The sequence below is a fragment of the Enterobacter sp. BIDMC109 genome (assembly GCF_001037885.1).
GTDB lineage: Bacteria > Pseudomonadota > Gammaproteobacteria > Enterobacterales > Enterobacteriaceae > Enterobacter > Enterobacter hormaechei_C.
The window spans coordinates 3,663,831-3,721,501 of record NZ_KQ090002.1; the positions used below are offsets into that span (position 1 = coordinate 3,663,831).

General features: G+C 56.0%; 48 protein-coding genes and 1 riboswitch (2 of these 49 cut by a window edge). Of the genes, 19 read left to right on the forward strand and 29 right to left on the reverse strand.

Going from position 1 to position 57,671, the window contains the following annotated elements; all coding sequences use genetic code 11:
- Both zapD and yacG read left to right on the forward strand, forming a co-directional pair.
- Positions 1-634 carry the 3' portion of a cell division protein ZapD gene (gene zapD / locus SK62_RS17285; RefSeq protein WP_015572676.1) on the forward strand. The gene continues 110 nt to the left of window position 1, outside the view, so only the last 634 of its 744 coding nucleotides appear in the window; its start codon lies beyond the left edge, outside the window; the stop codon is at positions 632-634.
- Between the two features lie 9 nt (positions 635-643).
- Complete coding sequence (gene yacG, locus SK62_RS17290; RefSeq protein ID WP_003856332.1) at positions 644-838, forward strand: DNA gyrase inhibitor YacG; 195 nt, start codon at positions 644-646, stop codon at positions 836-838.
- 34 nt (positions 839-872) lie between these two features.
- On the opposite strand, the gene mutT is transcribed toward yacG, so the two are convergent.
- From mutT to leuO, 23 genes are all read right to left on the reverse strand, one after another.
- Positions 873-1,265, reverse strand: a complete 393-nt coding sequence (gene mutT, locus SK62_RS17295; protein ID WP_026094401.1) for an 8-oxo-dGTP diphosphatase MutT — start codon at positions 1,263-1,265, stop codon at positions 873-875.
- 57 nt (positions 1,266-1,322) lie between these two features.
- A complete protein-coding gene (gene secA, locus SK62_RS17300) occupies positions 1,323-4,028 on the reverse strand; it encodes a preprotein translocase subunit SecA (protein WP_015572673.1) in 2,706 nt (901 codons plus the stop codon).
- A gap of 58 nt (positions 4,029-4,086) precedes the next feature.
- Positions 4,087-4,590, reverse strand: a complete 504-nt coding sequence (secM, locus tag SK62_RS17305; RefSeq protein ID WP_032667806.1) for a secA translation cis-regulator SecM — start codon at positions 4,588-4,590, stop codon at positions 4,087-4,089.
- Between the two features lie 280 nt (positions 4,591-4,870).
- Complete coding sequence (gene lpxC / locus SK62_RS17310) at positions 4,871-5,788, reverse strand: UDP-3-O-acyl-N-acetylglucosamine deacetylase (RefSeq protein ID WP_003856337.1); 918 nt, start codon at positions 5,786-5,788, stop codon at positions 4,871-4,873.
- Between the two features lie 101 nt (positions 5,789-5,889).
- On the reverse strand, positions 5,890-7,041 hold the full coding sequence (gene ftsZ / locus SK62_RS17315) for a cell division protein FtsZ (RefSeq protein WP_003856338.1): 1,152 nt from the start codon (positions 7,039-7,041) through the stop codon (positions 5,890-5,892).
- 63 nt (positions 7,042-7,104) lie between these two features.
- Entirely contained in the window at positions 7,105-8,361 is a 1,257-nt protein-coding gene (ftsA, locus tag SK62_RS17320) for a cell division protein FtsA (RefSeq protein ID WP_003856340.1), read from the reverse strand.
- Positions 8,358-9,200, reverse strand: a complete 843-nt coding sequence (ftsQ, locus tag SK62_RS17325) for a cell division protein FtsQ (RefSeq protein WP_003856342.1) — start codon at positions 9,198-9,200, stop codon at positions 8,358-8,360. The genes ftsA and ftsQ overlap by 4 nt, the downstream gene beginning before the upstream one ends.
- A gap of 1 nt (position 9,201) precedes the next feature.
- On the reverse strand, positions 9,202-10,122 hold the full coding sequence (locus SK62_RS17330) for a D-alanine--D-alanine ligase (RefSeq protein ID WP_032652572.1): 921 nt from the start codon (positions 10,120-10,122) through the stop codon (positions 9,202-9,204).
- On the reverse strand, positions 10,115-11,590 hold the full coding sequence (gene murC, locus SK62_RS17335; protein WP_003856345.1) for a UDP-N-acetylmuramate--L-alanine ligase: 1,476 nt from the start codon (positions 11,588-11,590) through the stop codon (positions 10,115-10,117). Before murC ends, SK62_RS17330 begins: the two co-directional genes overlap by 8 nt.
- Before the next feature lie 59 nt (positions 11,591-11,649).
- Positions 11,650-12,714: an undecaprenyldiphospho-muramoylpentapeptide beta-N-acetylglucosaminyltransferase gene (gene murG / locus SK62_RS17340; protein ID WP_017383783.1), complete on the reverse strand. Its 1,065-nt coding sequence runs from the start codon at positions 12,712-12,714 to the stop codon at positions 11,650-11,652.
- Positions 12,711-13,955 (reverse strand): cell division protein FtsW, encoded by a 1,245-nt coding sequence (ftsW, locus tag SK62_RS17345; protein ID WP_006810115.1) that lies wholly within the window; start codon positions 13,953-13,955, stop codon positions 12,711-12,713. The genes murG and ftsW overlap by 4 nt, the downstream gene beginning before the upstream one ends.
- Entirely contained in the window at positions 13,955-15,271 is a 1,317-nt protein-coding gene (murD, locus tag SK62_RS17350) for a UDP-N-acetylmuramoyl-L-alanine--D-glutamate ligase (protein ID WP_017694517.1), read from the reverse strand. The genes ftsW and murD overlap by 1 nt, the downstream gene beginning before the upstream one ends.
- Positions 15,272-15,273: 2 nt before the next feature.
- Positions 15,274-16,356, reverse strand: a complete 1,083-nt coding sequence (gene mraY / locus SK62_RS17355; RefSeq protein WP_003856353.1) for a phospho-N-acetylmuramoyl-pentapeptide-transferase — start codon at positions 16,354-16,356, stop codon at positions 15,274-15,276.
- A complete protein-coding gene (gene murF, locus SK62_RS17360; RefSeq protein ID WP_023303078.1) occupies positions 16,350-17,708 on the reverse strand; it encodes a UDP-N-acetylmuramoyl-tripeptide--D-alanyl-D-alanine ligase in 1,359 nt (452 codons plus the stop codon). Before murF ends, mraY begins: the two co-directional genes overlap by 7 nt.
- Positions 17,705-19,192, reverse strand: a complete 1,488-nt coding sequence (gene murE, locus SK62_RS17365) for a UDP-N-acetylmuramoyl-L-alanyl-D-glutamate--2,6-diaminopimelate ligase (RefSeq protein ID WP_017383786.1) — start codon at positions 19,190-19,192, stop codon at positions 17,705-17,707. The genes murF and murE overlap by 4 nt, the downstream gene beginning before the upstream one ends.
- Positions 19,179-20,945 carry a peptidoglycan glycosyltransferase FtsI gene (gene ftsI / locus SK62_RS17370; RefSeq protein WP_003856361.1) on the reverse strand — a complete coding sequence of 589 codons (1,767 nt, stop codon included), beginning with the start codon at positions 20,943-20,945 and terminating at the stop codon, positions 19,179-19,181. The genes murE and ftsI overlap by 14 nt, the downstream gene beginning before the upstream one ends.
- A 15-nt stretch (positions 20,946-20,960) precedes the next feature.
- Complete coding sequence (gene ftsL, locus SK62_RS17375) at positions 20,961-21,326, reverse strand: cell division protein FtsL (protein WP_003856363.1); 366 nt, start codon at positions 21,324-21,326, stop codon at positions 20,961-20,963.
- On the reverse strand, positions 21,323-22,264 hold the full coding sequence (gene rsmH, locus SK62_RS17380) for a 16S rRNA (cytosine(1402)-N(4))-methyltransferase RsmH (protein ID WP_003856366.1): 942 nt from the start codon (positions 22,262-22,264) through the stop codon (positions 21,323-21,325). Before rsmH ends, ftsL begins: the two co-directional genes overlap by 4 nt.
- Before the next feature lie 2 nt (positions 22,265-22,266).
- Positions 22,267-22,725 carry a division/cell wall cluster transcriptional repressor MraZ gene (gene mraZ, locus SK62_RS17385; RefSeq protein WP_006810119.1) on the reverse strand — a complete coding sequence of 153 codons (459 nt, stop codon included), beginning with the start codon at positions 22,723-22,725 and terminating at the stop codon, positions 22,267-22,269.
- A 591-nt stretch (positions 22,726-23,316) separates the two neighbouring features.
- A complete protein-coding gene (gene cra / locus SK62_RS17390; protein ID WP_003856369.1) occupies positions 23,317-24,321 on the reverse strand; it encodes a catabolite repressor/activator in 1,005 nt (334 codons plus the stop codon).
- Between the two features lie 179 nt (positions 24,322-24,500).
- Positions 24,501-24,992: an acetolactate synthase small subunit gene (gene ilvN, locus SK62_RS17395; RefSeq protein WP_003856371.1), complete on the reverse strand. Its 492-nt coding sequence runs from the start codon at positions 24,990-24,992 to the stop codon at positions 24,501-24,503.
- A 1-nt stretch (position 24,993) separates the two neighbouring features.
- A complete protein-coding gene (gene ilvI, locus SK62_RS17400) occupies positions 24,994-26,718 on the reverse strand; it encodes an acetolactate synthase 3 large subunit (RefSeq protein ID WP_015572665.1) in 1,725 nt (574 codons plus the stop codon).
- A 376-nt stretch (positions 26,719-27,094) separates the two neighbouring features.
- Positions 27,095-28,039, reverse strand: a complete 945-nt coding sequence (leuO, locus tag SK62_RS17405; RefSeq protein WP_017383788.1) for a transcriptional regulator LeuO — start codon at positions 28,037-28,039, stop codon at positions 27,095-27,097.
- A 628-nt stretch (positions 28,040-28,667) separates the two neighbouring features.
- Between leuO and leuL the strand changes: the two genes are divergently transcribed.
- The 5 genes from leuL (at position 28,668) to leuD (ending at position 33,527) form a co-directional block, all read left to right on the forward strand.
- Positions 28,668-28,754 carry a leu operon leader peptide gene (leuL, locus tag SK62_RS23270; RefSeq protein ID WP_057979999.1) on the forward strand — a complete coding sequence of 29 codons (87 nt, stop codon included), beginning with the start codon at positions 28,668-28,670 and terminating at the stop codon, positions 28,752-28,754.
- Positions 28,755-28,845: 91 nt separating this feature from the next.
- Positions 28,846-30,417: a 2-isopropylmalate synthase gene (gene leuA, locus SK62_RS17410; RefSeq protein ID WP_017383789.1), complete on the forward strand. Its 1,572-nt coding sequence runs from the start codon at positions 28,846-28,848 to the stop codon at positions 30,415-30,417.
- Positions 30,417-31,508 carry a 3-isopropylmalate dehydrogenase gene (gene leuB / locus SK62_RS17415; RefSeq protein WP_017694521.1) on the forward strand — a complete coding sequence of 364 codons (1,092 nt, stop codon included), beginning with the start codon at positions 30,417-30,419 and terminating at the stop codon, positions 31,506-31,508. Before leuA ends, leuB begins: the two co-directional genes overlap by 1 nt.
- Positions 31,509-31,510: 2 nt before the next feature.
- A complete protein-coding gene (gene leuC / locus SK62_RS17420; RefSeq protein WP_017383791.1) occupies positions 31,511-32,911 on the forward strand; it encodes a 3-isopropylmalate dehydratase large subunit in 1,401 nt (466 codons plus the stop codon).
- A 10-nt stretch (positions 32,912-32,921) separates the two neighbouring features.
- Positions 32,922-33,527: a 3-isopropylmalate dehydratase small subunit gene (gene leuD, locus SK62_RS17425; protein WP_015572662.1), complete on the forward strand. Its 606-nt coding sequence runs from the start codon at positions 32,922-32,924 to the stop codon at positions 33,525-33,527.
- A 91-nt stretch (positions 33,528-33,618) separates the two neighbouring features.
- Here leuD and SK62_RS17430 read toward each other — a convergent pair whose 3' ends face one another.
- The 3 genes from SK62_RS17430 to sgrT all read right to left on the reverse strand — a co-directional run bounded on the left by SK62_RS17430 (position 33,619) and on the right by sgrT (position 35,439).
- A complete protein-coding gene (locus SK62_RS17430) occupies positions 33,619-33,771 on the reverse strand; it encodes a Hok/Gef family protein (protein WP_010427008.1) in 153 nt (50 codons plus the stop codon).
- Between the two features lie 215 nt (positions 33,772-33,986).
- The gene (locus tag SK62_RS17435; protein WP_015572661.1) at positions 33,987-35,165 is read right to left on the reverse strand and encodes a sugar efflux transporter; all 1,179 of its coding nucleotides are present in this window, start codon (positions 35,163-35,165) and stop codon (positions 33,987-33,989) included.
- 121 nt (positions 35,166-35,286) lie between these two features.
- A complete protein-coding gene (gene sgrT / locus SK62_RS17440) occupies positions 35,287-35,439 on the reverse strand; it encodes a glucose uptake inhibitor SgrT (protein ID WP_045347210.1) in 153 nt (50 codons plus the stop codon).
- An 88-nt stretch (positions 35,440-35,527) separates the two neighbouring features.
- On the opposite strand from sgrT, the gene sgrR reads away from it, so the two are divergent.
- From sgrR to thiQ, 4 genes are all read left to right on the forward strand, one after another.
- The gene (sgrR, locus tag SK62_RS17445; protein WP_032652559.1) at positions 35,528-37,183 is read left to right on the forward strand and encodes an HTH-type transcriptional regulator SgrR; all 1,656 of its coding nucleotides are present in this window, start codon (positions 35,528-35,530) and stop codon (positions 37,181-37,183) included.
- A gap of 36 nt (positions 37,184-37,219) precedes the next feature.
- Positions 37,220-37,320: riboswitch (TPP riboswitch) on the forward strand.
- 31 nt (positions 37,321-37,351) lie between these two features.
- The gene (thiB, locus tag SK62_RS17450) at positions 37,352-38,335 is read left to right on the forward strand and encodes a thiamine ABC transporter substrate binding subunit (protein ID WP_045347207.1); all 984 of its coding nucleotides are present in this window, start codon (positions 37,352-37,354) and stop codon (positions 38,333-38,335) included.
- On the forward strand, positions 38,311-39,921 hold the full coding sequence (gene thiP / locus SK62_RS17455; protein WP_032670574.1) for a thiamine/thiamine pyrophosphate ABC transporter permease ThiP: 1,611 nt from the start codon (positions 38,311-38,313) through the stop codon (positions 39,919-39,921). The genes thiB and thiP overlap by 25 nt, the downstream gene beginning before the upstream one ends.
- A complete protein-coding gene (gene thiQ / locus SK62_RS17460; protein ID WP_032103038.1) occupies positions 39,905-40,603 on the forward strand; it encodes a thiamine ABC transporter ATP-binding protein ThiQ in 699 nt (232 codons plus the stop codon). Before thiP ends, thiQ begins: the two co-directional genes overlap by 17 nt.
- 28 nt (positions 40,604-40,631) lie before the next feature.
- Here thiQ and SK62_RS17465 read toward each other — a convergent pair whose 3' ends face one another.
- The gene (locus SK62_RS17465) at positions 40,632-41,399 is read right to left on the reverse strand and encodes a DedA family protein (RefSeq protein ID WP_017383796.1); all 768 of its coding nucleotides are present in this window, start codon (positions 41,397-41,399) and stop codon (positions 40,632-40,634) included.
- A gap of 118 nt (positions 41,400-41,517) precedes the next feature.
- The gene (gene araC, locus SK62_RS17470; protein ID WP_003856402.1) at positions 41,518-42,363 is read right to left on the reverse strand and encodes an arabinose operon transcriptional regulator AraC; all 846 of its coding nucleotides are present in this window, start codon (positions 42,361-42,363) and stop codon (positions 41,518-41,520) included.
- A 337-nt stretch (positions 42,364-42,700) separates the two neighbouring features.
- Between araC and araB the strand changes: the two genes are divergently transcribed.
- The 6 genes from araB to rluA all read left to right on the forward strand — a co-directional run bounded on the left by araB (position 42,701) and on the right by rluA (position 52,925).
- On the forward strand, positions 42,701-44,410 hold the full coding sequence (gene araB, locus SK62_RS17475) for a ribulokinase (protein ID WP_045344457.1): 1,710 nt from the start codon (positions 42,701-42,703) through the stop codon (positions 44,408-44,410).
- A 10-nt stretch (positions 44,411-44,420) separates the two neighbouring features.
- Positions 44,421-45,923, forward strand: a complete 1,503-nt coding sequence (araA, locus tag SK62_RS17480) for an L-arabinose isomerase (protein WP_047718818.1) — start codon at positions 44,421-44,423, stop codon at positions 45,921-45,923.
- Between the two features lie 86 nt (positions 45,924-46,009).
- Positions 46,010-46,705 carry an L-ribulose-5-phosphate 4-epimerase gene (gene araD, locus SK62_RS17485; RefSeq protein WP_015572655.1) on the forward strand — a complete coding sequence of 232 codons (696 nt, stop codon included), beginning with the start codon at positions 46,010-46,012 and terminating at the stop codon, positions 46,703-46,705.
- 156 nt (positions 46,706-46,861) lie between these two features.
- A complete protein-coding gene (polB, locus tag SK62_RS17490) occupies positions 46,862-49,219 on the forward strand; it encodes a DNA polymerase II (RefSeq protein WP_047718821.1) in 2,358 nt (785 codons plus the stop codon).
- Positions 49,220-49,346: 127 nt separating this feature from the next.
- Complete coding sequence (rapA, locus tag SK62_RS17495; RefSeq protein WP_015572654.1) at positions 49,347-52,253, forward strand: RNA polymerase-associated protein RapA; 2,907 nt, start codon at positions 49,347-49,349, stop codon at positions 52,251-52,253.
- A gap of 12 nt (positions 52,254-52,265) precedes the next feature.
- The gene (rluA, locus tag SK62_RS17500) at positions 52,266-52,925 is read left to right on the forward strand and encodes a bifunctional tRNA pseudouridine(32) synthase/23S rRNA pseudouridine(746) synthase RluA (protein WP_003856412.1); all 660 of its coding nucleotides are present in this window, start codon (positions 52,266-52,268) and stop codon (positions 52,923-52,925) included.
- A 31-nt stretch (positions 52,926-52,956) separates the two neighbouring features.
- On the opposite strand, the gene djlA is transcribed toward rluA, so the two are convergent.
- Entirely contained in the window at positions 52,957-53,772 is an 816-nt protein-coding gene (djlA, locus tag SK62_RS17505) for a co-chaperone DjlA (protein ID WP_015572652.1), read from the reverse strand.
- A gap of 239 nt (positions 53,773-54,011) precedes the next feature.
- On the opposite strand from djlA, the gene lptD reads away from it, so the two are divergent.
- Together lptD and surA are read left to right on the forward strand one after the other, a co-directional pair.
- The gene (gene lptD, locus SK62_RS17510) at positions 54,012-56,363 is read left to right on the forward strand and encodes an LPS assembly protein LptD (RefSeq protein WP_017383802.1); all 2,352 of its coding nucleotides are present in this window, start codon (positions 54,012-54,014) and stop codon (positions 56,361-56,363) included.
- Between the two features lie 53 nt (positions 56,364-56,416).
- Positions 56,417-57,671: the 5' portion of a peptidylprolyl isomerase SurA gene (surA, locus tag SK62_RS17515; RefSeq protein WP_017383803.1), read on the forward strand. Its footprint extends 32 nt past the window's final position; the window shows 1,255 of its 1,287 coding nt (coding positions 1-1,255); it begins with the start codon at positions 56,417-56,419; its stop codon lies off the right edge, out of view.

Here is a 57,671-nt window from a genome sequence, read left to right on the forward strand (position 1 = left end):
CGCCACCGCGCTGCATTTTTTCCGCAACGTGGGCGATCTGCTTGATGTGATTGAACGCGGCGACGTCCGCACTGAGCTGTTGAAAGAGCTGGAGCGCCAGCAGCGAAAATTACAGGCCTGGGCCGAAGTACCGGGCGTGGATCAAAGTCGAATTGACGCTTTACGCCAGCAGCTGAAAAACAGCAGCACGACCCTGATGGCCGCGCCGCGCGTTGGCCAGTTTTTACGAGAGGATCGTCTGATTGCGCTGGTGCGCCAGCGCCTGAGCATACCGGGCGGATGCTGTAGCTTTGACCTGCCGACGCTGCATATGTGGCTGCACATGCCGCAGGAACAGCGCGATCGCCAGGTGAACAGCTGGCTGGGCAGCCTGGAGCCGATGAATCAGACGTTATCGCTGATCCTCGATCTTGTGCGTAACTCGGCCCCGTTCCGCAAACAAACCAGTCTCAACGGTTTTTATCAGGATAACGGTGATGACGCCGATCTTCTGCGCCTGAACCTGTCTCTTGGCGAGCAGCTTTACCCGCAAATTTCCGGACATAAAAGCCGTTTCGCGATCCGCTTTATGCCGCTGGACAGTGAACATGGCACCGTGCCGGAACGCCTCGATTTTGAACTGGCCTGTTGTTAAGGAGTGCCAATGTCTGACGTAACCACCGTAAACTGCCCAACCTGTGGGAAAACTGTCGTCTGGGGAGAAGTGAGTCCATTTCGCCCATTCTGCTGTAAGCGCTGTCAGCTTATAGACCTGGGTGAATGGGCGGCGGAAGAGAAGCGCATTCCGAGCGAAGGCGATCTCTCGGATAGCGATGACTGGAGCGAAAACCAGCAGTAACCTTTGAAGCCTGCTGGCGCTTCGCTTAGCAGGCCTACAGGTTGCCCGTTAGCCGGGATATGACGGGCGCATTTGCCGGAGGAAATTTTTCGGCATCACTCGCGTGAAGCGTAACCCAGCCCCCCGGTTGCCCCTCTTTACCCCACGGTTCACCTTCCCAGCTTTCCACCAGCCAGAACCACAGCGTTATATGACGATCCGGAAACTGGTACTCCAGCTTATCGAACAGCGTTGCGCCAATCGGGGTGATCCCCACCTCTTCCTGAAGCTCACGCACCAGCGCCTGTTCCGGCGTTTCACCTGATTCGATTTTCCCGCCGGGGAATTCCCATTTGTTGGCCATATGCGCATCGGCGGCGCGTTGGGTTATAAAGATCTGATTTTGCGGGTTGCGAATGATCCCGACAGCAATTTGCAGTGTTTTCATCATGTCACTTCCATAAAAAAGGCGCAGATATCTGCGCCTTTTCAGTTTGTTATGTTCTTAGCTCAGACGGCCGTGGCACGCCTTGTATTTTTTGCCGGAACCGCATGGGCACGGATCGTTACGACCGACTTTACGATCGCCCGTCTGCGCTGCGATTGCCGCTGCGGCTTCGCTTTCATCGGTCTGATGGCTCAGCTGCTGCATCTGTGCCAGACGCTCAGCTTCTTCACGACGCTGCTGCTCCATCGCTTCCACTTCTTCCGGCATACGCACCTGAACTTTGCTCAGGGTGCTGATGACTTCATACTTCAGCGACTCCAGCATGGCAGCAAACATGGAGAAGGATTCACGCTTGTACTCCTGCTTCGGATCTTTCTGCGCATAACCACGCAGATGGATACCCTGACGCAGGTAGTCCATTGCCGCCAGGTGCTCTTTCCACAGGGAGTCCAGGGTCTGCAACATTACGCCTTTCTCGAAGTGACGCATCATCTCTGCGCCAACCACTTCTTCCTTACGCTTGTAGACGTCCAGCGCGGTTTCGTAGATACGCTCGCGAAGGGTCTCTTCGTGCAGCTCAGGCTCTTTGTCCAGCCACTCTTTGATTGGCAGTTCGAGATCGAAGTCGTTTTTCAGACGTTCCTGCAAACCTTCGATATCCCACATCTCTTCCAGAGACTGCGGCGGAATGTGCGCGTCGATAGTGGCTTTGAACACATCTTCGCGAATGCTATTGATGGTTTCGCTCACGTCGGACACGTCCAGCAGTTCGTTACGCTGGGTGTAGATCGCACGACGCTGGTCGTTGGCAACGTCATCATATTCCAGCAGCTGCTTACGAATATCGAAGTTGCGGCTTTCTACTTTACGCTGGGCGTTGGCAATCGCTTTGGTAACCCACGGGTGCTCGATCGCTTCGCCAGGTTTCATGCCCAGTTTACGCATCATGCCGGACACACGGTCAGAGGCGAAAATACGCATCAGCGCATCTTCCATAGACAGATAGAAGCGGGAAGAACCGGCATCACCCTGACGACCCGCACGACCGCGCAGCTGGTTATCGATACGACGAGATTCATGACGCTCGGTACCAATGATGTGCAGACCACCGGATGCCAGCACCGCGTCATGACGCACCTGCCAGTCGGCTTTGATCTGCGCGATTTGCTCTGGGGTTGGGTTTTCCAGCTCCGCCACTTCGGCCTGCCAGCTACCGCCGAGCATAATATCGGTACCACGACCCGCCATGTTGGTGGCGATGGTTACGGCAGCCGGGTAACCGGCCTGCGCAACGATATCTGCTTCTTTAGCGTGGAACTTGGCGTTCAGAACGTTGTGTTTGATGCCCGCTTTAGTCAGCTCGTTAGATACCACTTCGGATTTCTCGATGGAGATGGTCCCCACCAGTACCGGCTGGCCCTTCGCGGTACGTTCGCGAATATCTTCGATGATCGCCTGAATTTTTTCCGCTTCAGTCATGTATACCAGGTCCGGCATATCCTTACGGATCATCGGACGGTTGGTAGGTACTACCACGGTATCCAGCTTATAGATGGAGCTGAACTCAAACGCTTCGGTATCTGCGGTACCGGTCATCCCCGCCAGCTTCTCGTACAGACGGAAGTAGTTCTGGAAGGTGATGGATGCCAGCGTCTGGTTTTCGTTTTGAATATCCACGCCTTCTTTCGCTTCCACGGCCTGGTGCAGGCCATCGGACCAGCGACGTCCCTGCATGGTACGGCCGGTGTGTTCATCGACGATGATGACTTCGCCGTCTTTAACGATGTAGTCAACGTCGCGGGTGAACAGGGCGTGCGCGCGCAGTGCGGCCGTTACGTGGTGCATCAGCATGATGTTGCTCGGGGAGTACAGAGACTCGCCCTCTTCCATAATGCCTTCAGCCACCAGCAACTCTTCGATTTTCACCAGGCCGCGTTCGGTCAGGTTGACCTGACGCGCTTTTTCATCCACGGAGAAGTGACCTTCACCCTGGAAGGTATCGGAGTCTTCTTTCTCCTGACGCAGCAGGTGAGGAATGATTTTGTCGACTTTACGGTACATCTCGGAGCTGTCTTCGGCCGGGCCGGAGATGATCAGCGGGGTACGCGCTTCATCGATCAGAATGGAGTCAACCTCATCCACCAGCGCATAGTGCAGTTTACGCTGGACGCGCTCTTCCGGGCTGAACGCCATGTTGTCACGCAGGTAGTCGAAGCCGTATTCGTTGTTGGTGCCGTAGGTGATATCCGCGTTATACGCTTCACGCTTGGCAGGTGCCGGCAGGCCGGACATGTTAATGCCCACGGTCATGCCGAGGAATTCGAACAGTGGACGGTTGTTTTCGGCGTCGCGCTGCGCCAGATAGTCGTTGACGGTAACAACGTGAACGCCCTTACCCGTCAGCGCATTCAGGTAAGCCGGCAGCGTTGCCGTCAGGGTTTTACCTTCACCGGTACGCATTTCCGCGATGCAGCGCTCGTTGAGCACCATCCCGCCCAGCAGCTGCACGTCGAAGTGACGCATGCCGAACACGCGTTTACTGGCCTCACGTACAACGGCGAAGGCTTCCGGGATCAGGCTTTCTAAGGTTTCACCTTTCTCCAGACGCGCACGGAACTCCGCGGTTTTCGCTTTCAGCTCATCATCAGTGAGCTTCTCCATCGCCGGTTCCATACCGTTGATGACGTTCACAGCTTTGCGCATGCGGCGCAGGGTACGATCGTTACGACTACCAAAAACTTTGGTTAACAATTTGATTAGCATAATAAATTCTCAAACGCCCCAGTCGGGCAGATAAATTAAGGTATTGAAAAAGGTTAATTTAGCTGAGGCGTTGAGGCCCGGCACGGATGCCGTGAACCTGGCTAATCCATGTCGAAACAGAGAAGGATGCAGGGGAAACAAAATCCGTTTGCGCCGTCTGATTTACGGTCACTGGCGGCTGGTTGTCCTGCGTCAGAAGCGCATTAAGCGTATCGAGCAGGGCAAGATGCTGAGCCTTGACCGGCAGCGTTTCTTCAGCAACAGGCATCGTCTGCGGCGCCATCGCGAACGACAGATGGCGGATAACCGTGCGAATCGCGTGCTGCTGCCAGTAATCAACGGAGAAATTGGGACGGCGGCTGGCTTCAAGCCATGCGAGATTAGTGAAGTTAACTCGTGTGGTGAGATCGTGTTTGGTCGTCGTGGAACGTGCTGGCGTGGCCGCGTCTGCGCTGTTGCTGAGCACAGGCAAGCCGAAACTCGCCGCGACCATCCCCAATAAGAGATGCGGCCAGAAGTAACGTCTGCCAAATTGTCGCCAGCGCGTCAGTATTCCGCTCACTTGCTCCACCACGTTCGCCCGCCAGTGCAGGCTGAGTTCAGTTATTCTTTTTTAGCGCCCAGATATTACCACTAAAGCCAATACACGGCAGCAGGAATGACACCTTGCAGCAGGTAAAAACGGTCAATAATGCAGCGAACACACCGTTATTCGGCACCCGACACAGGCCAGGGGTGAGGGGGACAAATTAAAGAAGGGCAGAAATAAAAACGACTGGCTTCCCTGGTCGGAGAGAGTACCAGGTGAACCAGTCGCTTTTCTTACGAAACGGCTTTAACCGTTACGCCAGGACCATAGTCGGGGCTTTGAACGCCAGCGGCAGTTCAGCTTCGTCTTCGAAGGTCACATATTCCCAAGCTTCCTGTTTTGCCAGGACGGCCTGCAACAGTTTGTTGTTCAGTGCATGACCGGATTTAAACGCGGTAAATGCACCAATGATGTTGTGACCACACATGAAGAGGTCGCCGATCGCGTCCAGCATTTTGTGACGAACAAATTCATCTTCAAAACGCAGGCCGTCTTCGTTCAGTACGCGATAATCGTCAACAACGATGGCACAATCGAAGCTGCCGCCCAGGCACAGGCCGCGGGATTGCAGATATTCGATATCACGCATAAAGCCGAAGGTACGTGCTCGGCTGATCTGACGCATGAACGCATCCGCAGAGAAGTTCATCGCATAGCGCTGGGTGCTGGAGTCAATCGCCGGATGGTTAAAATCGATGGTGAAGTCCAACGAGAAACCATTGTACGGTTTGAATTCAGCCCATTTGTCGCCATCTTCGACGCGAACGGTCTCTTTAATGCGAACAAATTTCTTCGCGCAGTTCAGTTCTTCGATGCCGGCATCCAGCAACAAATAAACGAACGGAGCAGCACTCCCGTCCATGATCGGGATTTCTGGTGCATCGACTTCAACCATAATGTTGTCGATACCCAGACCCGCCAGGGCGGCGTTCAGGTGCTCTACGGTAGAAATCCGCACGTCATGCTCGTTCACCAGACAAGTACAGAGCATAGTATCACGCACAGATTTGGCATCGGCCGGAAAATCTACCGGTGGATTCAAGTCGGTGCGACGATAGATGACCCCGGTATTGGCCGGCGCAGGGCGTAACGTCAGTGTGACTTTCTTGCCGGTATGTAAACCGACACCCGTCGCCTGAACGATACGTTTAAGTGTCCTTTGTTTGATCATCGTATAATCTCGCCAAATTAACTATCCAACCGAGAGTGTATATCACTAACGGTGGGCCAGTTTAGCACAAAGAGCGCAAATCCCCAAATTCCAGCCAATTCTTAGTCAGCTTGCTTACGCAGGAACGCCGGGATATCCAGATAATCTGGCTCTTTTGCCGTTTGTGGAGTCGGGTCGTTCACCACTTTCGCAGCGGGTTTTTGCTCCTGAGTCAGAGGCGCCATACCGTGCTGCTGGTAACGATCCATAACCGGCTGCTGAGTCTGTTTGTTGGTCACCAGGGTGATCTCAGGACGCTTGTCCATACCGATACCGGTGGCCACAACGGTCACACGCAGTTCGTCGTTCATTTCCGGATCAAGGGACGTACCGATAACAACGGTCGCGTTGTCAGAGGCGAACGCACGGATGGTGTTACCCACGGTTTCGAACTCATCCAGACGCAGGTCAAAGCCAGCGGTAATGTTGACCAGCACGCCGCGCGCGCCAGACAGATCGATATCTTCCAGCAGTGGAGAAGAGATCGCCATTTCAGCGGCTTCTTCCGCACGGTCTTCACCGCTCGCCACGCCAGAGCCCATCATCGCGTAGCCCATCTCGGACATCACGGTGCGAACGTCTGCAAAGTCAACGTTCATCAGACCAGGACGGGTAATCAGTTCAGCAATACCCTGAACCGCGCCTTTCAGCACGTCGTTTGCCGCGCCAAAGGCGTCCAGCAGAGAGATACCGCGACCCAGCACTTTCAGCAGCTTGTCGTTCGGGATGGTAATCAGAGAGTCCACGTGCTTGGACAGCTCGGTGATACCCTGCTCCGCGAAAGCCATACGCTTCTTACCTTCAAAGTTGAAAGGCTTGGTCACGACAGCAACGGTCAGAATACCTAAATCTTTAGCGACTTCCGCCACAACGGGTGCTGCACCGGTACCTGTACCGCCGCCCATACCCGCTGCGATGAAGACCATGTCTGCACCGTCCAGTGCAGCGCGCAGCGCTTCACGATCTTCTTCTGCCGCGTTGCGGCCCACTTCCGGGTTAGCCCCTGCTCCCAGACCTTTGGTGATGCCACCACCGATCTGAATCGTCTGGCCAACAGCCGTTTTACGCAGCGCCTGCGCATCGGTGTTCACCGCGAAGAATTCAACACCTTCGATGCGCTCGCGCACCATGTGCTCTACGGCGTTACCGCCGCCGCCACCGACGCCGATGACTTTAATCACCGCGTCGTTGGTTAATTCCATAGGTTCAAACATAATCTCTCTCTCCGTTGTGCCTGTCGCCCGAGACCGCTAATTCTCTCCGGTCTCTTAAAAAAATTAAAACTCTTTTCGCAACCAGGTGTTAAGTCGTTTGACCCAAGACCCCACCGAGACGCGTTTTTCCACTTCTGCTTCACCACTCAAATGGGATTCTTTCCCGTAGTGCAGCAGGCCCACGGCCGTTGAGTAATACGGCTCCTGAGCGTAATCCGTTAAACCGGTAATATTCAGCGGCGCACCAATACGCACCTGCGTATGGAACACGCGCTGAGCGCAGGCCGCAAGACCTTCAATTTGCGCTGCCCCGCCGGTTAATACAATCCCCGCCGCGAGATGATGTTTCACACCCTGCTGGCGAAGCTGTTCCTGTAACTGCAAAATCTCTTCGTTGACCAGGTTGAGCAGCTCGGTATAACGCGGCTCAATCACCTCTGCCAGCGTCTGGCGTTGCAGGCTGCGCGGCGGTCGCCCGCCTACGCTCGGCACTTCAACGCTCTCGTCTTTGCCGACGATAGAGCCCAGCGCGCAACCATGGCGCACTTTAATCGCCTCTGCATCGCTCGGTGGCGTACCAAAGGCGTAAGCGATATCGCTGGTCACCACATTCCCGGCGTACGGGATCACTTTGGTGTGGCGTAACGCACCGCCGGTATAGACGGCCATGTCCATTGTACCACCACCAATATCGACCACACAGACGCCCAGTTCACGTTCGTCTTCGGTCAGCACGGAATAGCTCGCGGCAAGACCGGCGAAAATGAGTTGGTCAACTTTCAGGCCACAACGTTCAACGGCTTTTACAATGTTCTTCGCCATATCGTTGTGACATGTGATCAGGTGCACTTTTGCCTGCATACGCACGCCCGACAGACCGACCGGATTCTTGATGCCTTCCTGGTAGTCGATCGCGTATTCCTGCGGGATCACATGCAGCACACGGTGCTCGTCGCGAACACGCACGGATTTCGCCGTGTGGACAACGTTCTCAACGTCTTCCTGCGTCACCTCTTCTTCAGAAATCGGCACCATACCGATTTCATTCTGGCAGCTGATGTGCTTACCAGACAGGGCCAGATAGACAGAGGAAATCTGGCAATCTGCCATCAATTCAGCCTGGTCGATGGCGCGCTGAACGCATTTCACCACCGACTCAAGGTCGTTTACCCCACCTTTATCCATACCACGGGAGGGGCAGCTGCCCACGCCAATGATATTGACCATACCGTCGGGCAGAACTTCCCCTACCAAAGCGGCAACCTTCGCGGTGCCAATCTCCAGTCCTACTACCAATTTTCTGTCCGTCGACTTGATCATTGTTGTTCTGCCTGTACCTGTGCCTGATTTTGTTGCTGATTAGGTTCCTCGACCGGAGCCGGCTCCCAACCGACTGCTGCGCCTGAGTCATAGCGCAAATCAACGTAGCTTATCCGTTTGCCATCCGTCTGCGCCTGCTGCTGTAAAACCGGGTAAAGTTCTACAAAACGCGCCAGACGTTTCATTGTGTCGCCGCGGCCAAGATTGAGCTTAATGCCATTCGTTAGGGTCAACTGCCAGGAACGGCGCGCCGTCATCGCAGCATCTTTTAACGTAAAGCGATCCTTAGCCAGCACCTGCCCCATCTCACGAAAACCCTGCAATACTTCGTTTTCGCTGCCTTCCGGGCCATACAACATCGGTAAATTCTGCTTGTTGACACGATCGCTCGGGACGCTGAACGAATTTCCGTCTACGTCAACCATATGCTGATCATTCCAACGCGCAATCGGCACATATTCAACCAGATGAATCTTCAATTCATCAGGCCATTGTTTTCTGACACTCGCCTGTTTTATCCACGGCAGACGTTCAATCTGACTCTGGATAATGTTGACGTCCTGCGTCATAAAGGTGCCAGGCGACCCAAGCGCCAGAATCGACTGGCGAATGTCATCGTTACGCGTGTAGTGTCGCTCCCCGGTCACCACCAGCTTCGACAGCGGCAACCGCTGCGCGTCTTCCATCCAGCCCAGCACCATCCAGCCGCTGATAAACACGGTGCACAGCACCCCGAGCAGGAAGATGATCCCTGCAAGACGCGTTCCATTACTCCGGCGCGAAGAGGAATATTCTTCTTCGTCATCGCGGTTGCGCGTGTTCAATGCAGCCTGAGACATATCAGCCCGCCTGGTCCAGAATACGTACGACTAACTGCGAGAAGCTCATTCCCGCCTGACGCGCCGCCATCGGCACAAGGCTATGGCTGGTCATACCCGGAGACGTGTTTGCTTCCAGCAGATAAAATTGCCCGTCACCGTCAAGCATCACGTCAATGCGTCCCCAGCCACGACATCCCAGCACATTCCAGGCTTTAAGCACCAGAGACTGTAATTCGGCCTCACGCTCTGCTTCAAGACCCGCTGGGCAGAAATATTGCGTCTCATCAGAGAGATACTTCGCCTCATAATCATAGAAGACTCCGGCGGGTTGGATGCGAATTGACGGTAAAATTTCTTCGCCAAGCATCGCGACGGTAAATTCCGGCCCGCTAAGCCATTTTTCAATCAGAACTTCTTCATCATGTTGAAATGCCAGTGCTAAAGCGTCAGCCAAATCTACAGCTTTATCGACTTTAGACATTCCCACGCTCGACCCTTCACGGCTCGGCTTCACAATAACCGGTAAGCCCAGTGCCGCAATGCGTGTATTAACGCTGTCCGACAGGCCCAATTCATATTCACGACGCGTCAGTGCAACCCATGGCGCAACGGGCAGGCCCGCCCCCTGCCACAGCAGTTTGCTGCGCAGTTTATCCATGGAGATGGCGGATGCCATCACGCCGCTGCCGGTGTACGGCATACCGATCAGCTCCAGCAGCCCCTGCAACGTGCCGTCTTCACCGCCGCGACCGTGCAACGCGATAAAGGCTTTATCGAAGCCCATCGCTTTCAGCTGCGTGACGTCCACCTCTTTCGGATCAACCGGATGCGCGTCCACACCACCTTCACGCAGGCCCGCCAGCACGGCAGCGCCCGAATTCAGAGAAACCTCGCGTTCGGCGGAAGTGCCGCCAAACAGGACAGCAATCTTATCAGCCATGACGCTCGTCCTCCTGAGTTTGCGGCTTCAGTTTGATTTCAGCTAAGGTACGGGCGATTTTGCCGATATTTCCCGCGCCCTGAATCAGGATCAGATCGTTACCCGTCAGGACCGGGGCAAGCATTTCAGCCACCTGCGCCGGGTCGGGAACCAGAATAGGATCCACTTTACCGCGTCCACGGATGGTACGACATAAAGAACGACTGTCCGCACCCGGAATCGGAGTTTCACCCGCTGCATAAACATCCAGCATCAGCAGGGTATCGACCTGCGAAAGGACGTTGGCAAAATCGTCATACAGATCGCGAGTACGCGTGTAACGGTGCGGCTGGAAGATCATGACCAGATTCTTTTCCGGCCAACCCGCGCGTGCCGCTTTGATGGTTGCGTCCACTTCCGTCGGATGGTGACCGTAGTCGTCTACCAGCATCGCAGAACCTGGCTTACCGTTTACCGGCTCCAGCGGGAATTCACCGAGGAAGTCGAAGCGACGGCCCGTCCCCTGGAAGCTCTCCAGTGCGCGCAGGATCGCTTCATCGTCAATGCCTTCTTCTGTCGCAACAGCCACCGCCGCTGCCGCATTCAGGGCGTTGTGACGTCCCGGAGCGTTCAGGGTGACATGCAGCAGGTCTTTATCCTGACGCGCGAGGGTGAAATGCCCCTGCGCACCGATCTGCTTGTAATCTTCTACGCGTACATCCGCGTCTTCGCTGAAGCCGTAGGTCGTAATTTGACGCCCGACGCGCGGCAGCAGCTCGCGAATAACCGGATCGTCCACGCACATCACCGCACGGCCATAGAACGGCAGGTTGTGCAGGAAGTTAATAAAGGTCTGCTTTAAGTTCTCGAAGTCGCCCTGGTAAGTGTCCATATGGTCAGCTTCGATGTTGGTGACGATCGCCACCATCGGCTGTAGATGCAGGAACGACGCATCGCTCTCATCCGCTTCCGCAATCAGATAACGGCTGTGGCCCAGACGCGCATGCACGCCAGCGGCTTTCACCAGACCACCGTTAACGAACGTCGGGTCGAGACCCGCTTCCGCATAAATGCTGGAGACCATCGCTGTTGTGGTGGTTTTACCGTGCGTACCGGCCACCGCAATGCCGTGACGGAAACGCATCAGTTCCGCCAGCATTTCCGCGCGACGGATCACCGGGATGCGCGCCTCATGCGCCGCAACGATTTCCGGGTTATCCGCGGAGATAGCGCTGGACACCACAACCACGCTCGCATCGCTCACGTTTTCCGGGCGATGATTGAAATAGATAGTCGCCCCCAGCGACGCCAGCTGCTGCGTAACAGGGTTTGGCGCCAGGTCAGACCCGCTGATCTGATAGCCTTCGTTAGCTAACACTTCGGCAATACCGCCCATGCCAGCACCACCGATGCCGACAAAGTGAATGTGCCGGACGCGACGCATCTCGGGCACGATAGAACGCAGTTTTGCCAGTTGTTGTGTATTCATTCTCTAAACGCCATCGACTACTTCAAAAAAATCGTGCAGCGCAACACGCACTGCGAGAATTATGCCTGGGCTGCCAGGCTCACTTCTTTTGCCACCCGTTCCGTTGCATCCGGGATAGCGGTCGCGCGTGCGCGTTGCGCCATCTCCAGTAATACATCCCGGTTCCAGCCCGCCAGGGTAGTGGCGACCGCATCAGCGGTAAATTGTGGCTGCTCAAAAATCTTCGCGGCACCCGCTTTCTCAAGCGGCAGCGCATTCCAGTACTGCTGTCGGTCTTTGTGCTGGAACGGCACAAACAGCGCCGGTAAACCGGCGGCGGCGATTTCGCTCACCGTCAGCGCGCCCGAGCGACAGACCACAACATCGGCCCAGGCATAGGCTGCGGCCATATCATCAATAAATTCAGTCACTTTATGCTGCGGCTGACCTTCCTGCACGTAGGCCTGCTCAACGGTCTGCTGAGCGCCCTTCCCGCTCTGGTGCCAGATGGTCACCGCATCACCCAGTTTTGCCGCAACCTGCGGCATCGTCTGGTTTAAAATACGTGCGCCCTGGGAACCGCCGACGACCAGCACGCGCACCGGCCCTTCGCGACCCGCCAGACGCGTATCTGGCAGCGGCAGCGCCAGCACGTCCACACGTACCGGATTCCCTACGACATCCGCTTTCGGGAATGCCCCGGGGAAGGCCTGCATAACTTTGGTGGCGATTTTTGCCAGCCATTTGTTGGTCAACCCGGCAATACCGTTCTGCTCATGCAGAACAACGGGGATGCCCAGTGACCACGCCGCCAGTCCGCCCGGACCGGAAACGTAACCGCCCATGCCCAGAACGACGTCAGGCTTAAAACGCTTCATAATGGCGCGCGCCTGACGCCAGGCATTGAAAATGCGCACCGGCGCCAGCAGCTGCGCCTTGATCCCTTTGCCACGAAGGCCAGAAATACGAATAAAGTCGATCTCGATACCGTGTTTAGGTACCAGATCGGCTTCCATGCGGTCTGCGGTTCCCAGCCAGCGTACCTGCCAGCCCTGTTCCATTAAATGGTGCGCAACCGCCAGTCCCGGGAACACGTGTCCACCGGTACCGCCTGCCATCACCATTAACCGCTTCGGTTGATTCATCGTGAACCTCGTGTAAACGCCTGAGCTTTCTCCAGACGCGTTTCATAATCTATGCGTAACAAAAACATGATGGCCGTCGACATGATCAACAGACTCGAACCACCATAACTGATCAACGGCAACGTCAGACCTTTGGTCGGCAGCATACCCGCTGCCGCCCCAACGTTTACCAGCGCCTGGAAGCTAAACCAGATACCAATTGAGCAGGCCAGGAAACCGGAGAAGCGGTGATCGATCTCCAGCGCTTTCCGGCCAATCGACATGGCGCGGAAAGCGACGAAGAATACCATTAATAGCGCCAATACCACACCGATATAACCCAGTTCTTCCCCAATAATGGAGAAGATGAAGTCGGTGTGCGCCTCCGGTAAATACTCCAGTTTTTGTACCGAGTTGCCCAGGCCTTGACCCCAGACTTCGCCGCGGCCAAACGCCATCAGCGACTGCGTCAGCTGGTAACCGCTGCCGAACGGATCTTCCCATGGGTTCCAGAACGAGGTCACACGGCGGATACGGTAGGGCTCGGCGAGGATCAGCAGCACCACCGCCGAAATCCCCATCCCGATGATGGCAATGAACTGCCACAGTTTTGCGCCCGCCAGGAACAGCATCGCCAGCGTAGTGACAAACAGTACGACTACCGTACCGAGGTCGGGCTGCGCCAGCAGCAGGATCGCGAGGACCAGAATCACGCCCATCGGTTTTAAGAAGCCACGAAGGTTGTTACGAACTTCGTCAACTTTACGCACCAGGTAGTTAGCCAGGTAGCAGAACAACGACAGTTTGGTGAACTCCGCGGGCTGAATACGCAGTGGCCCAAAGGCAATCCAGCGTGATGCCCCGTTAACGGAGCTCCCGACAACCAGAACGATCAACAGCATGATGATTGAGGCGATGAGCATGGCTGTACTGTGCCGCTGCCAGAACGACATCGGCAGGCGTAAGGTGATCATTGCCAGGCAGAACGCGAGAATGATGTACAGCCCGTCACGCTTGGCAAACAGGAACGGGTCGTTTGCCAGACGCTGTCCGACAGGCATTGACGCCGAGGTGACCATAATAAAGCCGATCGCCGCCAGCCCCAGCGTGAGCCAGAACAGCGTGCGGTCGTACATGATCAGGCTGTCGGAATCTTTATCCCGGGAAGCCATCACCCAGCCTTTCAGCGCCGTAAACAGCCATACCAGGATACCAAATCCTGGCAGGCGCGGCATTTTCAGGCGAGGGAGAGATAAACGCATCAGCCTAACTCCTTCGCCAGGCGGGTAAAGACATCACCCCGCTGTTCGAAACTCTTGAATTGATCGAGGCTGGCACAGGCTGGTGAGAGCAGTACCATATCGCCGGGCTTCACGCGAGGGGCGATGAGGCGCATCGCCTGCTCCATGGTCTCGGTTTGCTCGGCGACTTCAGGACGCAACGCTGCCAGCTCGCTGCCATCGCGGCCAAAGCAATACAGGCGCACGTTATCACCGTTGAGATACTGCTTCAGCGAGGAGAAGTCAGCCGATTTACCGTCGCCGCCCAGCAGCAGGTATAGCGTGCCATCAACGTGCAAACCGTTCAGTGCCGCCTCGGTGCTACCCACGTTGGTCGCTTTGGAATCATTAATCCAGCGTACGCCGTTGTGCTCCAGCGCCAGCTGGAAGCGGTGCGCCAGGCCGGTAAAGGTGGTGAGCGCCTTCAGGCTTGAAGATCGCGGCAGGCCAACGGCATCCGCCAGCGCCAGCGCCGCCAGAGCATTGGTGTAGTTATGCTGGCCGGAGAGCATCATCTCTTTCACGTTCAGCACTTTCTCACCTTTCACGCGTAGCCAGGTTTCGCCCTGCTGACGATTAAGGTGATAGTCACCCATGTTAATACCGAAGCTAATGCAGCGTTCGTCTGCGCCGCGCACCGGCATGGTGAGTGCATCATCGGCATTCACTACGCAAACTTTGGCATTTTCATAAACGCGCAGTTTGGCCGCACGGTACTGCTGCAAGCCGAACGGGTATCTGTCCATATGATCTTCGGTGACGTTTAGGATCGTCGCCGCCGCCGCATGCAGGCTTGAAGTGGTTTCCAGCTGGAAGCTGGAAAGCTCAAGGACGAACAGCTCACACCCTTTATCAAGCAGCATCAGAGCGGGCAGACCAATGTTACCGCCCACGCCGACATTTTTGCCCGCCGCCTTCGCCATTTCCCCCACCAGCGTGGTGACGGTGCTTTTACCGTTTGAACCGGTAATGGCGACGATCGGGGCCTGCGCCTCCCGGCAGAACAGTTCGATATCGCCGACAATCTCAACGCCCGCATCCGCGGCGGCGCTCAGGGAAGGATGCGCCAGCGCCATACCGGGGCTGGCAACAATCAGATCGGCGGCCAGCAGCCACTCATCATTCAGACCACCCAGGTGGCGTTCAACCTGCTCCGGCAGCTTGTCCAGACCCGACGGAGAGACGCGCGTATCCATCACGCGCGGCGTCACGCCACGCGCAAGGAAAAAGTCCACGCAGGAGAGGCCGGTGAGGCCTAACCCGATGATAACGACTTTTTTGCCCTGGTAATCTGCCATGATTAACGTACCTTCAGCGTTGCCAGGCCAATCAGCACCAGCATCAGCGAAATAATCCAGAAGCGCACAATGACGCGCGGCTCCGGCCAGCCTTTCAGTTCATAGTGGTGGTGAATCGGTGCCATACGGAAGATGCGCTGACCGCGCAGCTTGAAGGAACCGACCTGCAAAATCACCGACAGCGTCTCAACCACAAACACACCGCCCATGATCACCAGCAGGAACTCCTGACGCAGCAGCACGGCGATAATGCCCAGCGCGCCGCCCAGCGCCAGTGAACCGACGTCGCCCATAAAGACCTGCGCCGGATAGGTGTTAAACCACAGGAAGCCCAGCCCCGCCCCGACAATCGCCGTACAGACGATCACCAGCTCACCCGCATGTCGCAGGTACGGGATGTGCAGGTAGTTTGCAAAGTTCATGTTACCGGTCGCCCACGCCACCAGCGCGAAACCGCCCGCGACAAACACGGTTGGCATGATGGCCAGGCCGTCCAGACCATCGGTCAGGTTGACGGCATTGCCGGTGCCGACGATCACAAAGTAAGCCAGCAGAATGTAGAACAGCCCCAATTGCGGCATCACGTCTTTGAAGAACGGCACCACCAGCTCGGTGGCCGGGGTGTCTTTTCCTGCCAGATAAAGCGCGAAGGCCACGCCCAGCGCAATCACCGACATCCAGAAATACTTCCAGCGGGCGATCAAACCTTTGGTGTCTTTGCGCACGACTTTGCGGTAGTCATCAACAAAACCGATGATCCCGTAGCCAACCAGCACGGTCAGCACGCACCAGACATAGGGGTTAGACGGATAGGCCCACAGCAGAACGGACACCACAATCGCGGTCAGGATCATGATCCCGCCCATGGTCGGCGTACCGCGCTTGCTGAAGTGCGATTCCGGACCATCGTTGCGTACAACCTGGCCGAAAGAGAGTTTTTGCAGACGGGCAATCATGCGCGGGCCCATCCACAGCGAGATGAACAGCGCAGTCAGCAGGCTGACGATGGCGCGAAACGTCAGATAGGAAAAGACGTTAAAGCCTGAGTAATATTTGACCAAATGTTCGGCCAGCCAAACTAACATGTCCCGTTCTCCTGTAATGCGTGCACAACCTCTTCCATGGCGGCACTACGTGAACCTTTAACTAAAACAGTCACAATCTGTTTTTCTGTAATCAATGCCTTCAGGCGTTCGATCAGTGCAGATTTATCGGCAAAATGTTCGCCAACTTCACTGGCATCGGAAATGGCCTTGCTCAGCGTGCCTGCGCTCAATACGCGGTCAAGCCCGGCGGCTTTCGCCGCTTCACCCACCTGAACATGGCAGGCTTCGCTTTCATCACCCAGCTCGGCCATATCGCCCACAACCATCACGCGATAGCCCGGCATCTCAGACAAGACCTGCACGGCCGCCGTCATGGAGCCGACGTTAGCGTTGTAGGAGTCATCCAGCAGAAGTTTGTTTTCAGCCAGCTGGATCGGGAAAAGACGCCCCGGCACGGCTTTTAAATTTGCCAGACCTGCTTTGATCGCCGCGTGTGAGGCACCTACCGCCATTGAGAGCGCTGCCGCAGCAAGCGCATTGGCGATGTTATGACGACCGGGCAGGGGCAGCAGCACCTCGATGTCGCCCGTTGGGGTCGTGAGGGTGAACTCGGTGCCGTGTGACGTCACATGAATGTTGGTCGCCGAAAAATCACTGTTTGCCGCATTCGGTGAGAAGCGCCAGGTTTTGCGTGAACCAATGATGCTCTGCCAGTTCAGCCAGTCGTTGTTATCGGCGTTCATAATGGCGATGCCGTCATCCGGCAGGCCGGTATAAATTTCACCTTTCGCTTTCGCCACACCGGCCAGCGAACCAAAACCTTCAAGATGTGCCGCCGCCAGGTTATTCACCAGCGCCGCTTCCGGACGCGTCAGGCTCACGGTCCAGGCGATTTCGCCCTGATGGTTAGCCCCTAACTCAATCACCGCATATTCATGCTCGTGGGTCAGGCGCAGCAGCGTCATCGGTACACCGATGTCATTATTAAGGTTGCCCGCCGTATAAAGCGTGTTACCGCACTGGCTAAGGATCGCCGCCGTCATCTCTTTAACGGAGGTTTTGCCCGACGAGCCCGTCAGCGCCACGACGCGTGTTGGCACCTGCTGGCGAACCCATGCCGCCAGCTCGCCAAACGCCAGGCGCGTATCTTTCACCACAATCTGCGGCAAATCGATATCGAGCTTACGGCTGACCAGCAGCGCGCCCGCGCCGTTATCTTTAGCCTGTTGCGCAAAATCGTGGGCGTCAAAACGCTCGCCCTTCAGCGCCACAAACAGGCAGCCCGCCGTCACCTTACGGGTGTCGGTGGTCACAGCCTCAATGGTTAGATCCTGACCATGCAGCATCCCCTGCAATACCGCAGCGGCCTGGCTTAACGTAATGCTAATCATGCCACCACTCCCAGCAGACGCGCTGCCGTCACGCGGTCGGAGTAATCCAGACGACGATTGCCGACGATCTGATAATCTTCATGACCTTTACCGGCCAGCAGAACCACATCGTTCTCCTGCGCCTGCATAATGGCGTTAGTCACGGCCTCCGCACGGCCTTCGACCACGCGCGCACGACCCGCATCCAGCATGCCCGCCAGAATGTCATTGATAATGGCCCGCGGCTCTTCGGTACGCGGGTTGTCATCGGTTACCACGGGAATATCCGCGAACTGCTCAGCTATGGCGCCCATCAGCGGACGTTTGCCCTTGTCGCGATCGCCACCGCAGCCAAACACGCACCAGAGCTTGCCTGCGCAGTGCAGACGCGCCGCTTCCAGCGCTTTTTCCAGCGCATCCGGCGTGTGTGCGTAATCCACGACCACCGTCGGCTTGCCCGGCGCGCTGAACACTTCCATGCGGCCACAGACCGGTTGCAAACGCTCAGACGTTTTCAGCAGATCCGCCATCGGGTAGCCCAGCGCCAGCAACGTCGCCAGCGCCAGCAGCAGGTTACTGACGTTAAAGGCCCCCATCAGGCGGCTTTCAATTTCACCTTCGCCCCAGGTGGAAGCGAAGCGGATCGTCGCCCCACTATCGTGGTAGTTCACCTCGACCGCCTTCAGCCAGCGGCCGCGGCAGTTCGGATTAATGCGATCTTCCATCGACACCGCCACCGCATCCGGCAGTTTTTCCAGCCAGCGGCGACCGACTTCGTCGTCGGCGTTAATGATCGCCTGCCCGTGGTGGTGAGTGGAATAAAGCAGCCATTTCGCCGCTTCGTAGTGCTCCATATCACCATGATAATCAAGGTGATCGCGGCTCAGGTTAGTAAAGACAGAGGCAGCAAATTTCAGGGCCGCCACGCGATGTTGTACCAGACCATGGGAAGAGACTTCCATCGCAGCGAAGGTCGCCCCCTGCTCAGCGAGGCCCGCCAGCACGCGCTGCACGTCAACCGCCGAGCCTGTAGTATTTTCCGTCGGGCTTACTTTGCCCAGAAGACCGTTCCCCACCGTGCCCATGACGGCACCGGTTTCGCCCAGCAGCTGCGCCCACTGCGCCATCAGCTGAGTGGTGGTGGTTTTTCCGTTGGTTCCTGTCACGCCAACCAGCTTTAACTGGTCGGAAGGTTCGTTGTAAAAACGTCCTGCCAGCGCGGAGAGACGCTCATTCAGCTGGCTGAGATAGATGACCGGCACGCCGTGCATTTCACGGATCTCACCGTCTGTTGCCTCATCTTTGGCCTCAGCAATAATGGCAGCAACACCTTGCGCAATCGCCTGCGGGATATAACGACGCCCGTCCGCCTGATGACCCACTACTGCCACAAAAAGATCGCCAGAAGCCGCTACGCGGCTGTCCAGTACCATCTCTCGCAGTGCTCGCGCAGGTAGCATAGGCACCCACGGAGCAAGAAGGTCGCGCAAATTACGATCTGCCACCTGTTCCCTCGCCTTGATTAATTACAAATTCACTTTTTTCGCCCGTCGCCAGCGCATCCGGTTCAATGTTCATGGTGCGCAACACGCCGCCCATAATAGCCCCGAACACAGGCGCGGAGACGGCGCCGCCGTAGTATTTACCCGCCTGCGGATCGTTGATGACGACCACCAGTGCAAAACGCGGATTGCTTGCAGGCGCTACGCCTGCTGTATAGGCAATGTATTTGTTGATATAGCGGCCGTCCGGCCCCACTTTTTTCGCTGTACCGGTTTTAATGGCGATACGATAGCCCTTAATCGCGGCCTTCACGCCGCCACCGCCTGGTAACGCGACGCTTTCCATCATATGCACGACGGTACGAACGATAGATTCCGGGAAAACACGTTCCCCCGGAACCGGTGGATCAACTTTGGTGATCGACAGCGGGCGATAAATGCCATAGCTGCCAATCGTTGCGTAGACTCGCGCTAACTGTAAGGGAGTTACCATTAGCCCGTAGCCGAAAGAGAAGGTGGCCCTCTCTATGTCAGACCACCGTTGTTTTTGAGGATATAAGCCACTGCGTTCTCCGACCAACCCCAAATTGGTCGCCTTTCCCAGCCCAAAACGTGAGTAAGTATCTACTAACGCTGAGGACGGCATCGCTAACGCCAGTTTTGACACACCGACGTTACTCGACTTCTGTAAGACCCCGGTCAGGGTCAGTTCGCTGTAACGTGCCACGTCTTTGATTTCGTGACCGTTAATTCGATAAGGGATCGTATTCAGAACGGTATTTTCGTTGACGATGCCTCGCTGTAGAGCCGTCATCACCACCATAGGTTTTACGGTTGAGCCGGGTTCAAACACATCGGTGATGGAGCGGTTACGCATTGCATCTTTTGCTGTACCGGCAAAATTATTCGGGTTGTATGAGGGGCTACTGGCCATCGCCAGCACTTCACCTGTCGCCACATCCACCAGCACGGCGCTGCCCGATTCCGCCTTGTTAAACGCGACGGCGTTGTTCAGCTCACGATAGACCAGCGCCTGCAAGCGTTCATCAATACTCAGGGCCAGGTTGTGCGCGGCCTGGCTGTCTGTCGAGGAAATGTCTTCAATGACGCGACCATAGCGGTCTTTACGCACGATTCGCTCGCCAGGCTGGCCGGTAAGCCACTTGTCGAAGCTTTTTTCAACGCCCTCAATCCCCTGGCTATCCACGTTGGTAAAGCCAATCAGGTGCGCGGTGACTTCGCCCGAAGGATAGTAACGGCGGGATTCTTCCCGCAGATGAATGCCCGGCAGCTTCAGTTTCTTAATGTAGTCAGCCATGTCAGGGTTCACCTGACGGGCAAGATAGATAAAGCGCCCTTTCGGGTTGGCGTTAACGCGCGACGCCAGCTGATCCAGCGGCATTTTCAACGCGTCTGACAGCGCCTTCCAGCGGTTATCAAGGGTGATCCCGCCTGCATCGTGTAACTCTTTCGGATCGGCCCAGATCGCCTTCACCGGCACGCTCACCGCCAGCGGACGGCCGGAACGATCGGTGATCATCCCACGAGAGGTAGAAACTTCCTGCACGCGCAGAGAACGCATATCACCCTGACGTACCAGCATGTCAGGCGCGATGATTTGTAGCCACGCCACGCGTCCCAGCAGGAAACCCAGCGCCAGTAAAATGCAGCCGCAAAGCAACGCAAAACGCCAACTGACAAAGTTGGCCTGTTCTTCCTGGCGTTTTGGTTTTAGCGTTTTTGCCGCTGCTTTCATGCGTCGCGTTTTCCCTTATTTTTGTACTACGATATTTTCCTGCGAAGGATCAACATGCTGTAATTGCAGTTTTTCCGTTGCGATCCGTTCAACCCGGCTGTGATCGCCAAGCGCGTTTTCTTCAAGGATCAGATTTCGCCATTCAATATCCAGCGCATCGCGTTCCAGCACCATCTGTTCGCGCTGCGCAGTTAATAAACGGGTATGGTGAGCGGTGGTGACCACCATGACTGCCGTCACAATGATGCAAATGAACAAGCAGAGTGGCAGCTTCCCAAACCGCAAAAGATCGTCGCCGATCACGCCAGGCAAGGCATGGCGCTCGTTGCTTCCTAACGATCCCTTAACTTTGCTTAGGGTCTCTGTCACTCTGCTGATCATGCGTTCGTCCTCTCTGCAATACGCAGCACTGAACTACGGGCACGTGGATTCTCTGCCACCTCTTCTTCGCCCGGCATCAACTTGCCTAATGCTCGCAACTGACGGCCTCCCAGCTTTCTGAGTTGTTCTTCCGTCATCGGCAACCCAGCTGGAACCTGCGGACCGCGGCTCTGTTCACGCATAAAGCGTTTTACGATGCGATCTTCCAGCGAATGGAAGCTGATGATGGATAACCGCCCACCCGGGGCCAGCACGTCGAGCGAGCTTTTTAGCGCCAGCTCTATTTCCTCCAGTTCACTGTTTACCCAAATACGAACCGCCTGGAAGGTACGGGTCGCAGGATGTTTGTGCTTGTCCTTCACCGGCGTTGCCGCCGCGATGACTTCTGCCAGCTCTTTGGTACGGGTCATTGGCTCAACGCGGTTGCGCTCCACGATGGCGCGCGCAATACGTTTGCCAAAGCGTTCTTCGCCGAAGGTTTTGATTACCCAGGCGATATCCGCTTCGTCAGCAGTTTGTAACCATTCAGCGGCAGACTGGCCGCGAGTGGGGTCCATACGCATATCCAGCGGTCCATCACGCATAAAGGAGAAGCCGCGTTCTGCATCATCAAGCTGTGGTGAAGAGACGCCAAGATCGAGGAGAATCCCGTCGATCTTGCCGGTCAGGCCGCGCTCAGCGACATAATCCGCAAGCGCAGAGAAAGGTCCATGCACGATGGAAAAGCGAGGATCATCGATGGTTTGCGCAACGGCAATCGCCTGCGGATCGCGGTCAATTGCCAGCAGGCGTCCTTCCGCTCCAAGCTGGGAGAGGATCAAACGCGAGTGACCACCGCGACCAAAAGTGCCATCAATATAGATGCCGTCTGGACGAATATTCAGGCCGTTAACGGCCTCATCCAGCAGCACCGTTGTATGTTTATAATTTTCCATCATATTTATAGAGACAAGTCCCGCAGCCGTTCCGATAATGTTGCGGAATCAGACTGCTCAGCGTCGATATCTTCCTTGACCTGTTGATACCAGGTCGTTTCGTCCCACAGTTCAAACTTGTTGAACTGCCCGACCAGCATCACTTCTTTAGTCAGACCGGCGTGTTGCCGCAACACAGGCGCAATCAATAATCGCCCGGCGCTATCCATCTGACATTCACTGGCATGTCCCAATAACAACCGCTGCACGCGGCGTTCTTGCGGGTTCATGCTCGACAGTCGCGACAGCTTTTGCTCAATGATTTCCCATTCAGGCAAAGGGTAAAGCAGCAGGCAGGGGGAGTTGATGTCAATGGTGCAAACCAGTTGACCCGAAGCGTTCTCAATCAGCTGGTCGCGGTATCGGGTTGGTACCGATAAACGCCCTTTGCTGTCGAGATTGACTAACGTTGCTCCACGGAACATGCCAGCCTCACCCCTCCTCACCACTTTAACCCACAAATTCCCACCTGAAGGAGTTTACGGAGCGAGGGAAAAGCTTGTCAAGCCAGGACTCTCTCTATACCGGCGCGAAAGCACCGTATTTACAGAGCAAGAGTGACCTGGCTAATAACTACACAACTGGCGAGGCAAAATTAACGTTATGAATATTTGTAAGAAAAAAACCGAATATGCACACGAGCGTTAAGACTCACTCAATATCATCGCAGGGAAATATAAAGTGTCAGTTTGCGACGCGGGCAGCATTTTAAGGCATATCGCCGGGGGATAACAGCATCAGATTAAGCGCAAGGCAATATGGATTCGTTCGTGTACATTGAGGGCTGAAGGGGACAGTAAAAAATGGCTGAATATTCATCGGCTGGCGGCTGTTTGTAACAAAACAATACAAAAGAATGCCCGTTAAAAATTATAATTGCGCTTTTTAACGCCAAAACGGATTCAGAAAAATAGCTGGCTACGAATCTTAGAGATAAATCCTAATTTTTATCCGGGAATTATTTCCCGCAATAAATGCGCCGCAAAAGGGGCAGTTTTACCGCCCCTGTGGAAATATTAATGGCGGCTCAAAATCCCGCGCCGATAGAGATTACGTTTGATACGCGTAAGCCCGGGTTTCGGTTTGCGAGGTTCATCCAGGCTTGCCAGAACAATCTCAAGCACGCGCTCGGCGACGTCGCGGTGACGCTGAGCCACGGCCAGCACCGGACATTGCAGGAAGTCGAGCAGTTCGTTATCGCCGAAGGTCGCAATCGCCAGATCGGATGGCAGCTTGCCATCGCGACGTAACGTCACGTCCATCACCCCCTGCAACAGGGCAAACGAGGTGGTAAACAACGCCTGCGGCATCGGGTGCGTTTCCAGCCATTTCTCGAACAGCTGAGCAGCCGCTTCGCGCTCATAGCTGTTGGCATACAGATAATGAACGTCACGCGGATCGTCTTTCCACGCCGTACGGAACCCTTGTTCACGCAGGAAGCTCACGGATAGTTCAGGCAAAGCGCCAAGATAGAGCACCGTTTCCGCCGGGAAGGTACGCAGCTCGGCAGCCAGCATTTCTGCATCGTCCTGATCGGCACCTACGACGCTGGTGAAATGTTCACGATCCAGAGCACGATCCAGCGCCACAATCGGGAATGGATCGTTCGCCCAGCGCTGATAGAAAGGATGCTCGGGTGGTAAAGAGGTCGACACGATGATGGCGTCAACCTGACGTTGCAGCAGATGCTCAATGCAGCGCATCTCGTTGTCGGGCTGATCCTCGGAGCAGGCAATCAACAGCTGATAGCCCCGCTGACGAGCCTGACGTTCAAGATAGTTGGCGATGCGGGTATAGCTGGTGTTTTCCAGATCCGGGATCACCAGGCCAATCGAGCGGGTGCGTCCGGCACGTAAACCTGCGGCGACAGCATTCGGATGGTAATTATGCTCACGAACGACTGCCATCACTTTCTCAACGGTCTTATCGCTGACACGATACTGCTTTGCTTTACCGTTAATCACATAGCTGGCCGTGGTTCTCGACACGCCGGCGAGCCGGGCGATTTCATCCAGTTTCACAATTGCCCCTCAAAAAAAGAAAAAAGTCCATGGCCCTGTCAAGGTTATGGTTAAATATTTTAACATCTAAACGCAGAATAGCTTTCACGGCAACCGCTTTTGTCCGCGTTGTCGGCGGATTACGCAAAAAAAAGCCCGGCTTTGGCTACCGGGCTGAAAGAGGCGAACCTTTTGCGCAACTAACGCATGATTTTATCGCCGCGCGAGAGGCCAACAACGCCAGAGCGCGCAACTTCAACAATTTTTGCCACATCCCTGACGGAGGCCAGGAACGCATCCAGCTTATCGCTCGTTCCGGCAAGCTGCACAGTATATATAGAAGGCGTGACGTCAATGATCTGCCCACGGAAAATATCCGTGTTACGCTTGACCTCTTCACGGCCATAACCGCTGGCCTGAATTTTCACCAGCATCACTTCACGTTCGACGTAAGCCCCCTGCCCCAGCTCGCTGACGCGCAACACGTCCACCAGCTTGTGCAATTGCTTTTCGATCTGCTCAAGCACTTTCGCATCGCCGACAGTCTGGATCGTCATGCGGGAGAGCGTTGGATCATCGGTCGGCGCAACGGTCAGGCTTTCAATGTTGTATCCGCGCTGCGCAAAAAGCCCAATGACGCGTGACAGTGCGCCCGACTCATTTTCCAGTAATACAGATAATATCCGGCGCATATCAGGTTCTCTCCGTTTTGCTTAACCACATTTCATCCATACCACCGCCACGGATATGCATCGGATAAACGTGCTCTGTGCCGTCGACGATGACGTCCATGAAGACGAGGCGATTGTTTTTAACGTGCTCAAGCGCTTCGCCGAGCTTCGCTTCCAGCTCTGACGGATCGGTTACCCGCATGCCAATATGACCATAGGCTTCAGCCAGACGGACAAAGTCCGGAAGTGACTTCATATAAGACTGAGAGTGACGGCCGGAATAAATCATATCCTGCCACTGCTTCACCATACCGAGGTAACCGTTATTCAGGTTAAGCACCAGCACTGGCAACTCATATTGCAGCGCAGTAGAAAGCTCCTGAATATTCATCTGTATACTGCCATCACCCGTTACGCAGATAACCGTTTCGTTCGGCAACGCCAGCTTCACCCCCAGCGCGGCGGGCAGACCAAAGCCCATCGTGCCAAGCCCGCCTGAGTTGATCCAGCGACGCGGTTTATCAAACGGGTAATACAACGCAGCGAACATCTGATGCTGGCCTACGTCAGAAGTGACATACGCCTCGCCTTTGGTCAGATGCCAGATCGTCTCGATCACCGCCTGCGGCTTGATGTTTTCACTCTGCGTGTCGTATTTAAGGCACTGACGGCCGCGCCATTGTTCGATTTGCTGCCACCAGTCACGGATCTCATCCAGCGGTTGAGAGGCGGTCTCCTGCGCCAGCAGTTCCAACATTTGATCCAGCACCTGTCGTGCGTCCCCCACGATGGGCACATCCGCCGGCACCGTTTTAGAGATAGAAGTAGGATCGATATCAATGTGTAGCACCGTCGCATTCGGACAGTATTTCGCCAGGTTATTGGTGGTGCGATCGTCAAAACGTACGCCGACGGCAAAAATCACATCAGAATGGTGCATCGTCATATTGGCTTCATAGGTGCCATGCATACCCAGCATGCCCAGCGCCTGACGGTGGGTAGCCGGGAATGCCCCCAGCCCCATCAGCGATGACGCGACAGGAAGATTCAGCTTCTCAATCAGTTCGCGTAGTTGCGTTTCACAGGCTGCATTGACGGCGCCGCCCCCCACATAGACTACGGGCTTTTTCGCAGCCAGCAGCGTTTGCAGCGCACGCTTAATCTGGCCTTTGTGCCCTTGCGTCGTCGGATTATACGAACGCATGCTCACCGACTCAGGCCACAGGTAAGGCAGTTTATTCGCGGGATTGAGAATATCTTTTGGCAGATCGACAACCACTGGCCCAGGACGACCGCTGGCGGCCAGCCAGAAGGCTTTTTTCAGCACGCCCGGGATATCTTCCGTTTGCTTAACCAGAAAGCTGTGCTTCACCACGGGGCGTGAGATCCCCACCATGTCGCATTCCTGAAACGCATCATAGCCAATCAGTGACGTCGCCACCTGTCCGGAGAGAATGACCAGTGGAATAGAGTCCATATACGCAGTCGCAATGCCGGTGATGGCATTGGTCGCTCCCGGCCCCGAAGTAACCAGCACTACACCCACTTCGCCCGTGGCGCGGGCCAGGCCGTCAGCCATATGCACAGCAGCCTGTTCATGACGAACCAGAACATGATCAATACCGCCTACCGTGTGCAGCGCGTCATAAATATCGAGAACCGCGCCTCCGGGATAGCCGAACACTTGTTTCACGCCCTGATCGATAAGCGATCGGACGACCATTTCCGCGCCAGACAACATCTCCATGCTTTGCCTCCAGGCTTTTGTTATAGACGGTCAACAGAATTCATTTCCGCGCCGTCTTCTGACAGGGTGAACCCATCTTATAATGTGCAGAGTGATGGATACCTTAACCGCTCGTTATGAGGCAGGCAATTAGCAAACGGAATGCGGGAATGGGCAATAAAAGCAGAAAAAATAGCTGTCAGACACGAATATGGTGAATTCGTCTGGTATGAGGGGAGACGCTAATAATTCATCTCTTAAAAAGAGGATGGATCAGGAAATCATCTATTTTTAAGCCGCCCTGAGCGTCTGAAAAAATGCGCACAGAACAAAATATTGCCTGCATAAAAAATCACAGAATAAACCGCATGGCACCATGCGGTTTATTCACCCTGACTTATCGACGACAAATATTGATCAGCAACTCTTCCATCCACTGATGCCCTTTATCCCGCCCCGCCGCTTCATGCCAGGAAAGATAACAGGTACGACTATTCAGCTTGAGCGGCAGAGGTAAAATTTGCAGGCTCAGCGAATCGGAGAACTCTTCAGCAAGCCAGCGCGGTGCAATAGCGACTAGCTGCGTCTGAGAAACGACATTTAAAACGCTGACCATCGCCATCCCCTGATAGGCCACGCTGGCTTGTTTATCGGCAGTGTCATACCACGGCTGACTGAACGAAGCATATCTGTCCAGAGCAACAACGGCATGCTGCTCGCTGTAAACATCGCTTTCACGCAGCGGCGAATTCATGCGTGGATGTTTTTTGCTGGCGACTAACACCATTTCATCTTTAAACAACGGAACACATGCAAACTCTGGACGGCGAAACTCTTCGTAGCCCAGAACGAACTCCGTTTCCTGATAACGAAGCTGGTGCTCAGTGTTTTGATTTAAAGATGATTTAAAAACGAGATGAATATTAGGAGCAATCTGTTCAACTTTATTATATATAACAGACGTCAAATAATTGTCTAACGGACTGCAAACACAGAGATGGAAAACCCGCTCACTGCTTAAAGGTTCAAACCCTGAGCCGGGAAGCTCATTTTGAACCAGCTGTAGCGCCTGACGAATCGAACCGAATAGCTGGAATGCACGCGCCGTGGGCTGGATACCTCTTCCATACCGGACGAATAACTCGTCGTTAAACATCACCTTAAGTCTGGCTACGGCATTACTCACGGCAGGTTGAGACATTCCCAGAGATTGCGCTGCTCGCGTAATATTCTGCTCCTGCATAACTGCATCAAATACAGTTAACAGGTTGAGATCCACTGTGCGTAACTGAGGCTTAACCCCATCATAAGGCTGTGGTTGGTTAATATTATTTTCTGGCATTTCTGACTCCACTGTCACGCTAAATTCCCTTTGCCAAAGTACAGTAATAACTTCGAAAAATATGATTTACCATGCATATACAACAAGCGAAAGGAAATTATTTAAAATTCAGAATATATAAAGAACCCTCATTCAAGAGATGCCATTAAGCATCCCCTGAATGAAGAGCTAAAAATCGTTCAAATGATATCTAAAACTTTAATGCAGGCATGAAACCATAAAGCTGGCAAATACACAATCACCGCCTTAGTTAATAATAACTTAAGTATTATTAAACTATGAAGGCCATACACCACGATTTCATTAACAAAATGATATCAATATTGATAACTTTCCCGCCCATGATTCATTCATAGAACTTATAACTCAATGAAATAAAACACATTCCATTTCACAGCACATCGGTAAAAATACTGTGTTCAATTGCTACCAATTATATTCAAATTATTCCAGAGATGAATCTCAAGTCCAATAATAGACAATTAAATCGGTTAACAGCGTAAAAACCAGCACAATTAGCTAATGTGTTTATCCTGCGCTGAGTGGCCGTTTTGCCTGAGAGGGGTTGACATGAGTCAGCGTATCCAGTACCACTAAAAGCATATCGCATTCATCTGGAGCACGATTCATGATTCGCACCCTTCGTTTCACCGGTCTACTACTACTAAACGCATCCACTGTGCGCGGTAGACTGGCGGGCGAAATTCAGCGTTGAATCGTCTTCAGTAAAACTAAAAACCCGCGCCACTGCGCGGGTTTTTTTATGCTCGTAGCAAGGCGCCCTAAGACTGACAAGGACCTAACCCATGAGCCAGCAAGTCGTTATTTTCGATACTACTTTACGTGACGGTGAACAGGCATTACAGGCGAGCCTGAGTGTTAAAGAAAAACTGCAAATTGCGCTGGCCCTCGAACGCATGGGTGTAGACGTAATGGAAGTCGGCTTTCCCGTCTCCTCGCCGGGTGATTTCGAGTCAGTACAGACCATCGCCCGCACCATCAAAAACAGCCGCGTATGCGGTCTGGCTCGCTGCGTTGAGAAAGATATTGATGTGGCCGCGGAATCCCTGAAAGTTGCAGAAGCCTTCCGTATCCATACATTCATTGCCACCTCCCCCATGCACATTGCAACCAAGCTGCGCAGCACGCTGGATGAAGTGATCGAACGTGCGGTGTATATGGTTAAACGCGCGCGTAACTATACTGATGACGTCGAATTCTCCTGTGAAGATGCAGGCCGCACGCCGATTGACGATTTGGCCCGTGTAGTGGAAGCCGCGATTAATGCCGGAGCCAGAACCATCAACATCCCGGATACCGTCGGCTACACCATGCCGTTTGAGTTCTCTAACATCATCACCGGCCTGTACGACCGCGTACCTAATATTGATAAAGCCATCATCTCTGTTCACACCCACGATGATTTGGGTCTGGCTGTGGGCAATGCCATCGCTGCCGTCCACGCCGGCGCGCGTCAGGTAGAAGGGGCAATGAACGGCATTGGTGAACGCGCCGGCAACTGCTCGCTGGAAGAAGTGATCATGGCGATCAAGGTGCGCAAAGACATTATGAACGTACACACTCGCATCAATCACAACGAAATCTGGCGCACCAGCCAGACCGTGAGCCAGATTTGCAATATGCCGATCCCGGCGAACAAGGCGATTGTTGGTACTGGCGCGTTCGCTCACTCCTCCGGTATTCACCAGGATGGCGTGCTGAAGAACCGTGAAAACTACGAAATCATGACTCCGGAATCCATCGGTCTGAACCAGGTTCAGCTGAACCTGACCTCGCGCTCTGGCCGCGCGGCGGTGAAACACCGTATGGAAGAGATGGGGTATCAGGACAGCGATTACAACATGGATCAGCTGTACGACGCATTCCTGAAACTGGCTGACAAGAAAGGCCAGGTCTTCGATTACGACCTGGAAGCGCTGGCATTCATCAACAAACAGCAGGAAGAGCCAGAACACTTCCGTCTGGACTACTTCACCGTTCAGTCAGGCTCAAGTGATATCGCTACCGCCTCCGTCAAGCTGGCCTGCGGCGATGAAATTAAAGCGGAAGCCGCCAACGGTAACGGCCCTGTGGATGCCATTTACCAGGCGATTAACCGCGTCACTGAGTACGACGTAGAGCTGGTGAAATACGACCTGACGGCAAAAGGGCACGGTAAAGACGCCCTGGGCCAGGTTGATATCGTCGTCAACTATAACGGTCGCCGCTTCCACGGTGTGGGTCTGGCGACAGATATCGTTGAATCCTCCGCGAAAGCGATGGTGCATGTCCTGAACAACATCTGGCGCGCCGCCGAAGTCGAAAAAGAGTTGCAACGCAAAGCTCAGAATAAAGAGAACAACAAGGAAACCGTGTGATGTCGAAGAATTACCATATTGCTGTGTTGCCGGGTGACGGTATTGGCCCGGAAGTGATGACACAGGCGCTGAAAGTACTGGAAGCCGTACGTTCGCGTTTTGCGATGAAAATTACCACCAGCCACTACGACGTGGGCGGTATTGCCATTGATAACCACGGTACTCCCCTGCCGAAAGGGACTGTAGAAGGCTGCGAGAATGCCGATGCCGTTCTGTTTGGCTCCGTGGGTGGCCCTAAGTGGGAACATTTGCCTCCAGCAGAGCAGCCAGAGCGCGGCGCGCTGCTGCCGCTGCGTAAACACTTCAAACTGTTCAGCAACCTGCGTCCGGCGAAGCTGTACCCGGGGCTGGAAGAGTTTTGCCCGCTGCGCGCCGATATCGCCGCCAACGGTTTCGACATCCTGTGCGTGCGTGAGCTGACCGGCGGGATCTACTTCGGTCAGCCAAAAGGCCGCGAAGGCAGCGGTCAGCATGAGAAAGCGTTTGATACCGAGGTGTATCACCGTTTTGAAATTGAACGTATCGCTCATATCGCGTTTGAGTCAGCGCGCAAACGCCGCCGTAAAGTGACCTCTATTGATAAAGCGAACGTGCTCCAGTCGTCTATTTTGTGGCGCGAAATCGTCAGTGAAGTTGCCAGGCAGTACCCGGACGTTGAGCTGTCACATATGTATATCGACAACGCAACGATGCAGCTGATCAAAGATCCGTCCCAGTTTGACGTGCTGCTGTGCTCCAACCTGTTCGGCGATATTCTCTCGGATGAATGCGCGATGATCACCGGCTCCATGGGCATGCTGCCCTCGGCCAGCCTGAACGAAGAAGGCTTTGGCCTGTACGAACCGGCGGGCGGCTCCGCGCCGGATATCGCAGGTAAAAACATCGCCAACCCGATTGCGCAGATCCTCTCCCTGGCTCTGCTGCTGCGCTACAGCCTGGATGCAGGCGATGCAGCAACCGCAATTGAAAACGCCATTAACCGGGCATTAGAAGAAGGCGTCCGTACCGGTGATTTAGCACGCGGCACGGCGGCAGTCAGTACCGATGAAATGGGCGACATCATTGCCCGCTATGTCGCTGAAGGGGTGTAATCATGGCTAAGACGTTATATGAGAAGTTGTTTGATGCGCACGTTGTTTACGAAGCACCAAACGAAACCCCACTGTTGTACATCGACCGTCATCTGGTACACGAAGTGACCTCTCCTCAGGCATTTGACGGCCTGCGCGCGCATAAGCGCCCGGTGCGTCAGCCGGGTAAAACCTTTGCCACGATGGATCACAACGTGTCCACCCAAACCAAAGACATTAATGCCTCGGGTGAGATGGCCCGCATTCAGATGCAGGAGCTGATTAAGAACTGCAACGAGTTTGGCGTTGAGCTGTACGATCTGAACCACCCCTATCAGGGGATCGTCCACGTAATGGGGCCTGAGCAGGGGATTACTCTGCCGGGCATGACCATCGTCTGCGGCGACTCCCACACCGCGACGCACGGCGCATTTGGCGCCCTGGCGTTCGGGATTGGGACCTCTGAAGTTGAACACGTTCTGGCGACGCAGACCCTGAAGCAGGGCCGCGCCAAAACCATGAAGATTGAAGTGAAGGGTAAAGCTGCGCCGGGTATCACCGCGAAAGATATCGTGCTGGCGATTATCGGCAAAACCGGCAGCGCAGGCGGCACCGGTCACGTCGTGGAATTCTGCGGCGACGCTATCCAGGCGCTGAGCATGGAAGGTCGTATGACCCTGTGCAACATGGCCATTGAGATGGGCGCCAAAGCAGGCCTGGTGGCCCCAGACGAAACCACCTTCAATTATGTGAAGGGGCGTCTGCATGCCCCGAAAGGACAGGATTTTGACGACGCGGTAGCGTACTGGAAAACCCTGAAAACGGACGAGGGGGCAATTTTTGATACCGTTGTGACGTTACAGGCGGAAGAGATCGCCCCGCAGGTCACCTGGGGCACCAACCCGGGCCAGGTGATTTCCGTCAACGACAGCATTCCTGATCCGGCCTCCTTTGCCGATCCGGTCGAACGTGCCAGTGCGGAAAAAGCGCTGGCTTACATGGGGCTGAAACCCGGCGTACCGCTGACCGACGTGAGCATTGATAAAGTATTCATCGGCTCCTGTACCAACTCCCGTATTGAAGATTTACGCGCAGCGGCAGAAATTGCTAAAGGCCGCAAAGTGGCGCCGGGCGTGCAGGCGCTGGTTGTGCCGGGCTCCGGGCCGGTGAAAGCCCAGGCGGAAGCGGAGGGTCTGGATAAGATCTTTATTGAAGCAGGCTTCGAGTGGCGCCTGCCGGGTTGCTCCATGTGTCTGGCCATGAACAACGACCGCCTGAATCCGGGCGAGCGCTGTGCCTCCACCAGCAACCGTAACTTTGAAGGCCGTCAGGGCCGCGGTGGGCGCACCCACCTGGTCAGCCCGGCAATGGCCGCCGCTGCGGCAGTCACCGGTCATTTCGCCGATATTCGCAGCCTGAAATAAGGAGACAATCATGGCAGAGAAATTTACCCAACATACGGGCCGGGTTGTCCCTCTGGACGCCGCTAACGTCGATACCGACGCGATCATTCCTAAGCAGTTTTTACAGAAAGTGACGCGCACGGGTTTTGGTGCGCATCTGTTCAACGACTGGCGTTTCCTCGACGATAAAGGCGAAGTGCCGAACCCGGAATTCGTCCTGAACTTTCCGGAATACAAAGGCGCCTCCATTTTGCTGGCGCGGGAAAACTTTGGCTGCGGATCGTCGCGTGAACATGCGCCCTGGGCATTAACCGACTACGGCTTTAAGGTGGTTATCGCCCCGAGCTTCGCGGATATCTTCTACGGCAACAGCTTCAACAACCAGCTGCTGCCGGTGACGCTGAGTGACGAACAGGTCGATGAACTGTTTGCGCTGGTGCAGGCGAATCCGGGGATTTCGTTTGAGGTGGATCTGGAAGCGGAAGTGGTGAAAGCCGGGGATAAGATCTACAGCTTCAGCATTGATGCGTTCCGCCGCCACTGCATGCTGAACGGTCTGGATAGCATTGGCCTGACGCTGCAACACGAAGAGGCTATCTCCGCTTACGAGAAAAAACAGCCTGCGTTTATGGGTTAAAGGCAATGGCCCGCAGGGCGCGGGCCATTGATAAGGGTGCGTTGAGGCTCAACCACTCTGGAGTGGCGGGGAAAACTCCCCGCCAATACTGCTAACGTTTTGCTTCGTAAGCCAACACTGCCGCCAGCTCTGTTTTCTCCTGTCTGAAGTGCAGCTCACACAGCGAGTCGCGCACCATCCAGGTGAAGATCAACAGCGTCGTACAGATCAGAAACAAACCTAACAGCAGAGTACGTTTTGGCATTCAGCCTCCTTATTGCTTTTCGGCAATGAAGAGACTAACCTCGCAATGTTGGTTGTGAAGTTGGTCTCCCCATCAGTTTTTTGATGTGGGACTCTCCACTGTTTGCCTCTTGCGAAAGCCTGAGGCAAACAGCCTCAAGCACCCGTCACGCACTCTATGCGCCTTCTCTGCGCCTGTCAGAAAATCGTTTCATTTCGTGAAGCCGCCTTCCAGAATCAAACGTCTTTTACCCGGCACGTCAGCATCAGCGTGACGAGCGAAATCGCTGCGATCACCCAGTACACGGATGCATGCCCATAGCTTTGCGACAGTGCCCCCTGAATCACCCCTGCCAGAATCACGCCGGTAGAGATACTGTTGGTAAACAGCGTGGTCGCGGAGCCTGCGCGCCCCGGCATTAAATCCTGGAACCAGAGCATGCCTATCCCGGCAACGATTCCGATAAACACCGCGTTAAACAGCTGTAAAGCCAGCAAGGCTTCACGCGAATGGAACAGGATCAGCCCCGCGTAGAACAGTACCCCGGCCGCCACGGCGACGACCATCATCCGACGCTTTCCGAAACGTTTGACGTAGTAACCCGCCAGAATCATCGCCGGGATCTCCAGCCCGGCAGCGGTGCCCATCAGAATACCCGCGAGCTTGTCGGGCAGTCCCAGATCGCTGCTGATCCACAGCGGCATATCAATAATGTACATGGTGTTGCAGGTCCACATCAGCGTGGAGGCGATAAACAACATGCGGACGTTTTTATCCTGCCAGCCGCTCACCTGCGTGATGGGCTTGTCCGTCACCTGCTCTACGCGCGCCACCGATGGCAGCGCAAAGGCTATCAGCGCCAGGCTGATGACAAAAATCCCCGCCGCGATGGAAAACATGGTGGTGAAGCCGTAGTTCAGCGCCAGCATAAACGCCAGCGGCGGACCGATGACCCACGCGAGAGAGAGCTGCGCACGCATCACCGAGCTGAACATCACCACTTCCCTCGCCGAGCTGTCGGCGTACTCCCGGGCCAGGGCGAACAGTTGCGGCATGGCGGTGTTCGCCAGAGAGGCCAGCAGCACGCCGCAGGTAATGAGCGTCAGGTAATGGCGGTTGAAGGCAAACAGCAACGCGTTGCCCACGGCCATGGCGCAACAAAAGAGGATCAGCTTGCGGCGATCGCCCTGGCTGTCGGATCGTTTCGCCAGCCACAGGCTGACGAGGATCCCGGCAATGGCGTTGACGGTGTAGAACAGGCCCACCCAAAACGGCTGCGCCCCCACCTCGCGGCTGAGAAACAGGCTCAACGTCGGCGCCTGTAGCGCGCCGGCCACGCCCATCATGAAGGCCACCAGCATAAAAGCGGCGTACACGCCATTCAGGCGTCGCCCCATCGTCATCAACCAGAGCATGCGCAAGTCCTTATGAAAGCGAATCGAAATTGGGTGAAATAGTAAACGAAAAAAGCCAGCAAAAAACATTTTGCTGGCGGGTGATTAGCACCAATACTCAGTCACACATGATCGAGGCGAGTTAGCGAGAAGAGGTCGGTTTCGTAACGTCCCACTGCATCAGATCTTCCAGTATTCTCAGCCGCTGCTCTGCGCACTGGCGGGCCAGCCAGGACACTCCCATTGTCGCTGAAAAATAGTGCTGATAAAACTGACGTGCGGTAGACCTCTTCATAATTTACCTCCTCGCTTCATCGAAAAGGATTATTGGCTTAATATAGGGATTAATAAATTGCTGATTTTTTGTCAGGAGTTCCCCTTTTATGCCTTCCGGTCGTCTGCAACAACAATTTATCCGCCTCTGGCAGTGCTGCGAGGGGCAATCGCAGGAGACCACGCTGAACGAGCTGGCCGAGCTCCTCAACTGCTCCCGGCGTCATATGCGCACGCTCCTTAATACCATGCAGCAGCAGGGCTGGCTAAACTGGGAGGCCGAAGCCGGACGCGGCAAGCGTTCGCGCCTGACTTTCCTTTATACCGGCCTGGCGTTACAGCAACAGCGGGCGGAGGATCTGCTGGAGCAGGACCGCATCGATCAGCTGGTCCAGCTGGTGGGCGACAAAGCCGCCGTGCGCCAGATGCTGGTCTCGCATCTGGGACGCAGCTTTCGTCAGGGACGCCACATTCTGCGGGTACTTTACTACCGCCCAATGAAAAATCTGTTGCCCGGTACGGCGTTACGTCGCTCTGAAACCCACATGGCCCGGCAGATATTCAGCGGTCTGACGCGGATAAATGAGGAAAACGGGGAACTGGAAGCGGATATTGCCCATCACTGGCAACAGGTGTCTCCGCTGCACTGGCGCTTCTTTCTACGCCCCGGCATTCATTTCCACCATGGACGCGAGCTGGAGATGCGCGACGTTATCGCCTCTTTAGAGCGCGCCCGCACGCTGCCGCTCTATTCGCATATCACGCGGATCCACTCCCCAACGGCCTGGACGCTGGATATTGAGCTTTCGCAGCCGGACAAATGGCTTCCGTGGCTTCTGGGCTACGTGCCATCAATGATCCTGCCTGCCGAGTGGCGCTCCCTGAACAATTTTTCCAGCCAGCCGATTGGTACGGGTCCCTACTCCGTTACACGAAATAACAGTAATCAGCTGAAGATCCGCGCCTTTGATGATTACTTTGGCTATAGGGCGTTGATCGACGAAGTGAACGTCTGGGTGTTACCGGATCTCAACGAAGAGCTGAGCGCAGGCCTGACCCTGGAAGGGCCAACAGCCGGTGAAAAGGCGTTCGAAAGCCGCTTGGAGGAGGGCTGCTACTACCTGCTCTTTGATAGCCGCAGCCATCGCGGGGCAAACCACGACGTCCGCAGGTGGATAAGCCATATTCTGGCGCCCGCTAACCTGATTTATCACGCAGAGGAGCAATACCAGACCTGGTGGTTCCCGGCCTATGGCCTGCTCCCACGCTGGCACCATGCGCAGCCCGTCCGCAGCGAAAAGCCTGCCGGACTGGAGACCATCACCCTCAGCTACTATCGCGATCACATTGAGCATCGTTTTCTGGCGAGGATCATGAGCACGCTGCTGGCAGCCGAAGGCGTGACGCTGGCGATACAGGAAGTCGATTATGATGAATGGCATCGCGGAGACGTCATCAGCGATATCTGGCTCAACAGCGCAAACTTTACGCTGCCGCTTGATTTCTCGCTCTTTTCTCACCTGTACGAAGTGCCCCTGATTCAGCACTGTATCAACCGGGACTGGCAGCAGGACGCCGCGCGGTGGCGGGCGGGAGAAATGGATCTGGCCGCCTGGTGTCAGGAATTACTGACCGGGCAGACGATCGTACCGCTGATTCACCACTGGCTGCTGATCCAGGGGCAGCGCAGCATGCGCGGCCTGCGGATGAATACCCTCGGCTGGTTTGATTTTAAATCCGCCTGGTTTGCGCCGCCGGAGCCATAACGCTTTCGTAATATTCACCAAATCATTACAATAGCGCCGTTCTCAACGGGGTGCTGCATCACTGATGTGCGCTGAGATAATACCCGTCGAACCTGATCCGGATAACGCCGGCGAAGGGATTTGAGGCTGTCTCTCAAAATCCTTTGCCACTCAACCCTGAGGTGCAAAGTGTTAAAAAACGTTCTTCCTCTGCTGGCGCTGTTTGCGCTGCCTGTTTTTGCTAAGCCCGTTCTGACGGTCTACACCTACGACTCCTTCTCCGCCGACTGGGGCCCCGGCCCGGTGGTTAAAAAAGCCTTTGAAGCCGACTGCAACTGCGAGCTGAAATTCGTGGCGCTGGAAGATGGCGTCTCGCTGCTCAACCGTCTGCGCATGGAAGGCAAAAACAGCAAAGCCGACGTGGTGCTCGGGCTGGATAACAACCTGCTGGAAGCCGCCACCCAAACCAGACTGTTCGCCAAAAGCGGTGTGGCGTCAGATGCCGTCAACGTACCGGGCGGCTGGAAAAACGACGCCTTCGTTCCCTTTGATTACGGCTACTTTGCGTTTGTCTACGATAAAAACAAGCTGAAGAATCCGCCCAAAAGCCTGAAAGAGCTGGTCGAAAGTGACCAGAAATGGCGCGTAATTTATGAAGATCCGCGTACCAGCACCCCGGGTCTGGGGCTGCTATTGTGGATGCAGAAAGTCTACGGGGATAAAACGCCGGAAGCGTGGCAGAAGCTGGCCGCGAAAACCGTTACCGTCACCAAAGGCTGGAGCGAAGCCTACGGCCTGTTCCTGAAAGGCGAAAGCGATCTGGTGCTGAGCTACACTACCTCTCCGGCCTACCACATTATCGCCGAGAAGAAGGATAACTACGCCGCCGCGAACTTTGCTGAAGGGCATTATTTGCAGGTGGAAGTGGCCGCCCGCACCGCCGCGAGCAAACAGCCGGAGCTTGCCGAAAAATTCCTGAAATTTATGGTCTCCCCGGCATTCCAGAATGCTATTCCGACAGGAAACTGGATGTACCCGGTCACTGACGTTGCGCTGCCGGCAGGCTTTGAGCAGCTAAACAAGCCGCAAACCTCACTGGAATTTACGCCGCAGCAGGTTGCCGCCCAGCGCGCCGCATGGATTAGTGAATGGCAACGCGCCGTCAGCCGCTGATCCCCGGCTGGTTAGTTCCCGGGCTGCTCGCCGCCATACTGATGGTGGTCGTCAGCCTGGGTGCATTCCTTGCGCTGTGGTTTAACGCGCCAGAGAGCGATCTGCTCGCCCTCTGGCACGACAGCTATCTCTGGCACGTCATCCGTTTCTCCTTCTGGCAGGCGTTTCTCTCCGCGCTGCTGTCGACGATCCCGGCCATTTTCCTTGCACGCGCCCTCTATCGCAGACGTTTCCCCGGCAGGCTTGCCCTGCTGCGGCTGTGCGCGATGACGCTGATCCTGCCCGTGCTGGTAGCGGTGTTCGGTATTCTGAGCGTCTACGGTCGGCAGGGCTGGCTGGCATCCCTCTTCAACCTGCTTGGTCTGGAATGGACCTTCTCCCCTTACGGCCTGAAAGGCATTCTGCTGGCGCATATTTTTTTCAATATGCCGATGGCGACGCGCCTCTTTTTACAGGCGCTGGAAAACATTCCCGGTGAGCAGCGTCAGATTGCCGCCCAGCTTGGCATGCGCGGCTGGTCGTTCTTCCGCTTTGTCGAATGGCCGTGGCTGCGACGCCAGATTGCCCCGGTGGCCGCGCTAATCTTTATGCTCTGCTTCGCCAGCTTCGCGACCGTGCTTTCTCTCGGCGGCGGGCCGCAGGCCACCACCATTGAGCTGGCGATCTATCAGGCCTTAAGTTACGACTACGATCCGGGCCGCGCCGCGCTGCTGGCGATGGTGCAGATGGTCTGCTGCCTGGCGCTGGTGTTACTCAGCCAGCGGCTGAGTAAAGCGATCCCCACAGGCAGCAATCACTTGACAGGCTGGCGCGATCCGCAGGACAGCCTGCACAGCCGCGTCGCGGATTTTATGCTGATCGCGCTGGCCCTCCTGCTTCTGCTGCCCCCGCTGCTGGCCGTTATCGTTGATGGCCTGAATCGCAATGTGTTGTCGGTACTGCAACAGCCTGTCCTGTGGCAGGCGACGTGGACCTCATTGCGCATCGCGCTGGCAGCCGGGCTGCTGTGCGTGATCCTGACCATGATGCTGCTCTGGAGCAGCCGCGAGCTGTACGCGCGTCATGCCCGTAAAGCCGGACACGCGCTGGAACTGACGGGTATGCTGATCCTGGCGATGCCGGGTATTGTGCTGGCGACCGGATTCTTTTTACTGTTCAACAGCACCATCGGCCTGCCGGAAAGCGCCGACGGCATCGTCATTTTTACCAACGCGCTGATGGCTATCCCTTACGCGCTCAAGGTGCTGGAAAACCCGATGCGCGACGTCAACAGCCGCTACAGTTTGCTGTGTCAGTCGCTGGGCATGCAGGGCTGGCAGCGTCTGAAGGTGGTCGAACTGCGCGCGCTAAAGCGTCCGCTGGCTCAGGCGCTGGCGTTTGCCTGCGTGCTGTCGATTGGCGATTTTGGCGTTGTGGCCCTCTTTGGCAACGAGGATTTCCGCACGCTGCCGTTCTGGCTTTATCAGCAAATTGGCTCCTATCGTAGCCAGGACGGCGCCGTCACGGCACTTTTACTGCTGGTGCTGTGCTTTGCGTTATTTACCGTTATCGAAAAACTTCCGGGGCGTGATGTTAAAACTGACTGATGTAACCTGGCTTTATGAGCACCTGCCAATGCGTTTTACCCTCTCCGTTCGTCAGGGAGAGCGAATCGCAGTACTTGGCCCCAGCGGGGCCGGAAAAAGTACTCTGCTCAATCTGATTGCCGGTTTTTTGCAGCCTGCCAGCGGGTCGATCGTCATTGATAATGGCGAGTATACCTACGCTCCGCCGGCTACGCGCCCGGTGTCGATGCTGTTCCAGGAAAACAATCTGTTCAATCATCTTACGGTGTGGCAGAACATCGCGCTGGGTATGGATCCGGGGTTAAAGCTCAGTGTTGCGCAGCGTCAGACGCTGGAGGCGATCGCCGAACAAATGGGCCTGGCTGCGTTTATCAACAGACTACCGGGTGAGCTTTCCGGCGGCCAGCGCCAGCGCGTGGCGCTGGCACGCTGTCTGGTGCGCAAGCAGCCGCTGCTGCTGCTCGACGAACCCTTTTCGGCGCTCGACCCGGCCCTGCGTCAGGAGATGCTCTCGCTGGTTGAGGAGGTTTGCGAGCGCGAGCAACTGACGATGCTGATGGTTTCGCATAGCATCGAAGATGCCGCACGCATCGCGCCGCGATCGGTAGTGATCGCGGAGGGACGTATTTTGTGGGATGGAACAACCGACGCCTTAATGAGCGGGAAAGAAAGCGCGTCAGGATTACTGGGTATAAGACCGTAGGCCGGGCAAACGCAGTGCCGCCCGGCGTTTAACGGCTCACCACCTTCAACAGGATCTCACCGTACACCGGCATCAGCGGGTGGCGAATCAGCGCCACCAGCGCCACGACAGCCACTCCCAGCGTCAGCGGGGCCAGCCAGAGCAGGCGCGTGCGCGGAAGATAGCGCGTCAGGCGATCAACACTGGCTTTCGCGCTGCGCCACAGGCGCCAGCAGAGCCAGACCGCCAGCCACAGCAGGACCGCCGTTCCCAGCAGCAGCCACTTGAACTCGCCGCTTTGCATACCGTCAGGAATATCGATGGCCGCGCCCGCCAGGATCCCCGGCAGGAAGTAGAACGGCGGCCAGAAGACGCAGCCGATGATGTTCGGCACCACAAACTTCGCGACGGGCAGATCCAGCATCCCGGCCACCATCGGCACCAGCGGGCGCGTTGGGCCAACGAAGCGCCCCACGAGGATGGTGAACATGCTGTGCTGGTGCAGCGCGTGCTCGGTTTTATCCAGCAGCGCTTTGTTTTTTTTCATGAACGACCAGCGGTGCAGCGGCTTCTTAAAGCGCCAGCCCAGCCAGAAGGAGATCCAGTCCCCCAGCAAACAACCGATGATACCGGCCATCCACGCCTGCCAGAAATTGACCTCGCCGCTGCCGATAAGCGCCCCAAGCCCCGCCATCATCACGGTGCCGGGCAGGATCAGCCCGACCAGCGCCAGCGACTCCAGAAACGCCACCAGCGCCACGGCGATGAGCGAATACATAACGGACTGGGTAATAAAATGTTCCAGCAATGCCTGCATAACTATTCCGGTCAGAAAACGAATCAGCGATTCTGCTTAGCGCCCTGCACCGCGTCAAGGCATCAATTGTCTGAATAGTTTACAAGATGCGCCTGAAGTTCACCTGAATGTTTACCGATTATTCACATCCCGCACGGAATTCGCTCGGGCTGGCACCGGTGCACTTCTTAAACACGCGAGAGAAATAGAGCTGATCTTCAAAGCCGACGTTACGCCCGACGGTGGCGATAGGCATTCGGGTGGTGCTGAGCAGCAGTTTCGCCTGGCTGATGCGCTGATCCTCACGCCAGCTGAGTACGCTCACGCCAAGCTGCTGGCGGAACAGATGAGAGAGCCGTGACGGCGACAGACACACATGCTGGGCGACGCTGGCAATATCAAACTGGCTGTCGGCAAGGTGGTCGCTGATGTACTGGCAGGCGTCGCGGACGCGGTTGTCCAGCGGCGGATTAAGCGACTCGTTGATGGCCTCCATGCGGCGCAGCAGCACCTGTTCAAGCAGGTTGATGGCCAGCAGTTCGGCGTAGCGCCCGCCCGCCTGCCCTGCCTCAATAATCTGTGCGAACAGCTCACGGAACTGCGCCAGATGCGCCTCATCCGGGCGATATAAACCGGTATGGGCGAAAATGGCCGGCCACGAGAGCCACTCCTGCCAGTAGGCGCGCGGACGGAAATAGACCCACTGGTGATACCACTCTTTGGCATCCGGATGGCGCCCGTAGTGGTGGATCTCCCCCGGCGGGAACAGCAGCATATCACCGGGGCGGCAGATAAACTGCTGATCCCCGTTTTTGACGACCCCTTCTCCGCGTACGGTCAGGTTCAGGATATATCCCTTCATGCCAAGAGGGCGATCGACGTAAAAATCGAGATATCCCTCGGCCTCAATAGGCGTCAGCCCCGCCACCAGATGGGCGTTAAATGAGTAGCCCGGCAGTAAGGGATCGTTTTGCGGTTCGGCCATAGATTCAGTTCTCCCAAGGGTCCTGAAGGAAACCAATTGTCCATATCGATAAAAGCAGTATAAAAATGGCCCGCGAAAAGATCCAAAAAGCATCACGCCTCTTTTACGTCCGCCATGTTTCAGCCTTTCCCCCTGATTTGTCCGCCAGTACGGGCAGATAAGCAGTAACAAAAGTGTCTATAAGTGCGGCAGAAATGTCCACATAGAATATTTGCACGGCGTCACACTTTGCGTGGCTACAGCAATTTAGTCCATAAGATTAGCGGATCCTGCCTGACGATTTTTGTCCCCAGTCTCTAATGTTCTTCCATACCTGTTTTTTGGATGGAGCAACACCATGGCAATTGCAATTGGCCTCGATTTTGGCAGCGACTCAGTTCGCGCGCTGGCAGTGGACTGTACGACTGGCCTGGAGATAGCAACCAGCGTTGAGTGGTATCCGCGCTGGCAAGAGGGGCGCTACTGCGATGCGCCGAACAACCAGTTCCGCCACCACCCGCGTGATTACATTGAATCAATGGAAGCGGCGATCAAAACCGTGCTGGCAGAGTTGACGGACGCCCAGCGGGTCGATGTCGTGGGGATTGGCGTCGACAGCACCGGCTCAACGCCTGCCCCTGTCGATGCCGAAGGCCGCGTACTGGCGCTGCGACCGGAGTTTGCCGACAACCCGAACGCCATGTTTGTGCTGTGGAAAGACCATACCGCCGTGGAAGAGGCGGAAGCCATCACCCGCTTATGCCATCAGCCGGGCAAAACTGACTACTCCCGCTACATCGGCGGGATTTACTCCAGCGAGTGGTTCTGGGCCAAGATCCTGCACGTTACCCGCGCGGACGCGTCGGTCGCACAGGCAGCGGCATCATGGATTGAGCTATGCGACTGGGTTCCCGCCCTGCTCTCCGGCACCACTCGCCCGCAGGATATCCGCCGCGGCCGTTGCAGCGCCGGGCATAAATCGCTGTGGCATGAAAGCTGGGGGGGGCTGCCTCCGGCAACGTTCTTCGATGAACTCGATCCGATCATCAACAAAAACCTGACATACCCGCTGTTTACCGACACCTTCACCGCCGATATTCCGGTCGGCACGCTCTGCGAAGAGTGGGCGAAACGCCTCGGTCTGCCGCAAAACGTGACCATTTCCGGCGGCGCGTTCGACTGCCATATGGGTGCCGTGGGCGCGGGTGCGCAGCCCAACACGCTGGTGAAAGTTATCGGCACCTCCACCTGTGACATTCTGACGGCAGATAAAGCCAGCGTCGGCGACCGCGCGGTGAAAGGCATCTGCGGTCAGGTTGACGGCAGCGTGGTACCCGATTTTATCGGCCTCGAAGCGGGTCAGTCCGCCTTCGGCGATATCTACGCCTGGTTTGGCCGTGTGCTCGGCTGGCCGCTGGATCAGCTGGCAGCCGCGCATCCTGAACTGAAAACACAGATTACCGCGAGCAAAAAACAGCTCCTGCCGCAGCTCACCGAAGCCTGGGCAAAAAATCCGTCTCTCGACCACCTGCCGGTGGTGCTGGACTGGTTCAACGGGCGTCGTACGCCGTTTGCCAACCAGCGTCTGAAAGGGGTGATTACCGATCTCAACCTCGCGACCGACGCGCCCGCGCTGTTTGGCGGCCTGATCGCCGCCACCGCATTCGGCGCGCGCGCCATTATGGAGTGCTTCACCGGGCAGGGCATTGACGTGAACAACGTGATGGCGCTGGGCGGCATCGCCCGTAAAAACCCGGTGATTATGCAGGCCTGCTGCGACGTGCTGAACCGGCCGCTGCAAATTGTGGCCTCCGATCAGTGCTGTGCGCTGGGCGCGGCGATTTTCGCTGCCGTGGCCGCAGGCGTACATGCGGATATCCCGACCGCGCAACAGCATATGGCGAGCGCCGTCGAAAGTACGCTCCAGCCGCAGACTCAGCAGGCACAACGCTTTGAACAGCTTTATCAGCGCTACCAGCAATGGGCAAAAAGCGCCGAACTTCACTATCTCCCTGTCGCCGCCCCGGCCAAAAGCACCGCGGATACTACGGCAACCCTGACACATTAAGGACACGATAATGACCATTTTTAATAATTATGAAGTGTGGTTTGTGATTGGCAGCCAGCATTTGTACGGACCGGAAGCGTTGCAGCAGGTGACGAAACACGCGGAGCACGTTGTGAATGCGCTGAACGCGGAAGCCAAACTGCCGTGCAAACTGGTGCTGAAGCCGCTGGGTACCACCCCGGACGAAATCACCAACATTTGCCGCGATGCCAATTACGATGACAAATGCGCTGGCCTGGTGGTGTGGCTGCACACCTTCTCGCCAGCCAAAATGTGGATCAACGGCCTGGCTATCCTCAACAAACCGCTGCTGCAATTCCACACGCAGTTCAACGCCTCCCTGCCGTGGGACAGCATCGACATGGACTTCATGAACCTGAACCAGACCGCGCACGGCGGCCGCGAGTTCGGCTTCATCGGCGCGCGCATGCGTCAACAGCATGCCGTGGTGACCGGGCACTGGCAGGACGGTCAGGCACAAAAACGCATTGGCTCCTGGATGCGTCAGGCGGTATCTAAGCAGGATACCCGCCACCTGAAAGTGGTGCGTTTCGGCGACAACATGCGCGAAGTGGCGGTCACCGACGGTGATAAAGTGGCCGCGCAGATTAAATTTGGCTTCTCCGTCAACACCTGGGCGGTGGGCGACCTGGTGCAGGTGGTGAATGACATCAGCGATGGCGACGTTAACGCGCTGGTGGACGAGTACGAAAGCAGCTATCGCCTGACGCCTGCGGCACAGGTCAACGGTGACAAGCGCCAGAACGTGCTGGATGCCGCACGTATTGAGCTGGGCATGAAGCGTTTTCTGGAACAGGGCGGCTTCCATGCCTTCACCACCACCTTTGAAGATCTCCACGGCCTGAAACAGCTCCCGGGTCTGGCGGTACAACGTCTGATGCAGCAGGGCTACGGCTTTGCGGGCGAAGGCGACTGGAAAACTGCCGCTCTGCTTCGCATCATGAAGGTGATGTCGACCGGTCTACAGGGCGGCACCTCTTTTATGGAGGACTACACCTACCACTTCGAGAACGGCAACGATCTGGTGCTCGGCTCGCACATGCTGGAAGTGTGTCCATCCATCGCGGTTGAAGAGAAACCGATCCTCGACGTGCAGTACCTCGGCATTGGCGGCAAAGCGGATCCGGCCCGTCTGATCTTCAACACCCGTACCGGCCCGGCCATTAACGCCAGCCTGATCGACCTCGGCGATCGTTTCCGCCTGCTGGTGAACTGCGTCGATGCGGTTGAAACCCCGCATTCTCTGCCGAAGCTGCCGGTCGCCAACGCTTTGTGGAAAGCGCAGCCTGACCTGCCAACCGCCTCGGAAGCCTGGATCCTGGCCGGCGGCGCGCACCACACCGTATTCAGCCACGCGCTTGACCTGAACGATATGCGTCATTTTGCCGAGCTGCACGACATCGAACTGACCGTAATTGATAACGACACCCGTCTGCCAGCCTTTAAAGACGCGCTGCGCTGGAACGAAGTCTATTACGGTTCAAAACGCTAAGTACGGAGTGCCCGGTGGCACTTCGTTTACCGGGCCTACGGTTCTGTAGGCCGGATAAGCGCAGCGCCATCCGGCAGGAGACGACAATGTTAGAAGATCTCAAACGTCAGGTACTCGAAGCCAACCTGGCGCTGCCAAAACATAACCTCGTAACCCTGACATGGGGCAACGTCAGCGCCGTTGACCGGGAAAAAGGGGTGTTCGTGATCAAGCCTTCCGGCGTGGATTACACGGTAATGACCGCAGAAGACATGGTGGTGGTCAGCATCGAAACGGGTGAAGTGGTTGAAGGCAATAAAAAGCCCTCCTCCGATACGCCCACTCATCGCCTGCTGTATCAGGCCTTCCCGACCATCGGCGGGATTGTGCATACCCATTCGCGTCACGCGACCATCTGGGCGCAGGCGGGCCAGCCTATTCCGGCCACCGGCACCACCCACGCGGACTACTTCTACGGCACCATTCCCTGCACGCGTCTGATGACCGATGCGGAGATCAACGGTGAGTACGAATGGGAAACGGGGAACGTGATTGTCGAAACCTTCGAAAAACAGGGAATCGACGCGGCGCAAATGCCCGGCGTGCTGGTGCACTCCCACGGCCCGTTTGCCTGGGGTAAAAACGCGGAGGACGCGGTGCACAACGCGATCGTGCTGGAGGAAGTCGCCTATATGGGGATCTTCTGCCGCCAGCTGGCACCGCAGCTGCCGGATATGCAGCAAACCCTGCTGGATAAGCATTACCTGCGTAAGCACGGTGCGAAAGCCTACTACGGGCAGTAAACCCTTGCCCGGTGACGCTGCGCTTACCAGGCCTGCGGAACCTGTAGGCCGGATAAGCGCAGCGCCATCCGGCGGAACGGGCACTGTATAAAACCCCAGCAAACACCCCTCAACCAGGCTATAATCAGGCCTGGTTTTGTTTTATGGGATAACGCCGTGACGCAGGCGCAAGAAGGCTTTTTACTGACCAGACACTGGCGGGATACCCCTCAGGGTACTGAGGTTGAATTCTGGCTGGCAACGGACAACGGCCCACTAAACGTTACGCTCCCGCCGCAGGAGTCCGTGGCCTTTATTCCTGAAGCTCACGTCGAGAAAGTGAAACAACTGCTACGCGGCGAAAACAACTGGCGCCTTACGCCGCTCCAACTGAAAGATTTCCACCGCCAGCCGGTTTACGGCCTCTACTGCCGCGCCCATCGCCAGTTAATGCGCTATGAAAAGCTGCTTCGTGAAGCAGGCGTGACGCTTTACGAGGCCGACATTCGCCCGCCTGAACGCTTTCTGATGGAGCGGTTTATCACCGCCCCCGTCTGGGTAGATGGCACCGCGCAAAACGGCAGGATCGTTAACGCGCGCCTGAAGCCTAATCCGCACTATCGCCCGCCGCTAAAGTGGGTGTCGCTGGATATTGAAACCACCCGCCATGGCGAACTGTACTGCATTGGCCTGGAAGGCTGTGGGCAGCGGGTTGTCTATATGCTCGGGCCGCCGAACGGCGATGCGTCCGCGCTGGATTTTAATCTGGAGTACGTCAACAGCCGCCCGCAACTGCTGGAGAAGCTTAACCAGTGGTTTGCCGAGCACGATCCGGATGTTCTGATCGGCTGGAACGTAGTGCAGTTTGACCTGCGCGTGCTGCAAAAACATGCCGAGCGTTACCGTATCCCGCTGATTCTGGGGCGCGGCAACAGCGAGCTGGAGTGGCGTGAGCACGGTTTTAAGAACGGCGTATTCTTTGCACAGGCTAACGGTCGCCTGATTATCGACGGTATCGAGGCGCTGAAATCCGCCTTCTGGAACTTCTCTTCCTTCTCGCTGGAAGCGGTCGCCCAGGCGCTGCTCGGCGAAGGTAAATCCATCGACAATCCCTGGGACCGAATGGACGAGATCGACCGGCGCTTTAATGAAGATAAGCCGGCGCTCGCTACCTATAACCTGAAAGATTGCGAGCTGGTGACGCAGATCTTCCACAAAACCGAGATCATGCCGTTCCTGCTGGAACGCGCAACGGTGAACGGTCTCGCGGTCGACAGGCACGGCGGCTCGGTAGCGGCCTTCAGCCACCTCTATTTCCCGCGGATGCACCGGGCAGGCTATGTCGCCCCTAACCTCGGCGACGTGCCGCCGCAGGCCAGCCCCGGCGGTTACGTGATGGATTCACGGCCCGGACTGTATGACTCGGTGCTGGTGCTGGATTATAAAAGCCTGTACCCGTCAATTATCCGCACGTTTCTGATTGATCCGGTGGGGCTGGTGGAGGGGATGGCCCAGCCAGACGATGCGCACAGCACCGAAGGGTTTCTTGGAGCTCGCTTCTCGCGGAAAAAACACTGCCTGCCCGAAATTGTGGGAAACATCTGGCACGGCCGCGACGAGGCGAAACGCCACGGCAACAAGCCGCTCTCACAGGCGCTGAAAATCATTATGAACGCCTTTTACGGCGTGCTGGGTACCAGCGCCTGCCGCTTCTTTGATCCCCGGCTGGCGTCTTCCATCACCATGCGCGGGCACGACATTATGCGCCAGACCAAAGCGCTGATTGAATCCCGGGGCTATGACGTTATTTATGGCGATACCGACTCCACCTTTGTCTGGCTGAAAGCGGCCCATTCAGAAGACGACGCCGCGCGAATCGGCAAAGAACTGGTCGCCTACGTGAACGACTGGTGGCGCGAAAATTTGCAAAAAGAGCGGTTAACCAGCGCGTTAGAGCTGGAGTTTGAAACCCATTTTGCCCGCTTTTTAATGCCGACCATTCGCGGAACCGACCAGGGCAGCAAGAAGCGCTACGCCGGGCTGATTCAGGAAGGTGACACGCAGCGGATGGTCTTTAAAGGGCTGGAGACGGTGCGCACCGACTGGACGCCACTGGCGCAGCAGTTCCAGCAGACGCTCTACCTGCGGGTGTTTCGCAACGAGCCCTATCAGGACTACGTACGCGACACCATCGCCAGCCTGATGGCGGGTGAACTGGATGACCAGCTGGTGTATCGCAAGCGCCTGCGCCGCCCGCTGGCCGAATATCAACGTAACGTTCCTCCCCACGTACGCGCCGCGCGGCTGGCGGATGAAGAGAATGTTCGCCGGGGCCGTGCGCCGCAGTATCAGAACCGGGGTACGATCAAATACGTCTGGACAACTAACGGCCCGGAACCCGTTGATTACCAGCAGTCTCCGCTTGATTACGATCACTACCTGACCCGCCAGCTTCAGCCGGTTGCGGAGGGAATTTTACCGTTCATCAATGACGACTTTGCTACACTAGTGACAGGACAACTTGGGCTATTTTGACGCGTGACGAAACCGTTGCCATCCAGTACCATAGCGCCCTTTCCATTCCCGGACCCATTTTTCGATGACCGTCTTTTTTGACGGGGTCGAACTATTGCCTGCAATTAAAGATTAGAGCCGAACAACTATGCCTTTTACACTTGGTCAACGCTGGATCAGCGATACAGAAAGCGAACTTGGATTAGGAACCGTCGTTGCCGTCGATGCGCGCATGGTTACCCTCCTTTTCCCTGCTACCGGTGAAAACCGCCTGTACGCTCGCAATGACTCCCCTGTTACCCGCGTAATGTTCAATCCGGGCGACACCGTGACCAGCCACGAAGGCTGGCAGCTGAAGGTTGAAGACGTAAAAGAAGAGAATGGACTGCTCGCCTACATTGGAACGCGTCTTGATACCGACGAGACGAATGTTATCCTGCGTGAAGTGCTGCTCGACAGCAAACTGGTTTTCAGCAAGCCGCAGGACCGTCTGTTTGCCGGGCAAATCGACCGAATGGATCGCTTCTCCCTGCGCTACCGCGCGCGTAAGTTCCAGAGTGAACAGTACCGCATGCCGTGGAGCGGCCTGCGCGGCCAGCGTACCAGCCTTATTCCCCATCAGCTGAATATCGCCCATGACGTGGGCCGTCGCCATGCGCCTCGCGTGCTGCTGGCTGACGAAGTGGGCCTGGGTAAAACCATCGAAGCAGGCATGATCCTGCACCAGCAGCTGCTCTCTGGCGCTGCCGAGCGCGTGCTGATTGTGGTGCCGGAAACGCTGCAACACCAGTGGCTGGTCGAGATGCTGCGCCGCTTTAACCTGCGCTTCTCCCTGTTCGACGACGAGCGCTATGCCGAAGCCCAGCACGACGCGGACAACCCGTTTGAAACCGAACAGCTGGTCATTTGTTCCCTGGACTTCGTGCGCCGCAGCAAGCAGCGCCTGGAGCACCTGTGCGACGCAGAATGGGATCTGATGGTCGTCGACGAAGCGCACCACCTCGTCTGGAGCGAAGATGCGCCAAGCCGTGAATACATGGCGATTGAGCAGCTTGCCGAGCGCGTACCGGGCGTTCTGCTTCTGACCGCCACCCCGGAGCAGCTGGGTCTTGAGAGCCACTTCGCCCGTCTGCGCCTGCTCGATCCGAACCGATTCCACGATTTTGAGCAGTTTGTTGAAGAGCAGAAAAACTACCGTCCGGTGGCGGACGCCGTCGCGCTGCTGCTGGCCGGTAATCGTCTCTCTAATGATGAACTTAACACCCTCAGCGATCTGATCGGCGAGCAGGATATTGAGCCGCTGCTTCAGGCCGCGAACAGCGACAGCGATAATGCGGGATCTGCGCGTAAAGAGCTGATCGACATGCTGATGGACCGTCACGGCACCAGCCGCGTGCTGTTCCGCAACACCCGTAACGGCGTGAAAGGCTTCCCGAAACGCGAGCTGCACACCATCAAACTGCCGCTGCCGACCCAGTACCAGACGGCGATTAAAGTCTCCGGCATTATGGGCACCCGTAAATCAGCGGAAGATCGCGCGCGCGATATGCTCTACCCGGAGCAAATTTATCAGGAATTTGAAGGCGACACTGGCACCTGGTGGAACTTCGATCCGCGCGTGGAGTGGTTAATGGGTTATCTGACCGCGCACCGTTCCCGGAAGGTGCTGGTGATCTGCGCCAAGGCAGCCACCGCCCTGCAACTTGAACAAGTGCTGCGCGAGCGCGAAGGTATTCGCGCCGCCGTGTTCCATGAAGGCATGTCTATTATCGAGCGCGACCGCGCTGCGGCGTGGTTTAGTGAAGAGGACAGCGGCGCGCAGGTTCTGCTGTGTTCCGAAATCGGTTCTGAAGGCCGTAACTTCCAGTTCGCCAGCAATCTGGTGATGTTCGATCTGCCGTTTAACCCGGATCTGCTGGAGCAGCGTATCGGCCGTCTGGATCGTATCGGTCAGGCGCACGATATTCAGATCCACGTTCCGTATCTGGAGAAAACCGCCCAGTCCGTTCTGGTTCGCTGGTACCACGAAGGCCTGGATGCGTTTGAACATACCTGCCCGACGGGCCGCACCATTTATGACCAGGTGCATAGCGATCTGATCGGTTACCTCGCGGCTCCGGAAAACACCGAGGGCTTTGATGAGCTGATCAAATCCTGTCGAGAGAAGCACGACGCGCTGAAAGCTCAGCTGGAGCAGGGTCGCGATCGCCTGCTGGAGATCCACTCCAACGGCGGTGAAAAAGCGCAGCAGCTGGCCGAAAGTATCGAAGAACAGGACGATGACACCAGCCTGATCAGCTTCTCCATGAACCTGTTCGACATCGTCGGCATTAACCAGGACGATCGCGGCGAGAACATGATCGTGCTGACCCCGTCCGATCATATGCTGGTGCCGGATTTCCCGGGCCTGCCGGAAGACGGCTGCACCATCACCTTTGAGCGTGATGTGGCGCTTTCCCGCGAAGATGCACAGTTCATCACCTGGGAGCACCCGCTGATCCGCAACGGTCTGGATCTGATCCTCTCCGGCGATACCGGCAGCAGCACCATCTCCCTGTTGAAGAACAAAGCCTTGCCTGTGGGCACGCTGCTGGTGGAGCTGATCTACGTTGTGGAAGCGCAGGCGCCGAAACAGCTTCAGCTTAACCGCTTCCTGCCGCCAACTCCGGTGCGTCTGCTGCTGGATAAAAACGGTACGAACCTGGCCGGCCAGGTGGAGTTTGAAAGCTTCAACCGTCAGCTGAGCGCGGTGAACCGCCATACCGGCAGTAAGCTGGTGAATGCGGTGCAGCAGGACGTGCATGCCATTCTGCAACTGGGTGAAGCCCAGGCCGAAAAAGCGGCCAGAGTGCTGATCGATGCGGCGCGTAGCGAAGCCGATGAGAAGCTTTCTGCCGAGCTGTCGCGTCTGGAAGCGTTGAAAGCAGTGAACCCTAACATTCGTGACGATGAGCTGGCCGCCATTGAGAGCAACCGCCAGCAGGTGCTGGAAAGCCTGAATCAGGCGGGATGGCGTCTCGACGCCCTGCGTCTTATCGTTGTGACGCATCAGTAAGCGGAGCGCAAGATGGTAATGGAGCCCTACAATCCCCCGATGGATCCGTGGCTGGTCATTCTGTATCAGGACGAGCACATTATGGTGGTTAACAAGCCGAGCGGCTTGTTATCCGTGCCGGGGCGTCTGGAAGAGCATAAAGACAGCGTGATGACGCGTATCCAGCGTGATTATCCCCAGGCCGAGTCTGTCCATCGTCTGGATATGGCGACCAGCGGCGTGATTGTGGTGGCTCTGAATAAAGCGGCAGAACGCGAGCTGAAGCGTCAGTTCCGCGAGCGCGAGCCGAAGAAACAGTATGTCGCGCGCGTCTGGGGCCATCCGGCGCAGGCGGAAGGGCTGGTGGATTTACCGCTGATTTGCGACTGGCCGAACCGGCCAAAGCAGAAGGTGTGTTACGAAACCGGCAAGGCCGCGCAAACCGAGTATGAAGTGCTGGAGTACGCGCCGGATAACACCGCGCGCGTCCTGCTGAAGCCGATTACCGGGCGCTCCCACCAGCTGCGTGTGCATATGCTTGCGATGGGTCACCCCATTCTGGGGGACAGGTTCTATGCGCCGCCGGAAGCGCTGGCGTTAGCGCCGCGCCTGCAACTGCATGCGCAGACGCTCACCATCACCCACCCTGCTTTCGGCAACGCCATGACGTTCAAAGCCCCGGTGGACTTCTGAAAAAATGGCCCGACACTGTCGGGCCATTTTTTTATTTAAAACCTTTCTGCTCTTTAATTAGCTCGTAGGCTTTCTGGATTTCCTGCGCTTTCTGTTTCGCCATCTCCATCATCTCTGGCGGCAGGCCTTTCGCCACCAGCTTATCCGGATGGTGCTCGCTCATCAGCTTACGATAGGCGCGTTTGATGGTCGTAACATCGTCAGACGGCTTCACGCCGAGGACGTTACAGGCATCTTCAAGCGTAGGGCCACGCTGCGCCTGCTGCCAGCCGCCGCCGGACGATTGCTGCTGATAACCGCCGCCAAAGTGCGCGCCGCCCTGCATCATGCGCAGGAACTGATCGAACTGCATGCGGGAAATGCCCAACTCTTCAGCAATCACATACAGGACGTCCCGTTCATTCGGATGCAGAGAGCCATCCGCGAAGGCGGCCTGGATTTGAATTTCCAGAAACATCCGAATTAAATCAAAACGCCCGAAACAGATGCTACGGAACTGCCGCATTTTTTCACGCAGCGGGTAGTGATCTGATTTACCAATCCGGAACGCATTCTGCGCCGCGATGCGGGATTCGCCGTGCAGATTCATGCGATCCATAAAGACGCTGGCCACCTGAATATCGGCTTCCGTTACGCGTCCTTTTGATTTGGTTAAGTGCCCCATCACCTCGAAGGTGGTGGAGAAAAAGAGTGACTGGCGCTCGCGCTGGTTGGCAAACCAGGCCATTTTGCGGCTGCGTGCTTTATCAAACATATGGCCGATAATGAGGCCAAGAACGACACCCCAGAATCCGGCACCCATAATAATTGCGAACGCAACGCCGATTATTTTACCCCAATACTGCATATACTCCCCGAATGGTCATGTTCCTGGCCGACGCAACGCCATCATTACAGTGGTCGCGCCACGGTCAATTGAGGGACATCGCCTATAATTTGCATTATCATACTCGTCATTCGATAGCGAGCCTAACACTCTGGCGCGCAAACGGGCAGGATTAACGCTGGTACTGCGCTGATGAGTAAGATAGTCTCTGAGCGTTTGTAAGCCGTAGCCACTGATGACGGAACAATAAAATACAACGTATGAAAAAACGTATCCCCACCCTTCTGGCCACAATGATTGGCACCGCCCTGTATAGCCAACAGGGGCTCGCAGCCGATCTCGCCTCGCAGTGTATGCTTGGCGTCCCAAGTTACAATCGCCCACTGGTGAAAGGCGATACGAATGACTTACCCGTCACCATTAATGCCGACAGCGCAAAAGGTAATTATCCTGACAATGCGACCTTTACGGGCAATGTCGATATTAACCAGGGAAACAGTCGCCTGCTTGCTGACGAAGTGCAATTGCACCAGAAGCAACCGGAAGGTGCTCAGGCGCCTGTCCGTACGGTGGATGCGCTGGGTAATGTGCACTATGACGACAATCAGGTCATCCTGAAAGGTCCGAAAGCCTGGTCGAATCTGAATACCAAAGACACCAACGTCTGGGAAGGTGATTACCAGATGGTCGGTCGTCAGGGGCGCGGTACCGCGGACCTGATGAAGCAGCGCGGCGAAAACCGCTACACCATTCTCGAAAACGGCACGTTTACCTCCTGTTTGCCAGGGTCAAATACCTGGAGCGTTGTGGGCAGTGAAGTGATCCACGACCGTGAAGAACAGGTTGCAGAGATCTGGAACGCCCGTTTTAAACTCGGCCCGGTGCCCATTTTCTATAGCCCTTACCTGCAACTGCCTGTGGGTGACAAACGTCGTTCAGGTTTCCTGATCCCGAACGCCAAGTACAGCACGTCGAACTACTTTGAGTTCTACCTGCCGTACTACTGGAACATTGCGCCCAACATGGACGCCACGATCACGCCGCACTATATCCATAAGCGCGGTAACATCATGTGGGAGAACGAATTCCGCTATCTGACCAAGGCGGGCGCGGGTCTGATGGAATTTGATTATCTGCCATCAGATAAGGTGTTCCAGGACGAGCATCCGAGCGAAGGTGATAAGCACCGCTGGATGTACTACTGGAAGCACGCCGGGGTATTGGATCAGGTGTGGCGTTTCAACATCGACTACACCAAAGTCAGCGATCCGTATTACTTCAACGACTTTGATTCTAAATACGGCTCCAGTACCGACGGTTACGCCACGCAGAAATTCAGCGTGGGCTACGCCATTGAGAACTTTGACGCGACGGTGTCGACCAAACAGTTCCAGGTATTTGATACACAATCGCGTAGTACCTATGGTGCCGAGCCGCAGCTGGACGTGAACTGGTATCAGAACGATGTGGGTCCTTTCGACACGCGCGTTTATGCTCAGGCGGTCCATTTCGTCAACACCAACTCGGATATGCCGGAATCAACGCGTCTGCATATCGAGCCGACGATCAATCTGCCGTGGTCAAACGACTGGGCGAGCCTGAATACCGAAGCTAAACTGATGGCCACCCACTACCAGCAGAAAAATCTGGACTGGTATAACAAACGCTATGGCACCGATCTTGAAGAGTCGGTAAACCGTACGCTTCCGCAATTCAAAATGGACGGGAAGCTGATCTTCGAACGTGATATGGGCCTTCTCGCCGATGGATACACCCAGACGCTTGAGCCGCGTATGCAGTATCTGTACGTGCCTTATCGCGATCAGAGCAAAATTCAAAACTACGACTCTTCCTTCCTGCAATCAGACTACAGCGGCCTGTTCCGTGACCGTACCTACGGCGGGCTTGACCGTATTGCGTCTGCTAACCAGTTAACGACTGGCGTCACAACGCGCGTATATGATGATGCTGCCGTTGAACGTTTTAACGTTTCTGTTGGTCAAATCTACTATTTCACCGAGTCTCGTACCGGTGATGACGACATTAACTGGGAGAAAGACAACAAAACGGGCTCACTGGTATGGGCGGGCGACACCTACTGGCGCATGACGGATCGTTGGGGTCTGCGCGGTGGTGTTCAGTACGATACACGACTGGACAATATCGCGACGGGCAGCGCAGCCATCGAATACCGTCGTGATGAAGACCGCATGTTGCAGTTGACGTACCGTTACGCCAGCCCGGAGTATATCCAGGCGACGCTGCCAAACTATGCGAATACAGACCAATACAAAGACGGTATTTCACAGGTGGGTACCGCCGCGAGCTGGCCGATCGCCGATCGTTGGTCAGTCGTCGGGGCCTACTACTATGACACGAATGCCCAAAAACCTGCTGACCAGATGCTGGGTCTGCAATACAACTCCTGCTGTTACGCAATACGTGTCGGTTACGAACGCAAACTTAACGGCTGGGATACGCAAAACAGTCAGGGCAAATATGATAACGTGATCGGCTTTAATATCGAGTTGCGCGGCCTGAGTTCTAACTACGGTCTGGGCACGCAGCAGATGCTGCGCTCGAACATTCTGCCGTATCGTAGTTCATTGTAATGTGCTTGATTTACAACGTAATCCGCTTTGCGGTTAATTGAAATGGAAAAAGTATGAAGAACTGGAAAACGCTGCTACTCGGTGTCGCTATGGTTGCGAATACCAGCTTCGCGGCCCCACAGGTTGTCGATAAAGTCGCGGCTGTGGTTAACAACGGCGTCGTGCTTGAAAGTGACGTTGACGGTTTGATGAAATCTGTAAAGCTCAACTCGGGCGAAGCAGGTCAACAGCTTCCGGATGACGCTACGCTGCGCCACCAGATCCTGGAGCGTCTGATCATGGATCAGATTGTTCTTCAGATGGGCCAGAAAATGGGCGTGACGATCTCTGACGAGCAGCTCGATCAGGCGATCGCCAACATTGCAAAGCAGAACAACATTACCCCGGATCAGATGCGTAGCCGCCTGGCCTACGACGGCATCAGCTATGCCACCTACCGTAATCAGATCCGTAAAGAGATGCTGATTTCAGAAGTGCGTAACAATGAAGTCCGTCGCCGCGTCACCATCCTGCCTCAGGAAGTGGATGCCCTGGCAAAACAGGTGGGGAATCAGAATGATGCCAGCACTGAGCTTAACCTGAGCCACATCCTGATCCCACTGCCGGAAAACCCAACTTCCGATCAGGCGGCTGAGGCGGAAAGCCAGGCGCGCGCTATCGTTGAGCAGGCGCGTAATGGCGATGACTTCGGCAAGCTGGCGATCACCTATTCCGCTGACCAGCAGGCGCTGAAAGGCGGCCAGATGGGCTGGGGCCGTATTCAGGAGCTGCCATCCCTGTTTGCCCAGGCGCTGAGCACGGCGAAGAAAGGCGACATCGTCGGTCCAATCCGTTCCGGTGTGGGCTTCCACATTCTGAAAGTGAATGACCTGCGCGGCCAGAGCCAGAACATTTCGGTTACCGAAGTGCATGCCCGTCATATCCTGCTTAAGCCGTCTCCGATCATGACTGACGATCAGGCTCGTGCGAAGCTGGAACAGATCGCGGCAGACATCAAGAGCGGTAAAACCACCTTCGATAAAGCGGCAAAAGAGTTCTCTCAGGATCCTGGCTCTGCAAACCAGGGCGGTGACCTGGGTTGGGCGGCAGCGGATATTTACGATCCGGCTTTCCGCGATGCGTTAATGAAGCTGAATAAAGGCCAGATGAGCGCGCCGGTACACTCCTCCTTCGGCTGGCATCTGATCCAGCTGATGGACACGCGCAACGTGGATAAAACCGACGCGGCGCAGAAAGACCGTGCGTATCGCATGCTGTTTAACCGTAAGTTCTCTGAAGAAGCCGCAACCTGGATGCAGGAACAACGCG

Excerpts from the sequence above, each read along its gene's own strand:
- SK62_RS17465 (WP_017383796.1), bottom strand. The coding sequence starts at position 41,399 with ATGCAGGCATTGCTGGAACATTTTATTACCCAGTCCGTTATGTATTCG.
- murG (WP_017383783.1), bottom strand. The coding sequence starts at position 12,714 with ATGAATCAACCGAAGCGGTTAATGGTGATGGCAGGCGGTACCGGTGGA.
- lptD (WP_017383802.1), top strand. The coding sequence starts at position 54,012 with ATGAAAAAACGTATCCCCACCCTTCTGGCCACAATGATTGGCACCGCC.
- rapA (WP_015572654.1), top strand. The coding sequence starts at position 49,347 with ATGCCTTTTACACTTGGTCAACGCTGGATCAGCGATACAGAAAGCGAA.
- thiQ (WP_032103038.1), top strand. The coding sequence starts at position 39,905 with ATGTTAAAACTGACTGATGTAACCTGGCTTTATGAGCACCTGCCAATG.
- murF (WP_023303078.1), bottom strand. The coding sequence starts at position 17,708 with ATGATTAGCATTACGTTAAGCCAGGCCGCTGCGGTATTGCAGGGGATG.
- murC (WP_003856345.1), bottom strand. The coding sequence starts at position 11,590 with ATGAATACACAACAACTGGCAAAACTGCGTTCTATCGTGCCCGAGATG.
- leuC (WP_017383791.1), top strand. The coding sequence starts at position 31,511 with ATGGCTAAGACGTTATATGAGAAGTTGTTTGATGCGCACGTTGTTTAC.
- mraZ (WP_006810119.1), bottom strand. The coding sequence starts at position 22,725 with ATGTTCCGTGGAGCAACGTTAGTCAATCTCGACAGCAAAGGGCGTTTA.
- leuA (WP_017383789.1), top strand. The coding sequence starts at position 28,846 with ATGAGCCAGCAAGTCGTTATTTTCGATACTACTTTACGTGACGGTGAA.
- ftsQ (WP_003856342.1), bottom strand. The coding sequence starts at position 9,200 with ATGTCTCAGGCTGCATTGAACACGCGCAACCGCGATGACGAAGAAGAA.
- ftsZ (WP_003856338.1), bottom strand. The coding sequence starts at position 7,041 with ATGTTTGAACCTATGGAATTAACCAACGACGCGGTGATTAAAGTCATC.
- araB (WP_045344457.1), top strand. The coding sequence starts at position 42,701 with ATGGCAATTGCAATTGGCCTCGATTTTGGCAGCGACTCAGTTCGCGCG.
- djlA (WP_015572652.1), bottom strand. The coding sequence starts at position 53,772 with ATGCAGTATTGGGGTAAAATAATCGGCGTTGCGTTCGCAATTATTATG.
- ftsW (WP_006810115.1), bottom strand. The coding sequence starts at position 13,955 with ATGCGTTTATCTCTCCCTCGCCTGAAAATGCCGCGCCTGCCAGGATTT.
- lpxC (WP_003856337.1), bottom strand. The coding sequence starts at position 5,788 with ATGATCAAACAAAGGACACTTAAACGTATCGTTCAGGCGACGGGTGTC.
- rsmH (WP_003856366.1), bottom strand. The coding sequence starts at position 22,264 with ATGATGGAAAATTATAAACATACAACGGTGCTGCTGGATGAGGCCGTT.
- leuL (WP_057979999.1), top strand. The coding sequence starts at position 28,668 with ATGATTCGCACCCTTCGTTTCACCGGTCTACTACTACTAAACGCATCC.
- leuD (WP_015572662.1), top strand. The coding sequence starts at position 32,922 with ATGGCAGAGAAATTTACCCAACATACGGGCCGGGTTGTCCCTCTGGAC.
- mutT (WP_026094401.1), bottom strand. The coding sequence starts at position 1,265 with ATGAAAACACTGCAAATTGCTGTCGGGATCATTCGCAACCCGCAAAAT.
- ftsA (WP_003856340.1), bottom strand. The coding sequence starts at position 8,361 with ATGATCAAGTCGACGGACAGAAAATTGGTAGTAGGACTGGAGATTGGC.
- sgrR (WP_032652559.1), top strand. The coding sequence starts at position 35,528 with ATGCCTTCCGGTCGTCTGCAACAACAATTTATCCGCCTCTGGCAGTGC.
- sgrT (WP_045347210.1), bottom strand. The coding sequence starts at position 35,439 with ATGAAGAGGTCTACCGCACGTCAGTTTTATCAGCACTATTTTTCAGCG.
- rluA (WP_003856412.1), top strand. The coding sequence starts at position 52,266 with ATGGTAATGGAGCCCTACAATCCCCCGATGGATCCGTGGCTGGTCATT.
- ftsL (WP_003856363.1), bottom strand. The coding sequence starts at position 21,326 with ATGATCAGCAGAGTGACAGAGACCCTAAGCAAAGTTAAGGGATCGTTA.
- araD (WP_015572655.1), top strand. The coding sequence starts at position 46,010 with ATGTTAGAAGATCTCAAACGTCAGGTACTCGAAGCCAACCTGGCGCTG.
- ftsI (WP_003856361.1), bottom strand. The coding sequence starts at position 20,945 with ATGAAAGCAGCGGCAAAAACGCTAAAACCAAAACGCCAGGAAGAACAG.
- SK62_RS17435 (WP_015572661.1), bottom strand. The coding sequence starts at position 35,165 with ATGCTCTGGTTGATGACGATGGGGCGACGCCTGAATGGCGTGTACGCC.
- leuB (WP_017694521.1), top strand. The coding sequence starts at position 30,417 with ATGTCGAAGAATTACCATATTGCTGTGTTGCCGGGTGACGGTATTGGC.
- secA (WP_015572673.1), bottom strand. The coding sequence starts at position 4,028 with ATGCTAATCAAATTGTTAACCAAAGTTTTTGGTAGTCGTAACGATCGT.
- SK62_RS17330 (WP_032652572.1), bottom strand. The coding sequence starts at position 10,122 with ATGGCTGATAAGATTGCTGTCCTGTTTGGCGGCACTTCCGCCGAACGC.
- thiP (WP_032670574.1), top strand. The coding sequence starts at position 38,311 with ATGGCAACGCGCCGTCAGCCGCTGATCCCCGGCTGGTTAGTTCCCGGG.
- ilvI (WP_015572665.1), bottom strand. The coding sequence starts at position 26,718 with ATGGAGATGTTGTCTGGCGCGGAAATGGTCGTCCGATCGCTTATCGAT.
- araC (WP_003856402.1), bottom strand. The coding sequence starts at position 42,363 with ATGGCCGAACCGCAAAACGATCCCTTACTGCCGGGCTACTCATTTAAC.
- mraY (WP_003856353.1), bottom strand. The coding sequence starts at position 16,356 with ATGTTAGTTTGGCTGGCCGAACATTTGGTCAAATATTACTCAGGCTTT.
- leuO (WP_017383788.1), bottom strand. The coding sequence starts at position 28,039 with ATGCCAGAAAATAATATTAACCAACCACAGCCTTATGATGGGGTTAAG.
- murD (WP_017694517.1), bottom strand. The coding sequence starts at position 15,271 with ATGGCAGATTACCAGGGCAAAAAAGTCGTTATCATCGGGTTAGGCCTC.
- SK62_RS17430 (WP_010427008.1), bottom strand. The coding sequence starts at position 33,771 with ATGCCAAAACGTACTCTGCTGTTAGGTTTGTTTCTGATCTGTACGACG.
- ilvN (WP_003856371.1), bottom strand. The coding sequence starts at position 24,992 with ATGCGCCGGATATTATCTGTATTACTGGAAAATGAGTCGGGCGCACTG.
- araA (WP_047718818.1), top strand. The coding sequence starts at position 44,421 with ATGACCATTTTTAATAATTATGAAGTGTGGTTTGTGATTGGCAGCCAG.
- yacG (WP_003856332.1), top strand. The coding sequence starts at position 644 with ATGTCTGACGTAACCACCGTAAACTGCCCAACCTGTGGGAAAACTGTC.